Origin of the sequence: Streptomyces sp. JH14 (assembly GCF_029428675.1) — a bacterium.
Taxonomy (GTDB): Bacteria; Actinomycetota; Actinomycetes; order Streptomycetales; family Streptomycetaceae; genus Streptomyces.
The window spans coordinates 285369-343039 of the sequence record NZ_JAJNEL010000001.1 but is presented as its reverse complement, the minus strand read 5'-3'; the positions used below and the strand labels follow the sequence as shown (position 1 = coordinate 343039).

Here is a 57671-nt window from a genome sequence, read left to right as displayed (position 1 = left end):
GTGCTACTGCGGACCACGAGGTTGGTGGCGAGGTCGACGCTGGAGGTCGCGGGCTGCCGGCCCCGGCTCATGTCGAGGACCAGCCGGGCGGCGGTCTCGGCCATCTCGATGAGGGGCTGCCGCACGGTGGTGAGCGGCGGCCCGATCCACCGGGTGAGCGGCAGATCGTCGAAGCCGACGACGCTGAGGTCCTCCGGGATGCGCAGACCCAGCTCGCGCGCGGCCTCGTAGACGCCGAGCGCCTGCAGATCGTTGCCGGCGAACACGGCGGTGGGCGGCTCGGGGAGCCGGAGCAGTTCCAGACCCGCCCTGTATCCGTCCTCGTGGGAGAACTCGCCCTCCCGGACCAGGTCGGGATCGATGGGGAGCCCCGCGGTCTCCATCGCCGCCCGGTAGCCGTCGACCCGGGCCCGGCTGCACATCATGCGCGACGGGCCGCTGATGACGCCGATCCGCCGGTGCCCGAGGCCGGTCAGATGGCGGGTGGCCGCCAGCCCGCCCTGCCAGTTCGTCGTCCCGACCGACGCCACGTCGTCGCCCGGGTCGCCGGCCGGATCAACAACCGCGAACGGTATGTTGCGGCTGGTCAGCTGGGCTCGCTGGGCCGCGGTCAGATCCGACAGCACCAGGATCACACCGACCGGCCGACGGGCCAGCACGCCGTCCACCCAGGTCTGGCCGGGGGACAGCCGGCCGGCGCTCTCGGAGAGGACCAGGCTCAGTCCCTCTTCCCGTGCGACGTTCTCGACGCCCCGGACGACCTCCATGGCCCAGCCGCTGTCGAGCTCGTGGAAGACCAGATCGATCAGTTGCGACTGTGCCGTGGAACCCCGCCTGCGGCGGTAGCCGTGAAGGAGCAGCAGCTCCTCCACACGGGTACGCGTACTCGGTGCGACGTCGGCGCGACCGTTCAGCACTTTCGAAACTGTCGGAGCCGAAACTCCGGCTGCGCGCGCGATTTCGGCCAGCGTTGCGGTGCTCTCCGACGGCTCGTCGGCGGGCGCCTTCTCCTGAGGGGACTGGACCTTTGCAGGGCTCATGCGGGGATCCTAGCTTCCCGCGAGTCCGAACGGGGAAGGGGTAAGGGTTTGGAAATACCTCCGCTTCCCCTCTTGACGTGCCCGAAACGCGATCGTACGGTTCCGGCAACATTCGAAAGCTAACCCGAAACATTCGACAGAGGTGCGGTCATGCGGTCGGGCATTTTCACTCAGGGCACACGTACGGCGAGATGGACCGCAGCGGGTGCGGCCATGGTAATGGCCGGACTGCTGGCGGGTTGCGGTACGAGCGGGGACAGCGGTAGCGACGGTGGAACCATCACCGCATACGTCTACGGCGATGACGCGGTCAAGGTTCAGCAGGCCGCGGTCACGAAGTTCAACAAGACCTCGAAGGTCAAGGTCAAGCTGGTATCGGTGCCCGGCACCGACTACGTGAACAAGCTCCGCAGCGCGATGGGCTCGCCCAGCGCCCCGGACGTCTTCTTCAACTGGGGCGGCGGCTCGATCAAGCCGTACGTCGACGCCAAGCAGCTGGTCGACCTCACGCCGACGGTCAACAGCACCCCTGAGCTCAAGGACGGATTCCTTCCGTCGATCATGACGGCGGGCGGCCTCGACGGGAAGATCTACGGGGTGCCGATGCGCGGCATGCAGCCCGTGATGCTCTTCTACAACAAGTCGCTCTTCGCCGAGAACAAGCTCGAGGCTCCCAAGACCTGGGACGACCTGCAGAAGGCCATCACCACCTTCAAGGCCAAGGGCATAACCCCCTTCGCGCTCGGCGGCGCAGACAAGTGGCCCGAGCTGATGTGGATGGAGTACCTGCTCGACCGGATCGGCGGACCCGAGGTCTTCCAGAAGATCCAGAACGGCGACACCTCCGGCTGGGGCGACCCGGCGGTGCTGAAGGCGGCCCAGACCGTCAAGCAGCTCATCGACCAGGGTGCCTTCGGCAAGAACTTCAACGCGGTCGACTACGGCAACGGCGGCGCGCCCACGCTCCTCAACAAGGGCAAGGCCGCCATGCACCTCATGGGCTCGTGGGAGTACTCCACGCAGCTGGGCAAGGCGCCCGAGTTCGCCAAGAAGGACCTCGGCTGGACGGCGTTCCCGACCGTTGCCGGCGGCGTCGGCGACGCGGCGGACGTGGTGGGCAACCCGACCAACTACTGGTCGATCAACGCGCGCACCAAGCACAAGGACGCGGCGATCGCCTTCCTGAAGACGATGGCTTCGGAGGAGTACGCCAAGGCCCTGGTCGACAACGGGGACATCCCGACGACCTCCAACGCGGCCTCGATGCTCAGCACGTCGCCCAACCCGCAGTTCGCCAACGACCAGTACAGCCTGGTCCAGAAGGCGCCCAGCTTCACGCTCTCGTGGGACCAGGCACTGGAGTCCCAGTACGCCACCCCGCTGCTCACCGAGCTCAGCAAGCTGTTCGCCGGCAAGTCCACCCCTGAGCAGTTCGTCGCAGCGATGAAGGCCGTCAAGTAAGCATGTCCCACCACACTCCGCACGTGAAGACGCGTGGGGACAGGAAGACGGCCGTCGGAAACGTCGGCCGTCCTCCGGTCAGCTGGGCACTGCCCGGCATCCTCTTCTTCGCCGTCTTCGCGATCGTCCCGCTGGCGATCGCCGTCTACCTCTCCTTCTGCCAGTGGGACGGGCTGAACTCCCCGACCCCGACCGGCCTGGACAACTGGACCCGCCTGTTCAAGGACCCGGAATTCCGCCAGGCCGCCTGGCTGAGCCTTCTGCTGACCACCGTCAGCTGGGCCTTCCAGACCCCCGTGGCACTGCTCCTCGGTGTCTGGGCGGCGGGCCGGCAGCGCAGCAGGGCCGTGCTCTCCGCGGTCTTCTTCGTCCCGCTGCTGCTCTCCACCACCGCCATCGCCATGCTCTTCCACGCCCTGCTGGACCCCAACTTCGGCGTGATCAAGGAGATTGGGCCCTGGTTCGGGATCGACCCGAACATCATGGGATCCTCCACCGGCGCCCTGCTCACCGTGGCGTTCGTCGGCGGCTGGCAGTTCATGCCGTTCCACACCCTGATCTACCAGGGCGGTGCACGGCAGATCCCCGAGGTGCTCTACCAGGCGGCGGAGATGGACGGCGCCGGCATGTTCCGGCAGTTCTTCCACATCACGCTGCCGCAGCTGCGCCACACCATCACGACCTCGTCGGTTCTGATGATCGTCGGCTCGCTGACGTACTTCGACACCGTGCTGATCATGACCAAGGGCGGTCCCGGCACGGACACCACGGTCCTGCCGTATCTGATGTACCGGACCGGCTTCCAGACCTACGACCTCGGCTATGCCGCGGCGATCGCCACGGCCCTCGTCGTGGTGGCCACCGCCCTGTCGCTGATCCTGGTCCGCTTCAGCGGTTTCGGGAACATGCGGTCCACCCGGGAAGGTATGTGACGAGATGTCAATCGACACCCGCCTCGAGGCACCGGCCGTGTCGCCCGCCGTCCGACGCCGTGCGGCCGTCGCCGGCCGTCGCAAGCGCTGGGGCAACCCACTGGCCGGCCTGGGCTCGCTGGTCTGGCTCATCATCGTGGTCGTACCGCTCTACACCCTGATCTCCTCGTCGCTGATGCACCAGGACGAGGCGCTCAACGGGGACCCGCTGGCCTTCCCCACGAATCCGACGCTCGACAACTACAGCACCGTGCTGGACAGCGGCTTCTCCACGATGCTCGTCAACACGGCCATCGTCGCCGCGTCCACCGTGGCCATCGTGCTGCTGCTCTCGGTGCCCGTCGCCTATGTGGCGGTGCGTACCCGCAGCCGGCTCTCCTCGCTCGCCTTCCGGACCTTCCTGCTCGGCGTGGCGATCCCGGCTCAGGCGGTGATCGTGCCGCTGTACCTGCTGATCGGCAAGATGGGGCTGTACGACACCCTGCCCGCGATCATCCTGCCGACCGCCGCTTTCGCGATGCCGGTGGCGGTGCTGGTACTCAGCGGCACCATGCGCGACGTCTCCGAGGAGATGTACGAGGCGATGTCGCTCGACGGTGCCTCGCCCCTGCGGATGCTGTGGCAGCTGGCGGTCCCCATGTCCAAGGCCGGCATCAGCACGGTGGCGATCTACACCGCGCTCCAGGCGTGGAACGGCTTCCTCTTCCCGTTGATCCTGACGCAGTCGGAGGAGAACCGGGTCCTGACTCTCGGTCTCTTCAACTTCCAGACCCAGTTCGGAGTCAACATTCCGGCCGTCCTGGCCGCGATCGTCCTCTCCGTCGTGCCGATCTTCGCCGTGTACCTCGTGGCGCGGAAGGCGCTGGTCAACGGCCTGATGGGGGTGGGCGGCAAGTAGCACACCCACGCCGCCCCGCACCACTGCACTCATGAGAGGAACCCCTGCCGCCATGGCAATCCCCCCTGCCCCGCATGCCCGCCAGGCCGCCCGGCCCCCCGCCGCCGACGGCCCGTGGCGCGACCCTTCACTCACCCCCGAGACCCGGGTGGCCGACCTCGTCGCCCGGATGACGCTGGAGGAGAAGGCCGCGCAGCTGTACGGAGTCTGGGTGGGTGCCGACGCCGATGGCGACGGGGTGGCTCCGCACCAGAACGACATGATCGACCCGGTCGACTGGGACGAGCTCATCACCCGCGGCCTGGGCCAGCTGACCCGCCCGTTCGGTACCGCCCCGGTGGATCCCGGAGTCGGCGCTGTTTCCCTGGCCCGCGCCCAGGAGCGGATCGTGGAGGCCGGACGGTTCGGCATCCCGGCGGTCGCCCACGAGGAGTGCCTGGCCGGTTTCACCGCCTGGGGCGCCACCGCCTACCCCGTCCCGCTGTCCTGGGGTGCCGCGTGGAACCCGGACCTGGTGACCGAGATGGCCCATCGCATCGGCCGTGACATGCGGTCGGTGGGTATCCACCAAGGGCTGGCGCCCGTCCTCGACGTGGTGCGCGACCTTCGCTGGGGCCGTGTGGAGGAGACCATCGGCGAGGACCCGTACCTCGTCGGGACCATCGGCACCGCGTACGTCCGGGGTCTTGAGTCCGCCGGTATCGTCGCCACCCTCAAGCACTTCGCCGGATACGCCGCTTCGGCCGGCGCCCGCAACCTCGCACCGGTCCGTGCCGGAGCGCGGGAGATGGCCGACGTCGTCCTCCCGCCCTTCGAGATGGCGCTGCGCGAGGGCGGTGCCCGTTCGGTGATGCACTCGTACGCCGAGATCGACGGCGTCCCCGCGGCGGCCGACCCGGCGCTGCTCACCGAACTGCTCAGGGACACCTGGGGGTTCACCGGCACCGTGGTGGCCGACTACTTCGGCATCGGGTTCCTGGAGACGCTGCACAAGGTCGCCGCCGACCGTGCGGGCGCCGCCCGTCTCGCGCTGGCCGCCGGGGTCGATGTCGAGCTTCCCACCGTCCGCAGTTACGGCGATGCGCTCGTCGCCGCCGTGCAGGACGGCGTCGTGGCCGAGGAGCTGGTCGACCGGGCGCTGAACCGCGTCCTGCTCCAGAAGTGCGAACTCGGGCTGCTCGACCCGGAATGGTCGCCGCTGCCGGCCGTGCTGATCGGGACGGACCCCGAGCAGGCGCGTGACACCGTGGACCTGGACCCGCCGGAGAACCGGGCGCTGGCCCGGCAGCTGGCCGAGCAGGCCGTCGTGCTGCTCGCCAACTCCGGCGATGTGCTGCCGCTGCGCGGCGACGGCCGGATCGCCGTCGTCGGACCGCGCGCCGACGACGCGCTGGCCATGCTCGGCTGCTACTCCTTCCCCAGCCATGTCGGCGTCTCGCACCCCGAGGTGTCCATGGGGATCGAGATTCCGACCGTCCTCGAAGCACTGCGCACGGAGTTTCCCGGTGCGGACATCGATGCGGCGGCCGGCTGCGACGTGGACGGCACGGACACCTCCGGTATCGCCGCGGCGGCAGAGCTCGCCCGGGACGCCGATGTGTGCGTCGCCGTGCTCGGCGACCGAGCTGGGCTGTTCGGCCGCGGCACTTCGGGTGAGGGCTGCGACGCCGCCGACCTCTCGCTGCCCGGTGTGCAGGGTGAGCTGCTCGACGCGTTGCTGGCCACCGGAACCCCGGTCGTCCTGGTGCTGCTGACCGGCCGTCCGTACGCACTGGGCCGCTGGGCGGACCGTACGGCCGCCACTGTGCAGGCGTTCTTCCCGGGCGAGGAGGGCGGTCCGGCCCTGGCCGGCGTGCTCTCCGGCCGGGTGAACCCCTCCGGCCGTCTCCCGATCGGCGTTCCGCAGGGTCCGGGCGGCCAGCCGTGGACGTACCTGCAGCCGCCGCTGGGACTGGCCAACGGGGTCAGCAACCTCGACCCGACACCGCTCTACCCCTTCGGACACGGGCTGTCGTACACCTCGTTCGAGTGGGAGCCCGGGGCCTCCGTCCCGGCCGAGCTCCCGACCGACGGCTCCACCGACATCGAACTCACCGTCCGCAACAGCGGCGACAGGGAGGGCGCCGAAGTCGTGCAGCTCTATGTGCACGACCCGGTCGCCCAGACCACCCGCCCGGAGTCGCGGCTGATCGGGTACGCCCGAGTGCCGCTCGCCCCCGGGCAGGCCCGACGCGTCCGGTTCCGCTTCCATGCCGATCTGGTGTCCTTCACCGGTATCGGCGGCCGGCGAATCGTCGAACCCGGCGATCTCGAACTGCGGCTCGCGACATCCAGCGCGGCCGCCGACGTCCAGCAGATCGTGCAGCTGCGGCTCACCGGTCCCGAGCGCACGGTCGATCACCGGCGCCGGCTCGTCTGCGACACGTCGATCGAACTGATCTGAATCTGCCCCCTGTTCGGGGGCCCGGGCCTCCCCGCTCCATCTGCGGGGAGGATCCCGAAACTTTCGAAGTGGTACATCCATCGAAGGGACATGTCATGCGCAAGGCAACTCAGGCTGCCGCCGTCGGCACCGCCGCCGCAGCCCTGCTGGTCTCCACGTTCACCGTCGCCGCCAGCGCCGCCCCCGAGAACGCCGCCCACCACACCAAGCCGAAGAGCGACGCCGCCAACACCCTGGGCGCTCTGGGCAAGCGCGTCGACCTGCGGATCGGAACGGCCGTCGACATGTCGGCACTTGCCTCCGACGCCCCCTACCGGGCCAAGGCCGCGAGCGAGTTCTCCTCCGTCACCCCGGAGAACGTCATGAAGTGGGAGGCCGTCGAGCCGCAGCGCGGCACGTACAACTGGGCCCCTGCGGACGAGCTGGTGGACTTCGCGAAGGAGAACGGCCAGCTGGTCCGGGGCCACACCCTGGTCTGGCACAGCCAGCTGCCCGCCTGGCTGAACAACGGCGACTTCACGGCCGATGAGCTGCGGGAGATCCTGCACCAGCACATCATCGACCAGGTCACCCACTTCAAGGGCAAGATCTGGCAGTGGGACGTCGTCAACGAGGCCTTCAACGACGACGGCACCATGCGCGACAGCATCTGGCTGCAGAAGCTCGGCCCCGGTTACATCGCCGACGCCTTCCGCTGGGCGCACCAGGCCGACCCCAAGGCCAAGCTCTTCATCAACGACTACAACATCGAGGGCGTCAACGCGAAGAGCACCGCCCTCTACAACCTCGTCGCACAGCTCCGCAAGCAGCACGTGCCGATCGACGGCGTCGGCATCCAGGGGCACCTGGACGTCCAGTACAACGCCCCGCACGACATCGCCGCTAACATGAAGCGCTTCGACGACCTCGGTCTGGAGACCGCGATCACCGAGGCCGACGTCCGCATCCCGATGCCCGCCGACAACACCGAGTTCGAGGCGCAGGCTGAGGCCTACGACGTCCTGCTGCGCGGCTGCCTGCTCACCGAGCACTGCACGGACTTCACGGTGTGGGGCTTCACCGACAAGTACTCCTGGGTTCCCGGCGTCTTCACGGGCGAGGGCGCGGCGAACGTGCTCGACGAGAACTTCAAGGCCAAGGCCGCGTACAACGCGATGAGCGAGGACCTCAAGCTGGCCGCCGGCAGGGACTGAAAGCACACATGACCCGCAGCACGGAGGAGGCAGCCCAGTGACGGACGGCCTCCGGATCCATGCAGTGAAGATCACCCCGGTATACGTGAATCCGTGCCGTTCAGCGCGTATCTCTTCTACAAGTGGGCCGCGCACCCGGGACAGGAACCGGACGACTGGGGCGCGGCACTGGATCCGGAGGCCATCGTCGCCCAGGCGCGCCGGATGATCTCCGAGTACGGCTTCACCGCGATCAAGCTCAAGGACGGTGTCCGGCCGCCCATGGAGGAGGTCGAGGCTGTCCTCGCACTGCGCGAGGCCTGCCCCGACGTGCCGCTGCGGCTCGACCCCGACGCGGCCTGGAGCGTGGAGACGTCGGTCGAGGTGGCCCGCCGCCTGGAAGGTGTCCTCGAGTACCTGGAGGACCCGACGCCCGGCCTGGACGGCATGGCGCAGGTGGCCGGGCAAACCCCGATCCCGCTGGCCACCAACATGTGCGTCGTCGCGTTCGAGCATCTGGCGCCCGCGGTCGCGCAGAAGTCGGTCCAGGTGGTGCTCTCCGACCACCACTACTGGGGCGGCCTGCACCGTTCCAAGCTGCTCTCCGGCATCTGCGACACCTTCTCCATGGGCCTGTCCATGCACTCCAACTCGCATCTGGGGATCAGTCTGGCCGCGATGACCCACCTGGCGGCCGCCACGCCGAACCTCACCTACGCCTGTGACACCCACTGGCCGTGGAAGACCGAGGAAGTCGTGGAACCGGGCGCGTTGCGGTTCACCGACGGAGCCGTACGGGTCCCGAACGGGCCGGGCCTCGGCGTCGCACTCGACCGGGACGCGCTCGCCCGCCGGCACGAGCAGTACCTCGCCTGGGGTCTGCGCAACAGGGACGACACCGGCTATATGCAGCGGATCGACCCCCACTACGAGAAGAAGACCCCGCGCTGGTGAGCCGTGGCGGCCGTCGGCCGCCGCAACCGCCGCGCGTTCCGCAGCAGTTCAAGGAGCATTCATGGCTTTGCTCGACTGGGTCGCCCTCGGCGGCTATTTCCTGGTGATGCTGCTCATCGGCCTCTGGTCGCACCGACGTGTCGGTGATGTCAGTGACTACTTCACCGGCGGCGGCCGGATGCCCTGGTGGCTCTCCGGCATCTCCCACCACATGTCCGGGTACAGCGCCGCCGTGTTCGTCGCCTACGCGGCCATCGCGTACAGCTACGGCATCACGGTCTACGTGTGGGCGTTCCTGCCGCTCGCTCTCGGTACCGCCGTGGGCGCCTGGCTGTTCGCGCCGCGCTGGAACCGGCTGCGGCAGCGGTACGCGGTCGCCTCTCCGCTCGAATATCTCGCCAAGCGCTACAACGTGCCCACCCAGCAGGCGCTCGCCTGGAGCGGCGCCCTGCTCAAGGTGTTCGACGTGGCCGCCAAATGGGCGTCCGTCGCCGTCCTGCTCAATGTGTTCACCGGCATGTCGATGACGGCCGGCATTCTGATCACCGGCGTCGTCACCCTGCTCTACTGCACCGTGGGCGGACTCTGGGCCGATGCGCTCACCGACTTCGGCCAGTTCGTCATCCAGGGCATCGCGGCGCTCGCCATGGTCTGGGTGGTGCTGGACCGTCTCGGTGACGGCATTTCCGGCCTGGGCACTCTCTGGCACAAGCTGCCCGCGGGCCACGGCCACCCGCTGGTCGGCCCCTACACCGCCACCTTCCTCGGCGCGTACGTCGTCGTGAAGCTCTTCGAGTACAACGGCGGCATGTGGAACCTGGCCCAGCGTTACATGGCCACCGACACCCCGCAGGCCGCCCGCCGTTCGGCCGGACTGTCCGCGGTGCTGTACGTGATCTGGCCCGCGGTCCTGCTGTTCCCGCCGGTCGCCGCGGCCGTGCTGCTACCCGATGTGGCCGACCCGCAGAAGATCTACGCGCTGATGGCGGAGTCCTATCTGCCGGCCGGACTGGTGGGTCTGACGCTCGCCGGAATGTTCTCGCACACGATGGCCATGGCCTCGTCGGACGCCAACGCGGTCTCCGCGGTCGTCACCCGCGACATCATCCCGGCGGTCGTGCCCCGCGCCAAGGACCTCCCGGCGGCCACCGGCCTGCTCATCGCCCGTGTGTGCACGGTCGCGTTCATCACCGTCAGCATGCTCGTCGCCATCGAGGCCGATCACTTCGGCGGGGTGCTCGGCATCATCGTCGGCCTGGTCGCGGCCGTCATGGGCCCGATCTCCATTCCGATGCTGCTCGGTCTGCTGCCCGCCTTCCGCAAGTGCGGCCCGCGCGCCGCGCTGTCCTCGTGGGCGCTCGGGCTGCTGGGCTACGTCCTGGTGAAGTTCGTGCTGGAGAGCACGGACCAGACCGTCATCATCGTGACCCCTCTGGTGACGTCGCTGGTCGTGTACGTCCTGGTCGGCCTCCTCAGCCCGGAGCCCGACACCACGGCCGACGCCATCGTGGCCGCGGTCTCCCCCGGTCCCGACGGCGACCACGACGGCGACCGCGAACTCGTTGCTGCCGCGGTGACGGGCGCGGGCGACTGACAGGGCGCCCGAACCCCGACCGCCTCGCGGCAACTCTGCAAGGCATACACCCGTCCTATTTGTCATGAGTGTGAACAAATCAGGGAGAGCAGTATGGACAAGCATTCCCCGCAACACGCGAGCCGCAGATCGATTCTGGGGCTCGGACTGGGGCTCACCGCCCTGACGGCAACGCCTCTCGGTTCGCTGATCGGTCTCTCGTCGGAGGCCCTGGCCGCCGCACCGGGCGCGGCCGGACTGCCGACCGACCCCGGCGCGTACATCTCCTTCACGCCCCGCTCCGGAAGCTTCCCCCTCTTCAGGGCGGGCGCTGCGGCCCCGATCCTGGTCAGCGACCGGGACTACGCCGGCGTCGTCCGGGTGGCCGGTGACCTCCAGGCCGACATCGAGCGCGTCACCGGCGTCCGCCCGGTTCTCTCGCGCGGTGCGACCCCGAAGGGCCGCGAGATCGTCATCGTCGGAACCATCGGACGCAGCCCGCTGATCGACGGACTGATCGCCGCAGGAAAGCTCAACGTCTCCGGCATCAAGGGCAAGTGGGAGACCAGCCTCCAGACCATCGTCGAGAAGCCGCTGCCCGGCGTCGACCGAGCCTTCGTGATCGCGGGCAGCGACCAGCGCGGCACGATCTACGGCACGTACGACGTCTCCCGCGGGATCGGTGTCTCCCCCTGGTACTGGTGGGACGACGTCACCCCCGTACACCGGGACGGGCTCCACGTTCTGCCCGGCCGCCACACCCAGGGCACCCCGGCCGTCAAGTACCGCGGATTCTTCATCAACGACGAGAACCCGGCGCTCGGCACCTGGGCACCGGCGTTCTTCGGTCCCGGCAAGGCTCCTGGCTTCGAGGGCGGCTTCAACGCCGACTTCTACGCCAAGATCTTCGAAGTGATGCTGCGTCTGAAGGCCAACTACCTCTGGCCGGCCGTCTGGGGACGCGCGTTCGCCGAGGACGACCCGCAGAACCACGCCACCGCGAAGGCGTACGGCGTCGTCATGGGCACCTCGCACGAGGCGCCGATGATGCGCGGCATCGAGGAGTGGAACCGGCACGCCGTCGCCGCCGTCCGGGACAGCGCGGGCAACATCACCACCCCCGGTCACGACCCCTACGGGGGTACCGGCGAGTGGTCCTTCCGCCGCAACGCCGAGGCGATCAAGGCGTACTGGGCCGACGGCATCCGCCGGATGGAGGCCGAGGACTTCGAGGGTGTCGTCACCCTCGGCATGCGCGGCAACGGCGACGTCAGTCTGCCGGACGGCGACGGCATCGAGCTGATGACCGAGATCATCGCCACCCAGCGGCAGATCCTGGCCGACGTCTCCGGCAAGGACGTCACCACGATTCCGCAGGTGTGGACCCTCTACAAGGAGGTCCAGCGCTACTGGGACCGCGGGCTGCGGGTGCCCGACGACGTCACCGTCGTCCTCACCGACGACAACTGGGCCAACATCCGTAAGCTGCCCGACCTCAAGAACGACGCCCGCACCGGCGGTTACGGCCTCTACTACCACTTCGACTACGTCGGAGTGGGCCGCAACTACAAGTGGGTGGACACCACTTCGCTGCCGAACATGTGGGACCAGCTCCACCAGAGCGCCGCCTACGGGAACCACGGCCTGTGGGTCACCAACGTCGGCGACCTCAAGGGCAACGAACTGCCCACGCAGTTCTTCCTGGAGTACGCCTGGAACCCCGACCGCTGGACCCTCGACCGGCTGCCGGAGTGGGAGGAGCAGTACGCCCGGCAGAACTTCGGCGAGCAGCAGGCCGAGGACATCGCCGAGGTGCTCCGCACGTATGCGCAGCTGCAGTCGCGGCGCAAGCCCGAGCTGCTCAACCGCAGGATCACGCTCGACCCCGCCAAGGATCCCGCCAAGGACGCGTCGGCGATCGTCTACGACGACCAGGCGACCCCGTTCAGCCTCACCGACTACCGGGAGCTGGAGCGCGTCACCGAGGAGTGGCAGCGGCTCGGGGCCGACGCCGAACGGATCGGCCGCAGGCTCCCCGCCTCCGTCCAGGACGCCTGGTACGAGCTGGTCGGCTACGAGGTGCAGGCCACCGCCAACCTCTACGCCCTGCGTGAGGCCGAGTTCAAGAACCTGCACTACGCGGCACAGGGCCGGGCCCTCACCAACGACCTGGCGGCCGCCGCCGAGGCCCGTCTCGCCGACGACCTGGCGCTGGCGGACCGTTTCAACACGAAGGTCGCCGACGGGAAGTGGCAGGGCTTCCAGACCCAGCCGCACATCGACTACGGCGATGTGGCCCGCTACGGGCCGAACGCCCCCTGGCAGCAGCCCGAGCTCAACAACGTCGCCATCAAGGACGTGCTGTTCCCGGCGATCAAGCGCATCGACCTGCCGGCCCGTGCCGAGATGGGCGTGGCCGTCGACGGCTCGGACAAGTGGTGGCCCGAGGAGAGCTCCCCGGCCGTTCTGCCGTCGTTCAGCCCGTACCAGAGCCAGGCCGCGCAGTACATCGAGGTGTTCAACCGGGGCGCCGCCCCGTTCGACTACCGGGTCCGCACCGGGGCTTCCTGGCTCATCGCCGACCGGGTCAGGGGACGGGTCGACAAGCAGGACCGGATCACCTTCCGCGTCGACTGGTCGCGGGCGCCCAAGGGCGCCACGGAAGTGCCGATCACGGTCAGCGGTCCGGACGGCCGCGAAGTCGTCGTCCGCGCCGTGATCGACCACCCCGAGGAGCGGCGTTCGCAGCTCGAAGGGTTCGTCGAGGCCAACGGGTACGTCTCCATCGAGGCGGACCACTACTCCCGGTCGGTGGGCAGCAACGGGATCACCTGGACGCGTATCCCCGGCATCGGCCGTACCGGCTCCGGTATGGAACCCTTCCCGGTCACCTCCGCCCGCCAGACCCCCGGCGGCGGCAGCCCGCGGCTGGAGTACAAGGTCAGCCTGTTCACGACCGGGCCGGTCACCGTGCACGCGTACCTGTCGCCCCGCAACAACGCGCTGGCGTCCGACGGTCTCACGTACGCCGTCTCCTTCGACGACGACGCGCCGCAGAGCGTGAACGTCACGGCGGTGACGGGATCCGACGACGGCACCATGAACGTCCAGTGGGCGCGCAACACCTCCGACAACGTCAACCGCACCAGCACGGTGCACCACATCGGCCGGGCCGGTGTGCATGTGCTGAAATTCTGGATGGTCGACCCGACGGTGGTGCTGCAGAACCTGGTGGTCGACACCGGCGGCCTCAAGCCCAGCTACCTGGGCCCGCAGGAGAGCCTCCGGCTGAAGTGAGCCGTGGGACGGGCAAGGGGAGCAGAGCGATGAAGAGTGAGATCGAGGACGCCGGCGGACACGGTGCGATCCTGGGCGTGACCCCCGTTGGGGCGGGGGTCGAGGTCCGGGTGGCGGGTCCGGCGGGGGAGTTCTCACTGATCTGCACCCCTGCCCGGTCCCGGGAACTGGCTGCGGCTCTCGCCCGTGCGGCGGACGAGGTGGAGAGCGCGCAGTCGGCGGAGCCCGTCACCGTCACGGCGCAGGAGCTGCGCCGTGGTGATGTGCGGGCCGGCGACCGTGCCATGACGGTGGAAACCGTCAGGGTCGACGGGGCGATCGTCCACGTCACCTGGAGGTCGGACGCCGGCCGCAGCTGGACCCAGGGCTACGACGCCGATGCGGAGATCACTCTGCGGCGCCGCGCCTGAGTCATGAACGGTTCGCGGATGAGGCCCTTCCCGGAAACAGGGAGGGGCCTCATCCGCATGTCGCGTTGTACGAGAGTCTTCGTAATTTGACGTCCGTCGTACTACGGGATGTATCGTACTAGCGATCCTGTCGTCCCGGTGAAGCGGAGACCGTCGTGAGTGCCCTGTTCGAGCCGTACACCTTGAGGTCGCTCGTCATACCCAACCGGGTATGGATGGCGCCCATGTGTCAGTACAGCGCGGAGCCGGTGGGGCCGAACGCGGGCGTCGCGACCGACTGGCATTTCGCCCACCTCGCGGCACGCGCCATCGGCGGCACCGGCCTCATCCTCACCGAGGCGACGGCCGTCAGCCCCGAGGGCCGGATCAGCCCCGCCGACCTCGGCATCTGGAACGACACCCAGGTGACCGCCCTCCGTCGGATCACCGCTTTCATCAAGAGCCAGGCTTCCGTCGCCGGCATCCAGCTCGCCCACGCCGGCCGCAAGGCATCGACCGCGGCCCCCTGGACGGGCGGAGGGCCCGTGGGCCAGGACGAGCACGGCTGGCAGCCCGTCGCCCCCAGCCCGCTTCCGTTCGACGAGGGTCATCCCGTACCGCACGAGCTGACCGTGGAAGAGATCCACGCCGTCGTCGAGCAGTTCCGCGAGGCTGCTCGCCGCGCCCTCGACGCGGGCTTCGAGGTCGCCGAGGTGCACGGAGCCCACGGCTATCTCGTCGGACAGTTCCTCTCCCCGCACAGCAACCGGCGCACCGACGAGTACGGCGGCAGCTTCGAGAACCGCGTCAGGTTCGCCCTCCAGGTCGTCGACGCCGTGCGCGACGTGTGGCCCGAGGACCTGCCCGTCTTCTTCCGGATCTCGGCCACCGACTGGCTCACCGAGAACGACGAGGACGACCGCGAGGGCTGGACCGTGGACGAGACGGTGCGGCTGGCCGCGGAGCTCCGGGCCCACGGCGTCGACCTGCTGGACGTCTCCAGCGGCGGCAACGCGCCGCATGCCCGGATCACCACGGGCCCCGGCTACCAGGTCCCGTTCGCCGCCCGGGTGCGGGAGGAGACCTCGCTGCCCGTCGCGGCCGTGGGACTGATCACCGATCCGCAGCAGGCCGAGAAGATCGTCGCCGACGGGCAGGCGGACGCCGTACTCCTCGGGCGGGAACTGCTGCGCAGCCCGTCGTGGGCGCAGCACGCGGCACGCGAACTGGGCGGCGAGGTCCGCAAGCCCGCCCAGTACCTTCGTTCCGTCTGACACGACGGAACGAGCCCCCGCCGGAAATCAGGCGGGGGCTCGTTGCGTCGCGTCCGGGCGGCGCGCCGGGGTCTGCAGTCAGCGCTGCTGCGCGCGGTACGGGTTGCGGATCAGGGCGAACTCAGCACCGTGGCGCAGGAGTTACTGATCGACCGACTGTCCGGCTCCTCGTGACCGCCCTCGTACCGCGTCTCCCCGATCCCGGTGACCATGCACGTCAAGCCACCGAAGACCTGGGGCAAGTACACCAGTACGGTCCTCCGCTCCGATGACGCGGGCGGCACCGTGCCGCTCGCCGGGGCCACCGTCCAGATCGACAGCTGGGCATTCAGCTACACCCTGAAGACCGCCAGGGACGGCACCTTCCCGGCCGTCGCTACCAAGGTGAAGATCGTGAAGGGAGAGACGACCATCGGCAACTTCACCCTGAAGAAGGCGCCGTGATCACTGCTCACAGCAGCTGAGCACCACCCTTGTCCCACCGGGTTCTTGGTGGCTCCGTAATAGGGTGCCCGGTCTCCGGGCCCGGCATGGCTGTTTCCCTGTTGAACGTATGGCAATGCCGTTGCTTTGGCGGCCGCGTCTGCGGGCGGAGGGGGAAAGCCGCTCGGTGAGATCACCGTGCGGCGGACGACATGCAGGGCGCGGGTGAACAGGTCCGCTCGGCTGTGCTGCGGTGCAGTCGGGCGGACTCGTCCAGCAGATCCCGGGTGGCGTGGTGCACGATCAGACCCTCGCCGGCGTGCATCAACGAGACGACGTCCCTCACAGCCTGGCCCTGAGCGGACATCGTCACCGCAATCGCCCGCCGCAGCCGGACCGCGCGCTTCGCGGTCCGGCTGACCCGCTGAAGCCGCCGCCCCTCCCCATGTTCGTCGGCCGGACGAACATCCCGGACGACGGACGACGGCCGACTCTAGGAAAAACTAAGGGAGTTGGCCTGCCAGGCAACGCACGGCGGATCAATCACCCGGGCAGCCATGTGAGACGAGGAACTTGCCGGTCCGAGATTGCGGATCTCGTGGTGCTTGGTCAGGTTGGCTGTGGTGGTGCGTGCCTGTCGGGTTCGGTCCGCGTTGAGCGTGTGTGACTCCTGACGAGATTGCGGTGTTGCGCGGTCAGTTGGAGGCGTCCGTGGCGGAGGTGTTCGAGACGTTCGCGCGGAATAACCAGCGTCGGTGGGGCGAGTCTGCCTGCAGGGCTGCCGACTGACGGGTGGAGCCACAGCTTTCATGGCAGGAACCGAATCAATCGCGATGCCGTCGAAGGGCCAATTGAGCTACTGAAAGGCCTAACCATGACGAATTCCGGCATGCGCCTGCTCGCCGTATCCGTTGTGCTCGCCCTCGCCGTGGTCGGCTGCAGCACAGGGTCCACACCGGTCACCGCCGGAGGCGGTGACCAGGGAAAGGCAGCCCGATGGTCCGAACCGAATCGGTATTCTTTCCGGCTTCTCTCCGAGTCCGGAGAGCGGAGCGGCCTTGGGGAGTACCGGATCACCGTGGGAGACGGGAAGGTCGTCAAAGCGATCGGTCTCGACGAGCCGGCCAGGCTCACGGTCGAGGGGAATCCGCAGGATGTACCGACGCTTGGCGGTCTGCTCACTGATGTCCAGAAGGCCCGTGCAGGCCATGCTGAAGTCGCGGAGGTGGTATTTGCCGCAGATGGACACCCCACTGAGATTCACATCGACTGGCTGGCGGATGCCATCGATGACGAGGCCGACTACCTCATCACCGAATATCGCGTACTTCCCTGACCGGCGCGGAAACCGCCGTCTGTCGCGTACTCGCCCCTCTAAGGGCTGTCCCGTAATCCCTGGCGGGCGTACGACGACAGCTGCGGCACCTCGCTGCGGTTGTCGGAACGCCCGAATACATCCAGTATGAGGACGCTCCTCCGCCTTGCGATGCACCGCATCTGACGCCGCGCGCTGATCCACCAGGGATTACGGGACAGCCCTTAGCTTGTTCTTTTTCTTCTGGCCTCGAACGATGCCTCGAACTGGGTTGCTCACCTGAGGATTCGCCGGACGTGGGGGCGGCCTTCGTCTGATCCTGTGCTCCGACCAAGGTGCACGTGACCACGACGAAGGCCGTGAAGGTGAGTCTGCTGCCTGATGCTGTCCGGAGGGATGCGTTCGCGGAAGCGTCACGCTTCCGGGGCGAGTTCTACAAGTGTCTGACCGCCCGGCGCGATGAGTTGTTCGAGCTCGTGGACGCGGTGCTGTGTGCGGACGGTGCGGTGAAGTCCCCGGACGCGCCGTGCTCGGCGGAGCGCCTGTTCTGCCACGTCTACGGCCGGGCGAAGACGGCCTCGCAGTTCATCCCTGGCTGGCCATACTCCTTTGTCGCCGTGCTGGAGCCGGGCGCCACGTCCTGGACCGCGATCCTGGACGCGATCCGGCTCGGCCCGGCGGACGACGCGACCGCGATCACCGCCGCCCAGCTCCGGGGAGTCGTTGAACGGCTCGTCGCCGCCGGCCAGTGGCAGGCCGGGGACCCGGACATCGTGATCGTGAGCGATGCGGGCTACGACGTCACCCGCCTGGCCTGGGTCCTGCGCGACCTGCCCGTCGAGCTGGTCGGCCGCGTCCGCTCCGACCGCGTGATGCGCCTGCCGAAACCACCCAGGACTCACGGTGTCAGCGGCCGACCGCCCAAGCACGGCCCGGAATTCCGCTTCGCCAAGCCGGAAACCTGGCCCGAGCCTGCGATGACCACGGTCACCGACACCACCCACTACGGCAAGGCCGTAACCCAGGCGTGGGACCGGATCCACCCCCGACTCACCCACCGCTCCTCCTGGCTCGACCACGACGGTGAACTGCCCCTCATCGAGGGAACGTTGATGCGGCTGAAAGTCGAGCACCTGTCGAAGGAACGGGATGCTCCGCCGCTGTGGTTATGGTCCTCCAAGACCAGTGCCACTGCCGATGACGTGGACCGATTCTGGCAGGCATTTCTCCGCCGCTTTGACCTGGAGCACACCTTCCGCTTCGCGAAGCAGACCCTCGGATGGACCACCCCGAAACTCCGCACCCCGGAGGCGGCGGACCGCTGGACCTGGATTCTGATCGTCGCTCACACCCAGCTCCGGCTCGCCAGGCCCCTCGCCACCGACCTCCGCCGGCCCTGGGAGAAGCCGACCACCTCCGACCGGCTCACCCCGGCCCGGGTCCGCCGAGGGTTCAGGAACATCCGCGCTCACCTCGCCTGCCCGGCCCGTGTTCCCAAACCCCGGGGCACCGGCCCCGGACGTCCGCCCGGCGCCAAGAACAAACACCGGGCACCCCGCTACGACGTCGGCAAGACCGTCAAACGCCCCGAGACACTCAAGGCCATCGGCAAGCCCGGAAGACCTTGGTAGATAAAGAACAAGCTTAAAGCGTGTTGCATAAGGGTGTGGGCAGGCAGGTTGAGCTGCGGTTCGGGGCCTTGCTGGTCATGCCTCGAGGGCGAGGTTGTGCATGCGGGCGACGGCTTGGACAGCGTGGTCGCCGCGCTGTCGGCAGTCGCGGAGGATCTTGTAGTTCTTCATGCGGGCGAAGGCGTGCTCGACGCGGGCGCGGACCTTGCGGTGCTCGGCGTTGTCCGCTTCCTCGCCCGCGAGGAGGGGACGTCCTGGGCGTTTGCGGTGCGGGACGACGAGTCCGGTGTTGATGTAGGCGCCGTCGCCCAGCACGGTCACGTCCCGGCAGTGCTCCGCCAGGCCGGATTCTCTCCACACGCGGGCGTCTGCCCGGTTGCCGGGCGCGGGCCGAGCAGTGGCGATGACCAGTTTCGTGGCGGCGTTGATGATGACCTGCACATTCGCCGAGAACCGTCGGTTGCGGCTGGCGGCACCGACTTGCCGGTCACGGACCGGGATCAGTGTGCCGTCCACGATCCACAACCGGTCGGTGGCATCGGCCGGGCGTCGGACCGGCTCGATGGCCAGCACAGGACCGAGTTGCTGGATCACCCGGCACACGGTCGCCGGCGAGATGCCGAACAGTGGCGCGAGCTGCCGCATGGTGAGGTTCGTGCGGTAGTAGACAGCCACCAGCAGCACCCGCTCCGCCAACGGCAGGCACCACGGACGACCGATCCGCGGACCATCACCACCTCGTTCCCGGACAGCTTTCAGCAGCCCGTCGAACTGCCGCATCCGCAGCCCGGTGAACGTCTCGACCCACAACGGCTCAACCCTCAACACCGCACCCATGCAAGGGAAATGCCCGAATCAAAGCCTTATGCAACACGCTTTAGGGATGCACGCGGGTTCGCCCGGGAGGACGGCTTCAGCTGCTTTTGGCTGGTTGCCAGTGTGGTGTGAGAGCCTCCCGGGCATGAGTGACGACCTGGCCGTCTGGGAGGGCGAGAGACCAGCGGACGACAAAACCGCCGGTCAGGTCTTCAACGACCTCTCCGACCGCCTCATCGATGCGGCGGTTGACCGGCCTCCGGCTGAGGGCATCGCGGCCTATGTCGCTGCACTCCTTGAGCGCTGGCCTTCCGGCGGCCGTTCATCCCGGATGGCCTCGCGAGATATTGGCCGAACTCGCAGAATCTGCCAGTGACTCGGAGAAGTTGACACGCACGGGTGACACGTGTTGTAAGCGCTTCTTTGGGCTCCACGGCACGGACGAGAAGTGGCTCCACGGCGTACGAAGTTGATCTGGCCCCACCAGCGGACGGAGGTGCTGGGCGCTGGTCCGACAATGGCTTCGCTGCCTCCTCAGATCCCTCAGAGAGATCGGTAGAGCGGTGGGAAGCGCCGGTAGGGTGGGCCATTGTGAACGTGGGGGCAGGAAGTGAGATGGTTGCCGTCCCGTCGGGACGGGTGACGCTGTCGGACCGGCGGACGCAGAGCAATTGGCCGGTCGAGGTCGCGCCGTTTCAGATGTCGGCATTCCCGGTCACTCAGTCTTGGTACGCACTGATCACCGGCCGACGGCCGAGTAGCACCCAAGGCGAGCGGCAGCCGGTTGAGGGTGTTTCGTGGTGGGACGCGGTCCAGTTCTGTAACGCCTTGTCCCGCCGCGAGGGGCTGACGCCCACGTATGACCTCTGCGTCGACGACGAGACGGCCGAATGGGACACCTCCGCAGACGGGTACCGGCTGCCGACCGAGGCCGAATGGGAGCACGCCTGCCGTGCGGGGACCACTGGCGCGCGGTACGGCCGGCTCGACGAGGTCGCCTGGTACCAAGGCAACTCTGACGGGCGGATCCATGCTGTCGGCGGCAGGCAGCCCAATGCATGGGGTCTGTACGACATGCTGGGCAATGTGTGGGACTGGTGCTGGGACGTCTACGACGCCGAGGTGTATGGCACCTACCGGGTGCTCCGTGGTGGTGGATGGGCCGACGAGCACTGGAGCTGCCGGGCGTCGGTACGGCGGCGCAGCCACCCGACCTTCCGGATCGACGACGTCGGATTCCGCATCGCGCGCTCCACACCACTGCCTCGGCCATGACCGCCTCATTCTGAAACGGTCAGTTGGCGGTGGCCGCCCGTGGCTGGACCGGGCTCTGGCCACCCGAGGCGGTTCGCCGTCCGTCCAGCCGGCTGGACGGCCCAACACCAGCCGGTCCACGGCTCCTTCAGGGCTTCCAGCCCATCACCGGCTGGTCGGGCACCGGTCCCGGCGGGCAGTTCGTGCAGCTGGCCGGCCGGGGGTGGGGGCCAAATTTCTATCGTTGAAAATTCTGCGTGCACGACCGTTGTGATGCGTTTGGGTCTGTGGCTCAATGTTCGATTGTGTGCCGTACCCCGCAGGCGTGGGGTACTCCCGCTCTTCGACGAGGACGACGCCTTGAACCGACAACCGACCCGCCCCCGCGCCCTGTTCAGATCGCTGGCGTGTGCCGCCGCGCTGCTGATTCCGCTCGGAGCCACCCTGGTCCCGGCCTCGGCCGCGACCCCCGCCGCCAAGGCCCCGGCCGCCACCGCGTTCACGGCCGACGACCCGGCGACCGATGTGCACGGGCTCAAGGGCGAGTACTTCCGCATGTCCGCTCCGGGCGCCCGCGACTTCGCCGAGCTCGGCGGCGTGGCTCTCGACCCGGAGATCAACTTCCCCGGTCTCACCGGCACGTTCGAGGCCACGACCGGGCGGACCGAGCACACGACGGCCCGTTGGACCGGCCGGATCGAGGCCCCCGAGTCCGGCGACTACACGTTCGCCGCGATCGGAGACAACGGGTTCAGGCTCTCCATCGACGGCACTGTCGTCATCGACCACTGGCAGCCCGACTGGGACGTCGAGCAGACCAGCAAGCCCGTCGCGCTGACCGCGGGGGAGCCGCACGACTTCCGCCTGGAGATGTTCCAGGACACCGGCGGCGCCAACATGTTCCTGCGCTGGTCGAGCGCGAAGCTCAAGAAGCAGATTGTGCCCGAGTCGGCCTTCACGCCACCTGCCGACTTCCAGGTCTACCCCGTCGCGCTGAGTGTCGCCGACGACGGGCTGCGGCTCCAGGCGACCTTCAAGGACGACATCGACGACCTCGGCAGTGTCGCGGACCATCTCAAGATCGAGGCCGACACCTCACCGATGCCGGTGAAGTCAGTGGCGAAGGCATCCGACAACCCCAAGGCCCTGATCGTCACCCTGGCCGCACCCATCCAGAAGAACCAGCAGGTCAGGGTCGCGTACGACGGAGAGGGCGGGCTCTCGGCAGGGGGCGCCGCCGTCCCGCAGATCAGCCGCACGGCCAAGAACCTCTCCACGCACCGGCTGCTCACCGAGTGGGGCGAGAAGCTCGACCGCAACCACCCGCTGCCCGAGTACCCCCGGCCGCAGCAGGTGCGCGACCAGTGGAAGAACCTCAACGGGCCGTGGGAGTTCGCCGGCGCCGCGGCGGGTGAGCAGCCTGTCTTCGGCAAGCCGCTCGACGAGAGGATCACCGTCCCGTTCCCGGTGGAATCCCAGCTCTCCGGCCTCGAACGCCACGAAGACCACATGTTCTACCGCAAGTTGATTACCGTGCCGGACAGCTGGTCCATCGGTGGCCAGGGCGGTAACGGCCGGAGGCTGAAGCTCAACTTCGGTGCCGTCGACTACCAGGCCCGCGTCTGGGTCAACGGCAAGCAGGTCGTCGAACACAGCGGCGGCTACACGTCCTTCAGCGCCGACATCACCGACGCGATCAAGGGCGGGGGCCCGCAGGAGATCGTCGTCGCCGTCACCGACACCACTGGTCCGAACCAGCCGATGGGCAAGCAGTCGAGCAGCCCCGGCGGCATCGTCTACACCGCTTCCTCCGGGATCTGGCAGACCGTGTGGATGGAGCCCGTCGCCATCACCTCCGTCGACACGCTGACGACCACGCCCGACATCGACCACAACAGCCTCGCTCTGACCGTGAACTCTGCCGGCGCCTCGGCCGGCGCCCGGATCACGGCCGTTGCCCGCGACCGGAAGGGACACGTCGTCGGCACGGTGACCGGCCCGGCCAACCGCGCGCTGAGCCTGCCCGTTGCGAAGCAGCACCTCTGGACCCCGGACGACCCCTACCTTTACGACCTCGAAGTGACCCTGACGGACGGCCGGTCCAAGGACAGCGTCGACAGCTACTTCGGCATGCGGTCCATCGGGATCAAGAAGGTCGGCGGCTATCAGAAGCTCGTACTCAACGGGAAGCCGTTCTTCTCCCTCGCCATGCTGGACCAGGGATTCTGGCCCGACGGCCTGTACACCCAGCCCAGCGACGCCGCCCTCACCTTCGACCTGAAGGCGCAGAAGGAGCTCGGCTTCAACGCCGTACGCAAGCACATCAAGGTGGAGTCGGCCCGCTGGTACTACCACGCCGACAAGCTCGGCCTCCTGGTCTGGCAGGACTTCGTCTCCAGCAACATCACCGACGAGACGGGGCAGCAAGCCTTCCTCTCGCAGGGCAAGCAGATGATGCAGCAGCTGCACAACTCGCCGTCCATCGGCGGCTGGATCGTCTTCAACGAGGGATGGGGCGAGTGGGACCGTACCGAGACCGGGAAGATCGCCGAGTCCGTCAAGGCCGCCGACCCGTCCCGCGTCGTCAATGCCCACAGTGGTGTCAACTGCTGCTCGTCGAAGGGTGATTCGGGTGAGGGCGACATCATCGACCACCACGACTACCTCAACCGAGAGGCGCCCTTCCCCGATGACCGGGCGGCCATGGACGGCGAGCACGGCGGCTTCACGCTGCGCACCCCCGGGCACATGTGGCCGGGCGCACCCGCCGCGATCTACAGCGGTGTCGCGGACAAGAACGCCCTGACGGCGAAGTACGTCGACAACACCCGTACGTACTACCTCGCTGCTGCGGGCGCCGAGCTGTCCGGCTCCGTCTACACCCAGGTCACCGACCTGGAGAACGAGCTCAACGGGCTCTGGACCTACGACCGTCGCGAGATCAAGGTCGATCCGGAGAAGGTGCGGCAGATCAACGAGCAGGTCATCGCCGCCGGCGCGGCCGCCGGTCACCGCGACGAGGTGAAGGGCGGCGCCAACTGGCCGCTCGACGAGGGCGAGGGCACGACTTCTGCCGACATCGGCCCCAACCACAGCAGCCTCACGCTGAGCGAGGGCACCTCCTGGACACCTGGTGTGCGCGGCTCCGCGCTGAAGTTCAACGGGCAGGGGCAGTACGCGCAGACCAGCGGTCCCGCCGTCGACACGACCGGGAACTACACGGTCTCGGCCTGGGTCTCGCTCGACGCGCTCCCCGGCAACTACGCGACCGCGGTGAGCCAGGACGGCAGGCGGACGGAGAACCCGTTCTACCTCCAGTACGGGCAGGGCGCCTTCGCGTTCAGCACGCCGGGCGGCAACCGGGCGCGGCTGGAGATGAAGCCGGCACTCGGCACCTGGTACCACCTTGTGGGTGTGCGTGACGGTGACGAGGTGAAGCTCTACCTCGACGGGACGCTCGTCTCGACCGCCGCGGCCGGGCCCGCAGACGTCAGCACCGGGCCGCTCTCCGTGGGGCGTGCCCAGTACGCGGCGGAGAAGGGCGACTTCTGGAACGGTTCCATCGACCAGGTGAGCGTGTTCGACAGGGCTCTCACCGCCGACGAGGTGAGCGCACTCCACGACAGCGAGCAGCCGTAGGGCTCCGGCCGGACCGGCGGCTCCCGGCGGGGCGGCTCGGCGCCGGCACCGCCGGGAGCGGGCCTTCCCCGGCGGTCGCCGGAGGCGTTCATGACCGGGTGCGCCACCCGCGTACGTGAAGCGGCCCGGCAGCGGCGGTGGTGCTGTCGCTGCCGGGCCTGGCGTTCGTGGTCAGGGCGCCCAGGGAGCCTCCACGGCCCACGTGGTGTCCTCGGTGAACGTCGCCGGGTTGTCCCAGGTGTGGCCACCGCCCGGAGTGGCCAGCCATACCTCGGAGTCGATGTGGCGCAGATAACTGCCCGGGAGGTTGGCGCTGGTCAGCCTCACTCCGTCGGAGCCGGCCACCGGGCACCAGGTCGCATCCGCCTCGAACAGCGCCGACCCGTCATTCGCGTCGCGCCTGACCCGGAAGTCCCGGTGACGGAGGAACTCACCGGGATAGTTGCGGGACTCGAACGAGTAGCAGGTGCCGTTGGCGAGACCGGTGACGATCTTCCACGTGGCGTCGCTCCTGAGGAGCGCGTCGCTGCCGCCGTTCACCACCGCGGTGAACGCCAGCCCGTCGTAGTGGCGCAGGTACCTGTCGGTGTACCCGGGCGTGGTGACCCGTAGCGACGTGTACTGCCCCGTGGGCAGTGTGACCGGCGGTGACGTGGTGCGGGAGGCGCTGATGAGGGCCTGGTTGGCGGCCTTCACCCGGGCGGTGTCCACCTTGACCACCTGACGGTCGTAGGTGAGCAGCCCGTTCGCCTCGTTCTCCACGTCCGTGATCTCCGTATAGACGGAGGCGGAGAGCCCGGCGGGCATCTGCCCGACGCGGATGCCGTCGAGCAGTCCGACGAACCGGTTGTTGAGCGCGGCGACGCTCGTCTGGTCCTCGTAGCTGAATCCGCCGCCCGGATACCACTCGTGGCCCTGCACCCTGTACCCCAGCCCTCCGAACTCGCCGAGGACGGCGGCGCGGGTCGCGGTGGGCGCGGTGTTGCCGGGGCCGATGTAGACATGGTTGTCGACCACGTCGCCGTTGCCGCCGTCGACCGAGCCGCAGCAGTTGACGCCGCTCATGTTGTCGACCAGCCGGGACGGGTCGGACGCCTTCACCTCGTTGGCGATCCGGGCCTGGTCGTACTGGCCCCAGCCCTCGTTCTGGTTCACCCACATGACCAGTGACGGTGAGCTGCGGTGCTGGTCGATGACCGCGTGGTACTCGGCCTCCCACTGGGTGCGGGCGGCGCCGTCGGGCGACTTGCCGGTGTCCATCGCGGGCATGTCCTGCCAGACGAGGAGCCCCAGCCTGTCCGCCCAGTAGAACCAGCGCTGCGGTTCGACCTTGATGTGCTTGCGCACCATGTTGAATCCGAGGTCCTTGTGCGCCTGGAGGTCGGACTTGAGCGCGGCGTCGGTGGGAGCGGTGTATATGCCGTCGGGCCAGTAGCCCTGGTCAAGAGTGCCGCTCTGGAAGACGAACGCGCCGTTGAGGACCGGGCGCAGAATGCCGCCGACCTTGGCGACGGCGATGGAGCGCATACCGGTGTAGCTGCCGACCGAGTCGACGGTGGCGGAGCTGTCGAGCAGGTCGGCCCTCACGTCGTACAGGAAGGGATCGTCCGGGCTCCACAGACGCGGGTTCGGCACGGGTACCGTGATCTCGGAACCGGCCGTCCCGGTGGCCGCGCCGACGACCCTTCCTCCGGTGGAGACCGTGACCCGGGCGCCGAGGCCGCCCGCGGAGGCCCCCTGCACCTTCACCCGCAGCGTGCTGTCGGTCAGGTTCGGTGTCATGTCCAGCCGGGACATGTGCGCGGTGGCGACCGGTTCCAGCCAGACGGTCTGCCAGATCCCGGAGGCCGCGGTGTAGAAGATGCCACCGCCGGAGTGCGGCGTCACCTCGTTGATGCGCTGCTTGCCGACTGCCTGACCGCCGGTCTGGGTCGGGTCGTAGACGGAGACGACGACGGTGTTCGTACCGCCGTTCAGCTGCGGCGTGATGTCGTACGAGAACGAGTCGTACCCGCCCTTGTGGGTGCCGACCTGTGTGCCGTTGACCCAGACGGTGGTCTGCCAGTCGGAGGCGCCGAAGTTCAGCTGCACCCGGCGGCCGTTCCAGTCGGCCGGGACGGTGAACGACCTCCTGTACCAGAGCTTGTCGTTCTCGGTGACCTTCCGCTGGATCCCCGAGAGCGCCGATTCGGCCACGAACGGGACACGGATCTGATCGGGGAACGCCGCGGGCTGCCCTGCGTCGCGGCCGGTCACCGCGAAGTCCCAGAGGCCGTTGAGATTGGCCCAGTCGGGACGGGTGAGCTGCGGGCGCGGATACTCGGGCAGCGGGTTGTCCACGGGCACCTGAGCGGTCCACGGCGTGGTCATCGGGGCCGGTTTCGGTGACCAGGAGGCGGCGTCGGCCGGCGCCGAGCCGGCTGCGACCAGCGCGGTGGCCACCAGGGCCAGCAGCCCGGTGCCGAGCGTGAAGTGCGTGGATAACCGTCTCCACCACGGCCGTCGGCCGGGGGCGTGCGCACGGTTCATTGTTCCTGCTCCTTCGCGAGTGACGGGAACGCTCCCCGCGCCGGACCGGCGCGGGGAGCGAGAGCGCGCGCCGGAAAAGATCAGAGCAGCTGCCAGAGGTGGTCGTCGGTGCCGTTGTCGTCGAACTGGACGACGTGGGCGCTGTTGTCCATGGACATGTTGTCGACGCCGAGGACCTTGCCGGAGTGGCGGTTGCGGATGCGGTACCGGCCGTCTTCGTCGGGGACGAGCTGCCAGAGGTGGTCGTCGGTGCCGTTGTCGTCGAACTGGACGACGTGGGCGCTGTTGTCCATGGACATGTTGTCGACGCCGAGGACCTTGCCGGAGTGGCGGTTGCGGATGCGGTACCGGCCGTCTTCGTCGGGGACGAGCTGCCAGAGGTGGTCGTCGGTGCCGTTGTCGTCGAACTGGACGACGTGGGCGCTGTTGTTTATGGACATGTTGTCGACGCCCAGGAGCTTGCCGGAGTGCAGATTGCGGATGCGGTACCAGGCGTCCGAGAACCAGGGTGCGGCGTTCGGATCAGCCGTCGGGAAGGAGGTGATCCGCAGCCGGGCCGCGCCCATCGGGACGAGCGTGACCTCCTCCACCGGCTCCTCGCCGCGCGCCGGACTGTCCTGGAGCGGGGCCACCACGTGCTCGCTGTCGGCGGTCCACTCCGGAATCCGCCGGGCCCGGGCGGTCAGGCTGAGCGGGGTGCCGTCGAGAGTGAACGGGTTGTCGCCCGCCGCCCGGGCGTTACTGCGCGTGCAGACCGACGCGGCCGGGTTCTCCGCGTCGATCACGAGGCCGTAGTTCCAGGGACTCGTTGCGTGGACCGCGTACTCGGGGAACGCGTCCGTGCCACCGATCCGCTCGTAGCTTTCGCCGATGCGCAGGGAGTATGTCAGCGGTCCGCGGTCGATGCTCACCGCGCCGTGGTTGTCCGCCCAGGTGCGCACGGTGGTGCGCTGCGGGAAGCGCAGGGTGACGCGGTCCCCGTCGGACCAGTTCCGGTCCACACGCGTGAAGGCGGGGCCCGCCGGTGCATCGACACGACGCCCGTTGACCCTGATCTCGGGCGCGGAGCACCAGGCGGGAACCCTCAGCACCAGCGGGAAGCGCAGGTGCTTCGGTGTCCTCACGGTCACCGAGACCGTGTCCGTGAACGGATAGCCGGTCTCCTCGACGAGGGTGACCTCGGTGCCGTCGGCGACCTTCGCCGTCACCTCGCAGGCCGCGTACATGGCTGCGGCGAGACCGCCGTCGGGCGTGGCGAGCCACAGCTCCTCGAGGAAGTAGGGCCAGCCCATGCCGTAGTTGTGCGGGCAGCAGCGGTACTGGTCGACGCCCGGAAGGTACGCCTGCATCGCGAAGCCGTTCTGGAACTGCCGGCCGCTCTTGGGGACGTTGTCGAGATCGACGCTGTTCGCGCTCGTGATGTAGTGGATGGCCCGGCCCGACGGATCGAGCGACGCGGGCAGCGAGTTGAAGGCCAGTTCCTCGCAGCGGTCGGCCCAGAGCGGATCGCCGGTGATCCTGGTGAGCAGTTGGTGGCTCGCCATGAACTCCACGATGCCGCAGGTCTCGAAGCCCTGCCGGGGGTCGCCGTGTCCGGGCCGCGCATTCTCGTCCCCGGCGAAGCCGCCACCGGGGAACTGCCCGTACTGGTCCATCGCCTTGCCGTACGTCCCGTACGTGGCGCGGGTGTCGTCGGCCGAACCGCTGCGCAGCGCGTACTGGGCCGGCTCGCGAAAGCCCTGGGCGATGTTGACGTTGTGCAGGTTGACGAGGTTGTCGCCCCAGTCCGCCCCGTTGGCATGGATCTTGTCGGCCAGGTCGAGCAGGAAGGTGTCACCGGTGCGGTTGAAGAGCCAGAAGACACTGTCCAGTCCGTCACCCCAGCGCAGGGCGATCCAGCTCGTGTTGAACGCCCCCGGACCCTGCGCGTTCATGAACCGGAAGAACCGGCTGAGGAACGGGATGATGCGGCTGTCGCCGCTGTACTCCTGCCATGAACGCAGTGCCTGGACCAGGGGGAGGAACGGCCAGAAGTCCGGGCCGCCGTTCAGTGAGGTACGCAGCGCCTTCGGGCCGAAGAAGCCGTCGGATTGCTGTGTGCTGAGGATCGCGTCGAACCAGCGGCGCACAGCTGCAAGGGCCTTGGCGTCCCCGGTGACGATCGCGAGGTCGGTGTAGCCGCGCAGCCAGTACGGGACCTCCTCCCACCCGCCCAGCTCGGGGCGGACCCAGCCGGTGGCGGTGAAGTCGAGGAAGTGCGAGAGCTCCTCGTACCGGCCGCACAACCCGTCGAGCTGGAGCCGGAGTTGGCCGGCCAGCCAGCCGCGTGCGCTGACCCGGCCCGGCGGAAGCCTGAGGAAGGCCGTCGGATGCAGGGGCGCGGCGCTGGGGGAGTAGTGGCCGCCGTGGGCGGCTGCCACGCGGTTCTCGGCGGCGGTTGCGGTCGTGGCCCACCGGCCGGCCGCGGTCGTGGCGGCCGCGGTGGCCAGTGCGCTCGTCATGAGCTGTCTGCGGTTCAGGGGCATACGGGGAGCTCCTGCTCTGCCGTGCCGTGCGGGACGGGCGGCTCACATCGGGGTCTCGGCTCATGTGCGGTCCTGGGGGCACGTGTTGCGGCTGCAGCGAACCGGCCCACTGTTTCCGCGCATGACGAGGACTGCCGTCGCGCCGGGCCGGGCCCGGTCGTCAACTGCATTGCAACGTTGGAAACTTGGCGTCCGGCCGTATGACAGCACGTAGTTGGGCCGCTGTCCAGAGATGTGGCACCGCTGGTCCGTGTGGCGCGGGCCGGTCGGCGGGTGTCGTCGGCAGAGAACGGCGACACATTTTGGAAACGCGTCGACTACACCCTTGCCGCCCGTGCCGCGCCGCCTATATAACGTTGTAAACCGAGCCGCCGACAGGCCGCGGAGGCTCGTGCGACCGCAGCTTCACCAGCAGTTACGTGCATCTCGAAGCGGTGTCGTGAGGAATGCACCGGCATCCGCCGCCCGGCGGCCGATGCATCGTCCAGCCATGCCCCGACCGCGCACGCCCGCCGGCGTGCCGTCATCCCGCCAAGGAGCGTCCCGCGCATGATGATCCAGCGTCGAACCCGTACCCTCGCCGCGGCCTGCCTGCTCGCGGCCACCGCCACGCTGGCCGCCTCCGGCTGCTCCAAGTCGGAGACCTCGGACAACGCCGGCGGCGACAGCAGCCAGGAAGCCCAGGCGGCCAAGTCCCCCGAAGCCGGCACGGGTCCCGGCTGCTCGCTGCAGACCTACGGCGCGCCGAAGCTGGACCTGAAGAAGGCGGTCGTCGGCTTCTCCCAGTCGGAGAAGGAAGCCAATCCGTTCCGTATCGCGGAGACCCAGTCCATCAAGGACGAGGCCGCCAAGCTCGGTGTGAAGAAGCTGCTCACCACGAACGCGCAGTCGCAGCTCTCCAAGCAGATCAGCGACATCCAGGACATGCTGTCCCAGGGCGCTCAGTTCCTCATCGTCGCACCGCTGAACTCGGACGGTCTGGAGCCGGCCCTCAAGGCGGCCGCGGCGAAGAAGGTCCCCGTCCTCACCATCGACCGCAAGGTCAACTCCACCGCATGCCAGGACTATGTGGCCTTCCTCGGCTCCGACTTCGTGGAGCAGGGCAAGCGTGCCGCGGACGCGATGATCAAGGCGACCGGCGGCAAGGGCAAGATCGCCATCCTCCTCGGCGCGTCGGGCAACAACGTCACGACCGACCGCACCAAGGGCTTCGTCGACCAGATCAAGGGGAAGGCGCCCGACATGGAGATCGTCGCGCAGCAGACCGGCGAGTTCGCCCGTGACAAGGGGCAGCAGGTCATGGAACAGCTCATCCAGTCCAAGCCCGACATCACCGCCGTCTACGCGGAGAACGACGAGATGGGGCTCGGCGCCGTCACCGCGCTGAAGGCGGCCGGGAAGAAGCCCGGCAAGGACGTCAAGATCGTCTCCGTCGACGGCACCCGCAACGCCGTCCAGGCACTGGTCAACGGCGAGTACAACGCCGTCATCGAGTCGAACCCGCGCTTCGGCCCGCTGGCCTTCGCCACCGCGCAGAAGTTCTACGGCGGCGAGGAGATCCCGGAGAACGTGATCATCTCGGACCGCGCGTACGACGAGACCAACGCGAAGGCCTCGCTCGGCGGCGCGTACTGAGCCGAACAGCTCCGGCGACGGGGGGCGGGCCGGCCCGTGTGCTGCACCGGGCCGGCCCGCATGCGGCCGTGGCACCACGGCCGTGCCGGCCCGCACGTCCTCGTCCCGGCTCCCACGCGCATACCCGTACCGCCCACTCGCGCCCCCGGGCCCACATCCTCGGAACAGCGGAAGGCCACGATCCATGGCACCACCCGAAGCAGCACCCCGGACAACGGAGGCGACCGCCCCGCCCTCGGCCGACACCGTCCTCGAAGCCCGCTCGGTGACCAAGAGGTTCCCGGGTGTGGTCGCGCTCGACGACGTTTCCTTCTCCCTGCGCGCGGGGGAGACCCACGCGCTCGTGGGGGAGAACGGCGCCGGAAAGTCCACCCTGATCAAGGTGCTGACCGGCGTGTACAGGCCCGACGAGGGCGAACTGCGGATGTCCGGCCGGCAGGTCGTGTTCGCCCGGCCGTTCGAGGCTCAGCAGGCCGGGATCTCGACGATCTACCAGGAGGTGAACCTCGTCCCGCTGATGAGCGTGGCGCGCAACATCTTCCTCGGCCGTGAACCGAAGAACCGCCTCGGGCTGATCGACTTCGCCCGGATGCACCGCGATGCGGCCGCCCTGCTGGACGGCTTCGGTGTACGCGTCGAACCCCGACGGCCCCTGCACACCCTGGGTGTCGGCACCCAGCAGATGGTCGCGCTCGCGCGCGCCGTCTCCGTCAACGCCCGGGTCGTCGTCATGGACGAACCCACGTCCTCGCTCGAACCGCGCGAGGTCGAGACCCTCTTCAGGGTCATCGGGAACCTCCGGGACCAGGGCATCGCCGTCCTGTACGTCAGTCACCGCATGGACGAGCTGTACCGGATCTGCGACCGCGTCACCGTCCTGCGCGACGGCCGCCACATCCACACCGGCGACCTCGCCGCCCTCGACCGGATGCAGCTGGTCTCGATGATGCTCGGCCGCGACCTCGCCGAGGTCCGCCGCAACGGCACGACCGGTTTCGCCGCCGAGGGACACGACGCGGCACGCACCCCCGTGCTGACCGCGGAAGGGCTCTCCCGCGACCACCAACTCCACGACATATCACTGTCGTTGTACGCCGGCGAAGTGCTCGGACTCGGTGGTCTCCTCGGCTCGGGCCGCAGCGAGACGGCCAAGGCCCTGGCCGGCGCCCTGAGCCTGGACGCCGGTGAACTCACCGTCGGCGGCCGCAGGCTGCGCCGGCTCACCCCGGCGGGCGCCATCCGTGCGGGCATCAGTCTGCTGCCCGAGGACCGCAAGGCCGAGGGGATCGTCCCCGGTCTCTCCGTGCGCGAGAACATCGTGCTGGCCGCCATGCCCCGCCTCTCGCGCGCCGGTGTGGTCTCCCGCGCCAAGCAGGACCGCATCGTCGACATCTTCATGAAGCGCCTGCGTATCAAGGCGGCGAGCCCGGAACAGAAGGTCGGCGAACTCTCCGGCGGCAACCAGCAGAAGGTCCTCCTCGCACGCTGGCTCTGCCTGGAGCCCAAGGTCCTGCTGCTCGACGAGCCGACGCGCGGCATCGACGTCGGCGCCAAGGCCGAGGTCCAGAGCCTGATCGACGACCTCGCCGGCGAAGGCCTGGCCGTCCTGCTCATCTCCTCCGACATTGAGGAACTCATCGAGGGCGCCGACCGGATCGTCGTCCTGCGCGGCGGATCCGTCGCCGGCGAACTGACGGGCGACGAGGTCGGCGAGAGCCAACTGCTCGAAGTGCTCGCCGATCACGCACCGCCGCCCGGCCCCGAGGTACGGCGGGCGACTGCGCCCGGCCCCGAGGTGCAGCCGGCGAGCGCGCCCGCCCCCGACGACCGGACGGCACCGGCGCCCGCCCCCGACGTGCCGTCGGCACCGGCGCCCGACCGGAAGGCCCCGGCAGCACAGGAGGACCCGCGATGACCAACCAGGCCACTCTCGCCCCACCGGCCCGCCCGCTCGCGTGGCTGCGCAATCCCGCCTGGTACCAGGAGTACGGCGTGTACGCGGCCGTGGCCGTACTGCTGGTCTTCAACGCCCTGTTCACCGAACACTTCATGACGGCCGACAACCTCCGCACCCAGCTGGTCCAGGTCGCCCCGATCGTCATCGTCGCCCTGGGCATGGCCCTGGTCATCGGCACCGAGGGCGTCGACCTGTCCGTCGGTTCGACCATGGCGCTCGCCGCCGCCCTCCTCCCGCTCTACCTGGGTTACGGACTCGTGCCGGCGCTCGCCGTCGCGTTGCTCGCCGGTGCCGTCGTCGGAGCGGTCAACGGCACCCTGGTCTCGCTGATCGGGCTGCAGCCCATCGTCGCCACGCTCGCACTGTTCGTCGGCGGCCGTGGTCTGGCCCTGGTCATGGCCGACGGTCAGCTCAAGCAGATCATCAACCCCGACCTGCTCTCGCTCGGCACCGGGTCGTTCCTCGGCATCCCGCTGGTCGTGCTCATCGCCGCCGCCCTGGCCGCCGCCGTCGCGTTCCTGGTGCAGCGCACCACCTTCGGCCGCCAGATCGTCGCCGTCGGAGGCAGCCGGCCCGCCGCCGCCCTTGCCGGCCTGCCCGTCCGTCGCGTGCTGATCGGGGTGTACGTGCTCTGCGGAGTGTTCGCCGCACTGGCCGGCATCCTCGCCACCGCCAGGCTCACGGCCAGCGACCCCTCCTCGCTCGGCACCCTCATGGAACTCTCCGCCATCACGGCGGTCGTCGTCGGCGGGACCCCGCTGAACGGCGGATCCGTCCGCGTCCTCGGCACCGTCGCCGGCGCCCTGCTGATGCAGCTGCTGCGGGCCACCCTCGTCAAGCACGACCTGCCCGACTCCACCGCACAGATCGCCCAGGCGGCCATCATCATCGCCGCCGTCTACGTCGCCCGGGAGCGTCGGTCCCGATGAACAAAACCACACCCGCCCCGGCGGCCGCCCCGCACACGACGCCCTCCCCGGACGGCCGCAGCGCGCCCCGCCCGGTGACCTACGGCTCCGAGCCGAAGGCCACGCAGCGGATCGCCGAACTCGTGCAGCGCCAGGGCGTCCTCGCCGTCCTGCTCACGGTCGTGATCGTCGCCTCGTTCGTGTACCCGACGTTCGCCACCCTCGACAACGCCCGCGGCGTGACCGTGCAGGCGTCCTTCCTCGCCGTCGTCGCCCTCGGCATGACGATGGTCATCATCACGGGCGGCATCGACCTCTCCGTCGGATCCGTTTTTGCTCTGGGCGGCGTGCTCGCCGCCTGGGCCTCGCAGTGGGGGCTCCTGCCCGCGCTGCTCGTCCCGCTCGTGGTGTGCGCGGCGATCGGCCTGCTCAACGGGTTCCTGATCGCCCGTGCCGGGATGGCGCCCTTCATCGTCACGCTCGCCACCCTGCTCGGCGCCCGCGGCCTGCTCCTCGCCATTACCGACGAGGGTGCGACCACCTACCTGGTACCCAAGGGATCAGCCTTCGCCGAGCTCGGACAGGGCAGCATCTGGGGCTTCGGCCACCCGATCCTGATCGCCCTGGTGCTGTTCGCGGGCGGCGGGCTGCTCCTGCAGCGCACCTCGTTCGGACAGACGCTCTTCGCCGTGGGCGGCAGCAGCGACGCGGCCACCCTGATGGGCCTGCCCGTCGCCCGCACGAAGATCCTCGTCTACATGCTCAGCGGTCTGCTGGCCGGCCTGGCCGGCGCGCTCAACGCGGCCAGACTGTCCTCCGGCGTCACCATCATCGGCGTGGGCATGGAACTCGACGCGATCTCCGCCGTCGTGATCGGCGGCACCCTGCTCATCGGTGGGGCCGGATCGATCAGCGGCACTCTCTGGGGCGTCCTGCTGCTGGCCGTCATCCAGAATCTGATCAACCAGATCGGCACGCTCAACTCCTCGTACCAGTCGGTGGTCAGCGGCGGGTTCCTTATCGTTGTCGTCGTGGCGCAGCGTTATCTGGCGCGCAGCCGCAGAACCACTTGAACGGTGCCGGGCCCGGGTCCGCCGGTCCCGGGCCGGAGCAAGCCGATCCCCTGCGCGACACCGCGCGCCGAGACGAGTCAGGGAGTGCCGTGGGCGTCAGCCTCAAGGACGTTGCGCAACGGGCGGGCGTGTCCATCAAGACCGTGTCGAACGTGGTCAACAACTATCAGCACGTCACACCCAAGATGCGCGCCAAGGTGCAGCAGGCCATCGACGAGCTCGGTTACCGGCCGAACCTCACCGCACGCCATCTGCGCAAGGGCCGCACAGGCATCATCGCCCTCGCCGTGCCCGAGTTCGGCAACCCGTACTTCGCGGAGCTGGCCGGCGCGGTCGTCGACGCGGCCGCCCGGCACGACTACACCGTGCTGGTCGACCACACCGGCGGGCTGAGGGAGAAGGAACTCCTGGTCAGCCAGGGTTTCCGGTCCCATGTCATCGACGGTCTCATCCTCAGCCCCATCCATCTGGAGACCGAGGACCTGATGGCGCGCAGTGAGACCGCGCCCCTGGTCCTGCTCGGCGAGCGCGAGTACGAAGCCCCTTACGACCACATCGCCATCGACAATGTGGCGGCCTCCCGCGACGCCGTACGGCACCTCATCGACCTCGGACACCGGAGGATCGCCTTCCTGGGCTCCCGCACCGGACGGGAGCGCCAGCCCGCCCATCTGCGACTGCGGGGGTGGCGCGAGGAACTCGCCGCCGCCGGCATCGAACCCGACGAGGCCCTGATCGTGGTCACCGACGGATACGGACGCGAGGACGGGGCCGTCGCCATGGCGGCTCTCCTCGACCGCGGCGAACGGCCCGACGCCGTCTTCGCGTACAACGACCTCATCGCCATCGGCGCCATGCGCACCCTCTCGGAGCGCGGGCTGAGCGTCCCCGGCGACGTGGCCGTCGTCGGCTTCGACGACATCGAGGAGAGCCTGTACGGAGCCACCACGCTCACCACCATCGCCCCGGACAAGGAAGCGATCGCCCGGCTCGCCGTCGACAGCCTCGTCGAGCGGCTCTCCGGCAATCCGGTGCCCGAACCGCGACGGCCCCGCCCCGGCTACCGGCTCGTCGTTCGCGAATCGACCGTGCCGCGGCCGTCCGAGCGCCCTTCGCCCGACGACTGTCCGTAGAATCCTGCCTGGTCAGTCGCCCGTCACCAGGTTTCCCGAAGAAGGAACTCGATGCCTCGCCCCACCGTGCACCACCAACCGTTCGGCACCTCCCACGGGCGTTCCGACGTCGAAGTCTGGACACTCGATTCCGGTACGGGTGTCCAGGCCGAGATCCTCACCTACGGGGGCATCCTGCACAGCCTGACCGTGCCGGACTCCACGGGAGCCGCCGTGTCGGTCGTCCGGTCGCTGGCCACGCTCGACGACTACACGGGGAAGAACCCCTTCTTCGGGGCTCTCATCGGCCGCTTCGCCAACCGCATCGCCCACGGCCGCTTCACCCTCGACGGGACCACCCACGAGATCCCCGCCAACGACCGCGGCCACGCCCTGCACGGCGGCCCCGACGGCTTCCACACCAGAATGTGGCAGGCCACGGGGGACACCACCGACGACACCGCGGTCGTCCGGCTCACCCTGCACAGCCCCGACGGCGACATGGGGTTCCCCGGGGCTCTCGACGTCACCGCGACGTACACCCTCGACACCGCGGGCACACTCGCCATCGACTACACGGCGACCACCGACCGCGCCACGGTCGTCAACCTCACCAACCACGCGTACTTCAACCTCACCGCCGACGGCGACATCCTCGGCCACCGCCTCCAGGTGGACGCCGACACCTATCTCCCCGTCGACGCGGACGGCATTCCGCAGGGCCCTGCCGCCGACGTACGCGGCACGCCGTTCGACCTCACCGCCCCGCACACCATCGGGGAGCGGATCGCTCTGCCAGACGGACAACTGGCCCTGGCGGGCGGTTTCGACCACTGCTGGATCGTCCGTGCGGAGGGGACCCCGGATACCCTCAGGCGGGCCGCCCGGCTCAGCGCTCCGGAAACCGACCGGATCCTGGAGGTCTGGACCACCGAACCCGGTGTCCAGGTCTACACCGCCAACCAGCTCGACGGCACGCTCACCGACACCGCGGGCCGGCGCCATGACCGGCACAGCGCGCTCTGCCTGGAGACCCAGCACCTCCCCGACTCACCGAACCGCCCGGACTATCCCAGCACCGTCCTGCGGCCCGGCGAAACCGCGCGCAGCCGCACCGAGTTCCGGTTCCCGCACCTCGCCGCCTCCGCGCGCTGAGCCACCGCCGGAGGTGACGGGCGTGCGCGGGGCACGCCCGTCGCCCCTGCCTACTTCAGATAGGGGCCGTCCGCCCCTATCTTGCCCGGGGCCGCGTTCCGGCCGCCGAGGTCGAGCACGTACACCCGCAGATTGCCCTTGCCCGGCGCCGGGACGGCAAGCGTGCCGCCCGTCACCACCCGCGTGTCCCCGGTGACCGCGTCCTTGTAGGTGCCGTTGGGGATGCCGGTGTACGTGGCCGGTCCGGTGACCGTCACCAGCGCGAAGCTGTCGACGCCGCTCGCGGCGTCGGTGTAGCGCCGCTTGTACGCCATCGATCCGGTGATGCCCTCGGTGGAGTACTGGCCCATCTGCAGGGCCGGCACCGCCCGCCGGATCTCGTTGAGCCGCTGCAGATGTTTGACCAGCGGCTTGGCGAGCGTGGCGGCGACCTCTCCGGTGGCCGAGGAGACCTTGCTGAAGTCGGACGCCTGGACCGTCCCGGCGAGATGGTCTCCGTAGTACGCGCGGCCGGTGGTCGCCAGCGGGCAGGCCGGCCCGCAGTCGATCTTCTTGCCCGCCTGGAACTCGATCTCCGACCCGTAGTAGAGGGTGGGGATACCGCGGAACGTCCACATCAGGGACATGTTCTCGGCCCATACGTCGGTGCCGCCGGAGTAGCGCTCGCTGCTCTTGTTGGGCCCGTAGTCGTGGCTGTCGACGTACACGACGTTGTACGTGGCGTCGTTGTAACTGTCGTCGGAGTCCTTGCCGTTGTTGTACGCGTTGCCGGCGTCACCGAAGTTCATGTGCATCCGCATGTCGATGACGTTCATGCCGGAAAACCGGCTGTGGTCCGGTGTGTGGTACGCGTTTCCGTTCAGGAAGGCGTTGGTGGAGGTCGGCTGGGCACCGGTGCCGAGCTGCTGCTCGTAGTCGTACATCTCCAGGGCGGCCTTCGCGTCGTCGGCGTCGTACTCCTTGCGCTCCTTCCAGGTGTAGAACTGCGCCGAGTGGTTGACCGAGCCGCGGTTCCATTTGTCGTTGACGAAGGCGGCGACCTCGCCGAAGACGAAGAAGTTCTCCGCTGCCTGTGCACCGAACCGCGAGGTGACGCGCTCCTGGATCGCGGGCAGGAAACGGCGGTTCCAGGTGGTGCGGGGGATGTGGACGGCGGTGTCGACGCGGAAGCCGTCGACCCCCATGTCGATGTATTTGTCGTAGGCGCCGATCAGATAGTTCTGGACGGGCGCGCTCTCGGTGTTGAAGTCGGCGAGATCCTCGTGCAGCCAGCAGCTGCGGGAGTCCTCGCCCTCCCAGTTCCCGATCCAGCAGTTGTGGTAGTACGTCTTCGGGAACATGCCCGAAGTCGGGCTCGGCCACTGGCAGTTGTAGATCCGGTAGCCCTCGGCGGAGGTGCCTCCGGTGGGCTTGCCCCAGTTGAGGCAGGTGTTGCCGGACGGCTCCGCGGTGGACCAGAGATCGCCGTTGTAGTACGACTTCCCGGACTTGGACTCGACGCTCAGACCGTCGTACTCGAAGCCCTCGTTCTTCTCGTCGTAGTACCAGCTCCACTGGTCGTCCCGGACCCCGTAGACGGTCGGGGTGAAGAGGCCCTTGGCGCCCCAGCGCGAGGAGTGGTTGTAGACGACGTCCTGGTAGATTTTCATGCCCTTGGCGTGGGCGGCGTTGATCAGGTCCTGGTACGAGGCGCCTGCGGACTCCAGGCGGGCGTCGACCTTGTAGAAGTCGTAGCCGTGATAGCCGTGGTAGTCGTAGTCGGACCGGTTCAGCACCACCGGAGTGATCCAGACGGCGGAGAAGCCGAGTCCCTTGATGTAGTCGAGCTTGTTCACCAGGCCCTTGAAGTCACCGCGGAACATGGGGTCGTCGTTGGCCGCGTTGCCGGACTTCACATGCTGGCTGCCGCCGCGGTTGTTGGAGCTGTCGCCGTCGTTGAACCGGGCCGTGAGCACGAAGTAGATCGGGTCCTTGCGCGGATCCGTGCCGAGCGGCGTTCCGGCCGCCGGTGCGGCCGGCCTGTCCCCGGTCGTGGCGGTGACGGCGGCCGACGCCGGCGATACGTTGCCCGCGGCGTCCGCGGCCCTGACGGTGTAGCTGTACGCCGTCCTCTCCTCCAGGTTCGCGTCGGAGAAGACGGTGGAGCCGACGTCCGTCACCATCGTGCCCTTGGTCCCGCCGCTACGGGTGACCTGGTACTTCGTCACCCCCCGGTCGTCGGTGGACGGGTCCCACGACAGCACGACGGACACGCCGTCGGCATCGGCGGTCACTTTCGCCGGCACGGTGGGGGCCTCGGTGTCCGGCGGCTCGGCGGCGCACGGATCCTCGGCGCCGGCGGTGACCTTCTTGTTCTCGACCGTGGAAACGCCTGCCGGGATCGTGTAGTTGCTGCCGTTGTTGTTGTCCCAGACGCCGTTGCCGTTGTTGAACGCGGCCTGCATCGTGGTGGCGTCGCCCAGGTCGACGGACCGCCTCATCCACCCCGTACACGCTTGTTCCATACCGACGCCAGGTACGGCGGTCCATGCCCCTCCCGCGGGCTGGTAGTGCAGGTTGGTGGTGGTCCAGCCGACCGTCGCCGTGGAGTAGTAGACCGAGGCGGTGCGGGTGTCGCCGGGGGTGGGGGAGGGGTCCGGGTCGGTGCCGGCATCGGCGCACGGGTCGCTGTGGGCCACGACCCCGTCCTTGACCGTGATCATTCCGGTGCCCAGCGCGTAGTTGTTTCCGGCGTTGTTGTCCCAGACGCCCGAACCGTTGTTGAACGTGGCGGCGAGCCCGCTCGCACCGCCCAGGCTGACGGTCTTCTTCACCCAGTCCGTGCATGCGGGCTCCATCTGCACGCCGGGCACCGTGGTCCAGGACCCGCCGTCCGGGGCGTAATGAAGGTTGTACGCAGACCAGTTACGGGTTTTCGTGTAATAGAAGACCGTTGCCGTGTTCTCCGTGGCCGCGGCCGGTGCGGCGGTGGCGGTACTGGCGGAGTGCGGCACCGCGGTGAGGAGCCCCAGAAGCCCTGCGGCCGCGACGGCTGCCGCCAGGGGGCGTCTCAGCAGTCGGCGGGGGGTGCGTTTCATGCGAATCTCCAGGGGGAGGGCTGCGGCCGGCCGGCCACAGCAGCCAAGAGCGCGGCTGCTCAGCGAGCAGCCGCGGTCCCGCCGGAGAACCCTGACGCGCCTCGGGGTTCGGCGAGCAGTGCATCCCGTCAGCAAGTGCTGTCAGAATTTTTCTGCAATCTTTTGCGATGCGGAAGTTACCCGGGCATGACAGGTACGTAAAGGGCTGCGGCAGGCGCAGTTGTGACCGGCCGGCCATCCGTGCGCACGCCCCGGGTCAGTGTCCGGAGAGCGCCTGCCCCGCGAGGACCTCCGCGGCCGCCTGTCCGCAGACACGGGCCGCGCCGTGGGTGTCGATGCGCACGGCGCCGCCGGGACCCGCGTGCGGGACGCCGAGTTCCACCGTGATCGCGTCGGGCCGGTGGGCGAGCAGAGCTCGCAGCCACTCCTGCACGGCGGGCCGGCGATGCGCGTCGCGGACGGCGAGGACGAGCGGCCGGCCGGCGGCCTCGGCGAGGATCCTGTCGGCGTGCGCCGGGTCGAACGGGGCGAGGGCGGGCAGCGTGGTGCGGACGGTTCCCGGCATGAGCGCGGTGAGGGCGGGCCCGAGGCCCCATGGCGTGCCGTCGCTCTGGACCAGGGTGCCGGGCACGCCGAACTCGACCAGGAGCGCGGGGGAGCGCAGGGGCAGAGCAGCCGGGTCGTCTGCGGTGGTGCGCAGCGCGCGGCGGGCGGCGGACAGGCCGAGCGACCGGTCCGGTACGGGGGCGGGAACGGTCTCGGCCAGGGCCCGCTGCCAGGCGGCGAACTCCGCGGTACGGGCCGCGGCCTCGGCGAGGCGCTCCTCGGTGAGTTCGCCGCGGGTCACGGCTTCGGCGACGGCGGAGCGCAGGCCGGCGAACTCGGTGTCACCGGACCCGTCACCGAGGCAGACGAGGTCCACCCCGGCGGCGAGCGCCCGGACGGTCGCGCCGGCCAGGCCGTAACGGGCGCGGACGGCCTGCATCTCGACGGCGTCGCTGACGACGAGCCCGTCGAAACCCAGCTCCTCGCGCAGCAGTTCGGTGATCACGCGGGGGCTGACGGTGGCAGGGCGGTGCGCATCGTAGGCGGGGATGAGCAGGTGGGCGGTCATCACCGCGCGGGCTCCGGCGGCGAGGGCGGCGCGGAACGGTGGCAGGGCCAGTTCCGCGATGCGGTCCGCGTCCATCGCGACGGTGGGCAGGTCGAGGTGGGAGTCCGTGTCGGTGTCACCGTGGCCGGGGAAGTGCTTGGCGCAGGCGGCGATCCCCGCGTCGTGCATCCCTCGCACCCAGGCGGCGGTGTGCCGGGCGACCAGGCCCGGGTCGGCGCCGAAGGAGCGGACGCCGATGACCGGGTTGTCGGGGTTGGAGTTGACGTCGGCGTCGGGGGCGTAGTCGAGGCCGATGCCGACGGCGCGCAGTTCGCCGCCGATGGAGTGCGCGACGGCGGCGGTGAGCTCGGGATCGTCGACGGTGCCGAGGGCGAGGTTGCCCGGGTAGGAGGAGCCGGTCGCGGTCTCCAGCCGGGTGATGTCGCCGCCCTCCTCGTCGACCGCGATCAGTATGTCGGAATTCTCGGCGCGCAGCGCGGAGGTGAGCGCGGCGGTCTGCTCGGCGTCCTGGATGTTGCGGCCGAAGAGGAGGACCGAGCCCAGCCCGCCGGCCAGCCGGCGGCGGATCCAGTCGGGGGCGGTGGTGCCCTGGAATCCCGGCTGCAGCACCTGGTCGGCGAGGGCGAGGAGTTCGCCGTCGGCGCGGGTGGGGCGGGTTGCTGGGGTGGCAGGCATGGCGGGTCCTCTCGGGCCGGGCGGCCGGCCGGGGTGGGTGGGTGGCTTGGCCGGCCGGGTGCGACCCGGGCCGGCGGGAGGTCGCCGGTCAGACGTCCTTGCTGTACGTCCAGAAGACCCGGCCGAGCCTCGCGTCCACGCCGCGCGCGTAGAAGTGGATGGGGGCGGTCCAGCCGATCTCCGCCTCGTCGAGTCCCGATGCGCGCTGGTCGGCGAGGCAGCGGCGCAGCAGGACGGTACCGACGCCGAGGCCGCGCTCGGAGGAGTCCGTGCCCATCGGGCCGAACCAGGTGCGGCGGTTGACGCCGTGGCAGGCGAAGCCCACAAAGACAGGGCCGTCGGTGCCTTCGCGAACGGCGACATGTCCGCGCGGCGGGTCGTAGGTGAGCGCGCGTGCGGCCTCACCGTCCCAGCTGCCGCCCCACTGGCGCATCCAGGCGAGGAACGGCTTCTCGTCCGCGGGCTCGAGGCGGCGGACACGCACCCCGGCGGCGGCCAGGCGCGCCTCGTCGTCGGCGGTGTCGAGCGGCGCGGTGCGCAGGTCGACGCTCATGTTGAGGCCTTCGGGGCCCCGGGTGTAGCCGCTGGACTCGGCCAGGCACACCGCGCGGGTGTAGCGGATGTCGATGCCGGGCCATGCGTAGTACGGGGGCCTGCCGCGGATCATCAGCCGCTCGGCCCCGGCGGCGGTGAGGAGTTCCTCTGCGCGGGTCATCAGGGCGCGGCCGATGCCGCGGCTCTGCGCCTCGGGACGTACGGCGAGGAGGTCGATGTGGCCGATGCCGGGGGTACTCGCGGTGGCGGGGCGGAGTGCGGCGAGGGCGACGCCGACCGGTTCCCCGTCGGCCTCGGCGAGGATGCGCAACTGGGGGCGGTCCGCTGTCTGCGCCCACAGGAGATCGAGCACGTCGTCGGCGTCGCCGTCGTGGACGAGTGCCGCTCGGGCGAGGGTTCGCAGCGCGGGAAGGTCGTGCTCGGTTGCAGTGCGTGCCACCGGAAGGTTCGTCATGCCTGCTCACCTCGGGGGTAGCTCCGGGAGACACCGGATCGTAAGTGAATGACATTGAGGATCTATCTTGCGGTGGAAATTTACCAGCGGGATGATCGAGCTGTCAGCCCCCCGCACGTCTCTTCACCGCACCGCACCGCATTTCACCTCACCCGAAGGCAGGCAGTGATGACCGAACGCGAAGATCCCCCTGGTCCCGCCGATCCCGAAGACCTCGTCCGCAGTGCGGTGCAGGACGGTGTCGTGCCCGGCGCCGTCCTGATCACCGGGCGCGGAGCGCACGGACCCGTGCGTACGGCCGCCTTCGGCGCCACTGCCGACGGGCCGTCGGGACGTCCCGTCACCGCGGACACCGTCTTCGACCTGGCCTCACTCACCAAGGTGGTGGCCACCACGCCCGCCGTGCTGCGGCTCGCCGACACCGGGGCGCTGCGGCTCGACGATCCGGTCCGCCGCCATCTGCCGGACTTCGCGGGGGCCGGCAAGAGCCAGGTGACGATCCGTCACCTGCTCTCGCACACCTCCGGACTGCCCCCGCACCGCGACTTCTGGAAGCTTCCCGGCGGCCCCGCCGACCGGCTGGCCGCCGTGCTCGCAGAGCCTCTCGACGGCCTGCCGGACACCACCGTCCGCTACTCCGACCTGGGGTTCATTCTGCTCGGTGAGATCATCGCCGCCGTTGCCGGACAGCCGCTCGACGCCGCCGTGCAGGAGCTGGTGCTCGACCCGCTCGGCCTGGCCACCACCCGCTACCTGCCGCCCGACGCATGGCGGGAAGACACCGCCGCCACCGAGGCGCCGCCCGGCGGGGAGCCCAAATGCGGTGTGGTGCACGACGAGAACGCCGAGAGCCTCGGCGGTGTCGCCGGGCACGCCGGGCTGTTCTCGACCGCCCCGGACCTCGCGCACTACCTGCAGGCGTGCTGGCTCGCCGAGGAGTCACTGCTGTCGCACCGGGCCCGTGGCGAGGCACTCAGCCTGCAGACCGCAGGACTTGACGGTGCGCGCGGGCTGGGCTGGACGCTCCCCGGAGACGTCTGGGACCACATGTCCCCGCAGTGGCCCGCGACCGGAGCCGGGCACACCGGCTTCACCGGTACCAGCCTGGCTCTCGACCCTGTCAGCGGGATCTGGGTGGTGCTGCTGACCAACGCGGTGCACTACGGACGTGGTGCACGCGCAAAGGAGTTGCGACGCGTGGTGCACGCCGCCGTCGCGGCCCGCGCCGAGCACGCGCGGGCGTGAACGCCCGGTGACGGCTCAAGATCCCGCATCGCACAAAGCCCGGATACTCAGCTACGCGTACCCCAACGAACCCGTAGGATTCCCACATGGCTGCCGCACGTGACCGACAGCGCGGAGGCGACGACGCCCCCCGGCGCTCCGCAGCGCCCACTCAGGAGCGCGCCACGCCGCCACAGACGGTGCTGGTGCAGATAAGGGCTCTGCTGCCCTCTCTCCCACCGTCCGAGCGGCGGGTCGCCGAGGCGGCGATCGCCGATCCGGTCGGGGTGGCGGGGAAGACCATCAGTGAACTCGCAGCGGAATGCAGCACCTCCGAGACCACCGTCGTCCGGTTCTGCCGGGCCGTCGGTCTCAAGGGCTACCCCGACCTGCGGATCAAGCTCGCCTCGGCGGCCGGCAGCGAGGACAGTGGCCCGTCCTGGTCCAGTGCCGGCAGCGACATCGGGCCCGGCGACTCGCTGGCCGACGTGGTCGGCAAGCTGGGTTTCGCGGACGCCCACGCGGTCGAGGACACCATCGCCCAGATCGATCTCAACGTCCTGCAGCGGGTGATCGACGAAGTGGTCGGGGCGGGCGCGGTGGATCTGTACGGCGTGGGCGCCAGCGCACTGATCGCCCTCGACCTCCAGCAGAAGCTGCACCGCATCGGGCTCCGGGCGTCGGCCTGGCCGGACCCCGACGGCGCGCTCACCTCCGCGGCCCTGCTCGGCCGGGGGGACCTGGCCATCGGCATCTCGCACACCGGGGCCACCACCGACACCGTGGCCGCGCTGGGCGAGGCATGGGACAACGGCGCCACGACCATCGCCATCACCAACTTCCCGCGCTCGCCGATCGCCGAGGTGGCCGACCACGTGCTGACCACGGCGGTACGCGAGACCACCTTCCGGTCCGGTGCAATGTCCAGCCGGATCGCCGCCCTGACGTTGGTGGACTGTCTGTTCGTCGGTGTGGCGCAGCGCAACTACAGCCGTACGACACGGGCCCTGGAGCGCACGTACACGGCAGTGCACCGGCGCCGCGGTCCGCAGTGACGGCTCCCTGACGACGAGGACGCCCCGCGACCCATCCGGATCGCGGGGCGTCCTCCTGCGTACTCAGCCGAAGGTGCGCAGCGCCGTGCGCACGCTCCCGTCGCCGATCTCCAGGGCCTTGCGCGCCTGCTCCGGCGAGCACTCCGCGAGCAGGCCGACCAGGGCCGTCTTGAGCTCCCCTCCCGACGCGGCGAGGGCGGCTCCGCAACGGTCCTCGTCCAGCCCGGTGGCCTCGACCAGGATGTTGAGGACCCGGCCGCGCAACTTGTCGTTGGTGGCGGCCACATCGACCATCAGATTCGAGTACGTACGGCCCTGCGCGATCATCACCGCCGTGGACAGGTTGTTGAGCACCAGCTTGTGGGCGGTGGCCGCCTTCAGCCGGGTGGAGCCCGCGATCGCCTCGGGGCCGGTGTCCACGCCCAGGTGGACGTCCGCCCGGCCGGCCAGCCCGGCCTCGGGGTTGGCGCTGACCAGCGCGGTGAAGGCGCCCGCCGCCCGGGCTGCGCGCAGGGCTCCGCCGACGTACGGAGTACGGCCGCTGGCGGCGATCCCGACCGCGACGTCCCCCGGACCCACCTCGGCCGCGTCGGCCTCGCCGGCGGACTCCTGGTCCTCGAGGCCCTCCACCGGTTCGACCAGCGCGTGCATACCGCCCGCGTGGTGGGCGACCACGATCCCGGGCGCGAGGCCGAAGGTGGGGATCAGCTCGGCGGCGTCCATCACCGCGAGCCGGCCCGAGGTGCCCGCCCCGAAGTAGTGCAGCCGGCCGCCCGCCCGGATCCGGCGTGCCGTCTCGTCCACCAGCCGGGCCAGGTCGGGCAGCACCGCGGCCACGGCCTCGGCCGGGATCCGGTCCTCGGCGTTGAGCAGGCGCAGCACGTCGAGGGTGGGGACGTCGTCGATCTCGAGGGTGCGGGGGTTGCGGCGTTCGGTGGGGGCGTCGATTCGTACCGGAAGCTGCGGGTGCATCGCGGTTTCCTCTCAGGGGGGAGGTCGGGGGCGGGCCAGCGCGCGTAACTTTGCCACACCCATTGACGGTTGAGCGTAACTTTCTGCCCGAGGCTCGGTTCAGCCGCTGCGCGCCCTGCTCCGCATGAAGAGCAGGTGTCTGCGGGGTGTGGGTGGCGAAAAATTACGAACTGGATTCAGCCAACGCAATTCATTGACATACCCCCGCCGCCGCTCCTACGGTCTGCTCACCCCCCCAGACCTGCTCCCACACTCCACTCCTGCCTGTCCGATCGGAGACCACGCACTATGGCCCGGTTCAAGCACTTTGTCGCAGCGTCCGCCGCCCTCGCGACCCTCGGTACCCTCGCCGCGTGCGCACCGGATTCCGGTGCGAAGAACGGCGCCGAGGGCGGTGGCGTCTTCACCACGGTCGACGCGAACAACCCGATCACCCCGGGCGCGCCGATGAACCCGTACAGCCCGAACGGGAACACGTTCCTCAGCTACAACTCGATGCGCCTCGGGTTCGAGAAGAAGAACCCGATGGATGCGAACGACGCGTTCCCGGGCCTCGCCAAGAGCTGGGAGACCAAGGGCGACACGCTGGTCGCGCACATGCAGCCGGACGCCAAGTGGTCCGACGGCAAGCCGGTCACCGTCGAGGACATCAAGATGTCCATGGCGATCGCGCTCACCCAGGGCACTGCCTCGGTCGGCTCGGGCCAGCTGAGCGAGGGTCTCAACGTCGCCTCCGTGACCTCCGTCGGCAAGAACGACGTCGAGTTCAAGCAGGCCGCCGGGACCAACAACGCGAACTTCGCGAAGCAGATCCTGGGCCAGTCCATCGTCCCCAAGTCGGTCTACGGCCACCTCGTGCCGGCCGACATCTGGGACACCATCGCCGCCAGCCAGCAGGTGGACGCGGCCAAGGCGAAGGACGCCCAGGCCGCAGTCGACAAGCTGAACGAGGTCGGCAAGGCCATCGCGGCCTTCGCGCCGAAGAAGGACGTCTCGGCCGGCCCGTTCGTGGTCAAGCGCGTCAACCCCGGCTCGGCCATCCTCGTCCGCAACAAGTACTTCTTCGCCCTCGACAAGATCGCTCCGAGCCAGGTGGTCATCCGCCACTACTCCGGCAACGAGCAGATCTGGGGCTTCATGAAGAACGGTGACCTGGACGCCGCGCCCTTCACCGCCATCCCCACGAACGTCCTGAACCAGATCCTGGGCAAGGGCTACAAGCGCGCCGACGGTACCTCCTACGTCAACGCCTCCATCGCCTTCAACCAGAGCAAGGCACCGTACGACAAGAAGGAGGTGCGCCAGGCCCTGGCGTACATCCTCGACCGCGAGGCCATCACCAAGGTGGGCCAGCCGGTCGGCGGCATGGCCTCCACCGCCCCCGCCGGCATGATCCGCCAGTCGACGGAGCAGTGGCTGGGCGCCGACGCGGTCGGCAAGCTCAACCCGTACGCCCACGACGAGGCGAAGGCCGCCGAGCTGCTGAAGGGCGCCGGCCTGAAGCAGAAGGGCGGCAAGTGGTACCTGGCGAACGGCAAGCAGTGGAAGATCACGCTGCAGACCGTCAACGGCTTCAGTGACTGGATCGCCGCCTCCACCGTCGTCGCCAACGAGCTCACCGCCTTCGGTATCGAGACCAAGCCGGCCCTCTCCGCCGACTTCGGCGCCTACCAGACGGACATGGCCGCCGAGAAGTTCGACGTCGGCTGGTGGCTGACCGCCGTCGGCGCCGACCCGCGCCAGAACTTCCAGCGCCTGTACGGCGAGAGCGACGGCTTCGTCGCCAACGGCAACAAGGTCACCCACACCGAGAAGAAGGGTGACGGCAACTGGATGCACGGCGACGAGACCTTCACGCTCGACGGGAAGACCATCAACCCGGGTCAGCTCACGGCCAGCCTCGCCGGCCTCGGCACCGAGGCCAAGAAGCCGGTCATCACGCAGCTGGTCCAGGCCACCAACCAGGAACTTCCCGTCATCCCGATCTGGGACTACACCAACGTGAAGTTCACCTACGACAAGAACTTCACCAACTGGCCGAAGTCCGGGCAGGACGAGATCCTCGCCAACCAGCCCGGCGTGTGGATGATGCAGGGCTACATCCAGGCCAAGGGCAAGTGATCCAGGCCGGGTGACCCCACCTGGCGACTTCCGTATGGCGCAACACCGCGGGGCGGCAGCCGCACCAGGCCGCCGCCCCGCTCGCGCGCTGATCCACAACAACCCCCTACGACAAGGAAGGAGGTGCAGGAACGTGAAGGGACTGGCGCGCACCATCGCGGTCCGACTGGCCGGCGGCGCGGTCATGATCTGGATCGTAGCCACGTTTACGTTCTTCCTCGTCCACGCCCTGCCCGGCAAGCCGGGCGACGTGGCGTACGAGAAGTACGTCGCCATGGGAATGAACTCCCAGGAGGCCAAGGCCAAGGCCTCGATCATCTACGGGTACACCTCGCAGGACCCGCTGTTCACGCAGTACACGCACTACATCAGCGACCTGCTCCACGGTCACCTCGGAGTCTCGATCTCCTACAGCGGAGTGCCGGTCGCGGATGTCATCGGCGACGCCCTGCCGTGGACCGTCATCCCCATCATGAGCGGCCTGCTGATCAGTTTCTGCATCGGTGTCAGCAGTGGTGTCGTCGCGGCGGTGAAGCGGTCGTCCCGCCTGGGCAGCGGGCTGAGCCTGGCCGCCTCGATGATCGCCGGTATCCCGTCGTTCGTGATCGCGATCCTGCTCATCACCGTCTTCTACACCAACCTGGGGACCCTGCCGTACGGCGGCACCGTCTCCGAGACGCTCCTGGTGGACCCCGGATGGAACGTCGAGTACATGTCGTCCGTCGCGTACCACGCGATCCTCCCGGTCGCCACGTACGTCCTCATCTCCTACGGCGGCTGGATGCTCAGCATGCGCTCCAGCGTGGTCTCCGTCCTCGGTGACGACTTCATCCTCGCCTCCGAGCTGCGCGGCATCACCCCCAGCACGCGGATGCGTTACATCGGCCGCAACGCGATCCTGCCGCTGTTCACCACCCTCGCCCTCTCGTTCGGCACGTTGTTCGGCGGAGCGATCCTGATCGAGGCCACCTTCAACTACCCCGGCGTCGGGCAGCTGCTGCTGAACAGCATCGGCAAGCGCGACTACCCCCTGATGACCGGTGCCTTCCTGCTGATCACCACGGCGGTGGTGCTGGCGAACATCGTCGCGGACCTCCTCTACTCCGTGATCGACCCCCGAGTGAGGCGCTGACCATGACGACCGCGACGCTCACCAAGCCGCCCCGTCCGGCTGATGCCACCTCGGCCCGGCGTTCCCACTGGGCCGGCATCTGGCGCGTGCTCACGCGCAAGCCCGGACGGATCATCGGCCTGTCCATCCTGGTGTTCTTCGTCCTGATGGGCACCTTCGGCCCGATGCTCTACGGCGACCAGCTCGCCATCGACCCGGACGCGATCTATCAGGCGCCGAGCGCAGGGCACTGGCTCGGAACCGACTTCGCCGGTTCCGACGTGCTCCAGGCCACCGTCGTCGGCAGTCGCTATGTACTGCTCACCTGCTCCCTCGCCGCCCTGTTCGCCTCGACGATCGGCACAGCCGTCGGGCTCCTGGCAGGCTTCCACCGCGGCTTGGCCGACTCCGCTCTGATGCGCTTCACCGACTTCGTGCTCACGGTCCCCGGCCTGCCGCTGCTCGTCGTGCTCACCACCGTGTGGAAGTTCGACAGCCCGCTGGAGATGGGCCTCGTGCTCGGCGTCGTCGGCTGGGGCGGCATCGCCCGCGCCGTCCGCTCCCAGGTGCTGAGCCTGCGCGAGCGCGGCTTCCTGGAGGCCGCACGCGGCCTCGGGCTGCCCAGCCGGCACATCATCATGCGCGAGCTCCTGCCGAACATCGCCCCGTACGTGGCGATGCACCTGCTCCTGTCGGTCATCGGCTTCGTCGAGGCCCAGGTCGGGCTGTTCTTCCTCGGCATCGTGCCGTTCACCAGCACCAACTGGGGTGTGATGATCAACCAGGCGGTGTTTTCCGGAGGAGCGCTGCAGAGCCCCGAGGCAATCTTCTACCTACTGGCCCCGCTCACCTGCATCCTGCTCCTGATCATGGGAGTGGTGCTGTTCCTCGACGCGATCGACGAGCTCTTCAACCCGCGACTGAGGGAACGCTGATGACCACGACAACGAAGAAGGCCGCGCCCGAGGCCGGGGAGGCCGAGGTCCGCGTACGCGACCTCCGTGTCCACTACCGCATCAACGGTACGGAGTACCCGGCCGTCGCGAACGCCTCCCTCGACCTGCGCCGCGGTGAGATCACCGGCCTGGTGGGGGAGTCCGGATCGGGCAAGTCGACCCTGGCCCTGTCCGTGATGAACGCCGTGCCCGAGCCGGGCCGGATCGCGGGCGGCGCCATCCACGTCGACGGCATCGGTGACGTGACGACGCTCAACGCCAAGGCGATGAGGACGGTGCGGGGCGCGGCGCTCGGCTACGTCTTCCAGGCGTCGCAGAACTCCATGAACCCGCTGAAGACCATCGGCAAGCAGATCCTGGACCTGGGCCGTTCGCACGACGTCAAGGACCTCCCGGGCCTGCTCTCCCGCGCCAAGCAGCTCGCCGAGCGGATGGGCCTGGACGGCAACCGCGTCCTGGACTCCTATCAGCACGAGCTGTCCGGCGGCATGCGCCAGCGCCTGGGCATCGTCTTCGCGCTCGTTCTGAACGCCAAGGTCCTCATCCTGGACGAGCCGACCACGGCACTGGACGTACTGTCCCAGTCCGCGGTGCTGAAGATCATCCGCCAGGTGCACGACGAGAACAACCTCAGTACCCTCATCGTCACCCACGACATGGGCGTGGTCTCGGAGCTCGCCGACAACCTGGCCGTGATGTACGGCGGGCGGATCGTCGAACACGGCCCGACGCTGGATCTCCTCCGCAACCCCACCCACCCCTACACCAAGGCCCTGATCGGCGCCACGGCACGCATCGTCGGCGACCCGGCCGCGGCCCGCGCCCTGCCGGGCCGTCCGCCGGACCTCACCACCATCCCGCAGACCGGCTGTGTGTTCCGCGAACGCTGCGTCTTCGCCATGGACGTCTGCGCCGAAAAGGAGCCGCTGCTCACCGACTTCGCGGCCGGCCACCGGCGTGCCTGCCACGCCGCCCCCGACGCCGTGAACCCGGCCCCCGCGACCCCCGTCCCCGCGGTCGCCGCGGCGGCGGGCGCGGATGCGGCAACCGAGAAGGGAGACGCGTCGTGATCGAGGCGCGCGGTATCACCCGCATCTACCGCACCCGCGGAGCCTTCACCGGCGAACGCACCGTGCACGCCCTGCGTGGGGTGGACTTCACCCTGCCCAAGGGGGGTGCGATCTCCTTCATCGGCGAGTCGGGCTGCGGCAAGACCACGCTCGGCAAGATCCTCACGGGGATCGAGACGTTCGACGGCGGAGAACTCGTCATCGACGGCGTGGAGTTGTCGAAGCTCAGCCCGCGCAAACGCGCCCGGTACTTCCGGCGCATCCAGATGATCCACCAGGACCCGTACTCCGCGCTCAACCCGACCCGGACGATCGAGCAGATCCTCGGGGACCCGCTGCGGATGCGCGCCAAGGAGACCGGCGGCGCGACGTCCCGGGTACGGGAGCGGTCCGCCGAACTCCTCGAACTGGTCGGCCTGGAGCCCGAGGGCGTGCTGCCGAAGTACCCGCACCAGCTCTCCGGCGGCCAGCGGCAGCGCGTGGTCATCGCCCGCGCGCTGACCGTGGACCCGGAGGTGCTGATCGCCGACGAGGCCGTGTCGATGATCGACGTGTCCATGCGGCTGGGCATCCTCGCCCTACTCCACGACCTGCGCGCCCGGCTCGGCATCTCGCTGGTGTTCATCACCCATGACGTGGCCACCGCGCGGTACGTGGGCGAAGGCGGCGAACTGCACGTCATCTACCGCGGCCAGGTGATCGAGCAGGGCCCCACCGACGAGATCATCCAGGCGCCCGTGCACCCGTACACCCAGTGCCTGCTGTCGGCGATCCCGATCATGCGCGGTCTGGAGGAGCCGGGTCCGGACCGACTGGAGCCGCTGGCGCCGCTGGACGAGAAGGTGGCCACCGACGGCTGCCTGTTCGCGCCCCGCTGCCCCTTCGCCACCGAGCGGTGCGCCACCGACCGGCCCGGTCTCGAAGCGGTGGGGGAGTCCGGGCAGCACCACGCCTGCTTCCACCCCACGGCGAGGCGGGTGGTCGGCGTGGAGATCGAGCCGGCCGCCGTCTGACCCGTACCCCGGCATCGGGCGGGTCCGCTCCCTCGACGGGGCGGACCCGCCCGCACCCATTTTCAGGAAGGAACCCCCGTGAGAGTCCTGGGACTCAGCTCCGGCACCTCGCACGACGCGATCGACGCTGCCGTCGTCGAATTCCGCCTCGACGGCGACACCGTGCACGGCACCCTCGTCCACGCCGCTGCACACCCCTACCCGGCCGAACTGCGTGCCGAGATCCTGGACGCCCTGCCCCCGCGGCCCGTTTCGCTGGCCGCGGTGTGCCGCCTGGACACCCTGATCGGGCAGTCCTTCGCCGACGCCGCGACGGCGACGGTGGCCGAGGCCGGGCCGGTCGACCTGGTGTGCTCGCACGGGCAGACCCTCTACCACTGGGTGGAGGACGGGACCGTGCGCGGCACCCTGCAACTCGGCCAGCCCGCCTGGATCGCCGAGCGCCTGGGCGTACCGGTGGTGTCCGACGTGCGCACCGCGGACGTGGCGGCGGGCGGCCAGGGAGCGCCTCTGGTGTCACTTCTGGACACGCTGCTGCTCGGCGGACTGCCGGGTCCCGCGGGGGCGTTGAACCTCGGCGGGATCGCCAATCTGACGGCAGTCGGGCAGGGCGCACCGGTCGCGTTCGACACCGGTCCCGCCAATGCGCTGATGGATGCGGCCGCGCTGGCCAGGACCGGCCGTCCCTACGACGAGAACGGCCGGCTCGCCGCCGCCGGACGGGTGGACCCGGCGCTGCTCGCCGCTCTGCTCGCCGAGCCGTACTACCGGCGCGAGCCGCCGAAGAGCACCGGCAAGGAGCTCTTCCACGCCGACTACCTGGCCGGGCACCTGGCCGGACGCGCACCGCTCCAGGCCGAGGACCTCCTGGCCACCCTGGCCGAACTGACCGCGCGCACGGTCGCGGACGCGGTACGGGAGCAGGGCCTGAAGACCCTGGTGGTGTCCGGCGGCGGCGCCGACAACCCGGTGCTGACCGAGCGGATCGGGGCGCTGCTGCCCGGGGTCGAGCTGCTGCGCTCGGACGCGCTGGGCCTGCCCTCGGCCGCGAAGGAGGCGGCGGCCTTCGCGTTGCTGGGCTGGTTCACCGCGCACGGCCTGCCGGGGACGCTGCCCAGCTGCACCGGGGCGACGGGGGCACGGCTGCTGGGCCGGATCACCCCGGGCCACGGGCCGCTGCGGCTGCCGGAACCCCTCACCGAGGCCCCGGCCGCCGCCCGGTTCAGCTCCTGATAGCGGACTTCCGGCCGCCGCCCGGTCCACCTGCCGGCCTCAGCCCGTGCGGCCTTGCGGGTCCGGAGGGTGATCAGCGCGGCGCAGCCGGCACCCGCGCCCCTGCGCGCGCCGAGGCCGGTGCGGCGGGCCGGACCGCGACGGCCTCGGGGCGCGGGAAGCGGATCAGTCCTGCGTCCTGGGCGCTGCGCCGAGTGTGTCCGAAAGATCGACACGGATGCCCATCGCATGCGTGTACAGCTCCGCCTCGGCGTGCAGCGAGGCGCTCACGCTCGACGCCTGGCGAAAGCCGTGCCCCTCGCCCTCGAACAGCAGATAGCGGTGCCACAGCCCGCGCGTGGCAACGGCGTCGACAATGCGCTCCGCCTGGTCGGGGCGGCAGATGAAGTCGTCCGCTCCCTGCAGCATCACCAGCGGGCGATCGATCCGGTCGACCTTGCGCATCGGAGACACCTGCTCGAACCGCTTCCGGTCCTCGGGCAGTCGGCCGACCAGGTACTCCATGTAGCGGGACTCGAAGTCATGGGTCTGCCCATGGCTCCAGGATTCCGCGTCGCTGATCGGGTAGTACACCGCTCCGCAGCAGAATGCGTCGGTCGAGGTCAGGGCCGCGAGGCTGGTCCAGCCGCCCGCCGAGCCGCCGCGGATCGCGGTACGTGCCGGGTCGGCGAGTCCGGCGGCGGCCAGATCCCCGGCGACCGCGACCGAGTCCTCGACGTCGGTGACGCCCCAGGTGTGCCGCAGCCGGTCGCGGTAGGCGCGGCCGTAGCCGGTGGAGCCGCCGTAGTCGACGGCGGCGACGGCGAAGCCCCGGCTGCAGAAGAGGGAGAACTCCGAATCGGGCGCTGCGCCGTTGGAACTGGTGGGCCCGCCGTGGACATGGATCAGCAGGGGCGGCGTCGCGTCCGCCGGGCCGGTGCAGTCCGGGCTGGTGGGCGGGTAGTAGACGTACTGCACCTCGCGGCCGTCCGCGCCCTTGGCGACCCGCCGTTCCGGTACTGCCCGCCAGTCGTCGTACGTGGTGTCGCGTTCACCGTTGCAGCGCACCGGAGCGCTGCCGTCGAGCGGCACCCGCAGTACCGCGCGGCCGAGCGTGGGGGAGGCCGCCAGCACCACCGCGGCGTGGTCGTCGGCCCACAGATCGGCGCCGAATTCCGTCCACTCCGGTGCCAGATCGCGCAGCGTGCCGTCCGCCGGGTCCCACAGTGCGAGCCGCTGATCGCCGACGCCGTACCGCAGCACCACTCCTGCCGCGGTGGCCGCGAACCAGCTCGCGCCGACCCGCCACAGGGCGCCCGCGCACTCCCGCTCCATGGGCAGTACGCATGTGGCGTCCCAGTTCCCGTCCGGCGCCGGGGCGATGCGGAAGAGGTTCGCCCAGCCCTCCGGGTCGGCCATCGCGTACAGGGTGCCGTCGGGTGCCCAGGCGGCCTGCGACACGGACACCGCACCGCCGCCCAGCACCCGCACCGGCTCGCCGGCGACTCCGTCGGTCAGTGCCGCGACCATGAGATCGGTGGTCTCCCACGGCATCTGCGGGTGGTCCCAGCCGAGCCAGGCCAGGTGCCGTCCGTCCGGGCTGATCCTCGGGGTGGACAGGAAGTGATGGGAGCGGCCGACCACGCGCAGCCGGTCCGGCGCGGCGGCGGCCGAGCCGTCGAGCGGCACGGCGACGATGTCGCGGCGGGTCCGCGGGGCCGGATCCTCGTCCGGTTGCCGGGCCGCCTGCGTGACCTCGCGGACCAGCCAGACCTCGGTGCCGCCGGGCGCGAACACCGGGTCCGCCCAGCAGGTTTCGTACTCCGGCGGGTCGGCGGGCGTCAGCGGCACCGGGGCGCCGGCACCGCCTGCTCCCAGCGGAGCCGTGGTGACCGAGTACAGCCGCTGGTCGCGATGGTCGGAGTGGACCAGCAGGTGCGGGGCCCCGTCCGAGCCGGTCCGGACCGCGTACGGGCGGCCGCCGTAGCCCAGCGAACGGTTGCGCACGCTGACACCCTCCGGCAGCACCGGCTCGGGAGCGTGCCCGGGACCGGTGCGCATCAGCCGTACGGTGGCGCTCGCCGGGTCGTTGGAGCACCACCAGGTCTCCTCGCCGACGCCGGACGGCCAGCTCGTGGACCCGGAGCCGGCCGCGACCGAATCGGCGGTCAGCGGTGAGGGCCACTCACCGTAGGGGAGTATGCGCGGGTCGCTCATCGGGAATCTCCTCACAGGTCTATGCCGGCGCCGGCGCCGTCGCGCAGCAACAGGTCGGCAGCGGTCTCACGGCGCACCATGAGGCGCGCCCGTCCGTCGCGGACGGCGACCACGGCAGGGCGCGGCTGGAAGTTGTAGTTGCTGGCCATGACGTGGTGGTACGCGCCGGTTGCGGGCACGGCCAGCAGGTCGCCGACGGCCAGGTCGGCGGGGAGCGCGATGTCGGGTACGACGATGTCGCCGCTCTCGCAGTGCCTGCCGACGACGAGGGAATGCACCGGCCGGCCGGTCAGCCTGCGGTTGGCGGTCCAGGCGGTGTACGTGGCCTGGTAGAGGGCGGGGCGCAGAGCGTCGCTCATGCCGCCGTCGACGGAGACGAAGCGGCGCTTGAGGCCCTGCTTGACCACACCGACTTCATAGAGCGTGACGCCGGCGGAGCCGATCAGTGAGCGGCCCGGCTCCACCGCCAGCCGAACGGATCCGGGGTCGATCTCCTCGGCGACGCCGGCCCGCAGCGCCGCCACGAAGTCGGCGGGCGCCAGCCGTTGCACGCCGGGCACATAGGCGATTCCGGCCCCGCCGCCGAGGTCCAGCTCGTCGATGCGGATGCCGTGCCGCTCGGAGAGCATGCGGACGAACGCGGCCACCCGTGAGGCCGCCTGCCGGATGCCGGACGGGTCGAGGATCTGCGAGCCCAGGTGGGAGTGGATGCCCGCCAGTCGCAGTGAGGGGATGCCGCTGACGGTGAGTACCGCCTGTTCGGCGAAACCACCGTTGACCGGGAAGCCGAACTTCACGTCGTCGCTGCCGGTGGCCATGTAGTCGTGGGTGTCGGCGGCGACGCCCGGCGCGATGCGCAGATACACGTCCTGGACGTGGCCGGCGGCGGCCGCGAATCCGGCGAGCCGGTCGATCTCCTCGGCGCAGTCGACGACGATGACCCCGACGCGGTGGTCCACGGCCGCGCGGAGTTCGGCGGGAAGCTTGTTGTTGCCGTGCAGCACGATGTGCGCGGGGTCGAAGCCTGCGGCGACGGCGAGTTCGAGCTCGCCGAGGCTGCACACATCCAGGTGCAGCTGCTCCTCACCGACCCAGCGCACCATCTCCGGGCAGAGGAATGCCTTGGACGCGTAGTGCACGCGGTCCGCGCCGGACTCCCGCCACTGGCGGGCCCGCTCGCGGAAGTCGGCCTCGTCCACGACGTAGAGCGGGGTGCCGCAAGCCTGGGCGAGACCGGCCATCGGCACGGAGCCTATGTGCAGTTCACCGCCCACGTCCTTGGCGGTGAGCGGCCAGACCTCCGGGGCTTCGTCCGGGCCCGCGGCGCGGGTGGGGGCGGCGTCGGGTGCGTTGTCGGCGGGTGGAACCACCTGCGTCACTCCTTAGTGAGGACGACGAGCAGGAGCAAGTCGTCGCTGGGCTGCGTGATTTGGTGTTCTT

At 69.5% G+C, this 57671-nt stretch carries 41 protein-coding genes and 1 pseudogene (2 of these 42 cut by a window edge); 30 read left to right on the top strand and 12 right to left on the bottom strand.

Annotated features, from left to right (window positions below):
- On the bottom strand, positions 1 to 1040 hold the 5' portion of the coding sequence (locus tag LRD69_RS01525; protein ID WP_277324727.1) for a LacI family DNA-binding transcriptional regulator. 19 nt of this gene lie to the left of the window's left edge; 1040 of the gene's 1059 nt are visible here — the first part of the coding sequence; it begins with the start codon at positions 1038 to 1040; its stop codon lies beyond the left edge, outside the window.
- A gap of 213 nt (positions 1041 to 1253) precedes the next feature.
- Here LRD69_RS01525 and LRD69_RS01520 point away from each other — a divergent pair, with 213 nt between their 5' ends.
- From LRD69_RS01520 to LRD69_RS01470, 11 genes and pseudogenes are all read left to right on the top strand, one after another.
- Complete coding sequence (locus LRD69_RS01520; RefSeq protein WP_277324726.1) at positions 1254 to 2501, top strand: extracellular solute-binding protein; 1248 nt, start codon at positions 1254 to 1256, stop codon at positions 2499 to 2501.
- Between the two features lie 2 nt (positions 2502 to 2503).
- Positions 2504 to 3433: a sugar ABC transporter permease gene (locus tag LRD69_RS01515; RefSeq protein ID WP_277324725.1), complete on the top strand. Its 930-nt coding sequence runs from the start codon at positions 2504 to 2506 to the stop codon at positions 3431 to 3433.
- A gap of 4 nt (positions 3434 to 3437) precedes the next feature.
- Positions 3438 to 4331, top strand: a complete 894-nt coding sequence (locus tag LRD69_RS01510; RefSeq protein ID WP_277324724.1) for a carbohydrate ABC transporter permease — start codon at positions 3438 to 3440, stop codon at positions 4329 to 4331.
- Between the two features lie 52 nt (positions 4332 to 4383).
- Positions 4384 to 6774 carry a glycoside hydrolase family 3 N-terminal domain-containing protein gene (locus LRD69_RS01505; protein ID WP_277324723.1) on the top strand — a complete coding sequence of 797 codons (2391 nt, stop codon included), beginning with the start codon at positions 4384 to 4386 and terminating at the stop codon, positions 6772 to 6774.
- 95 nt (positions 6775 to 6869) lie between these two features.
- A complete protein-coding gene (locus LRD69_RS01500) occupies positions 6870 to 7967 on the top strand; it encodes an endo-1,4-beta-xylanase (RefSeq protein ID WP_277324722.1) in 1098 nt (365 codons plus the stop codon).
- 81 nt (positions 7968 to 8048) lie between these two features.
- Positions 8049 to 8900, top strand: a pseudogene (locus LRD69_RS01495) (enolase C-terminal domain-like protein); the annotation flags it as partial.
- Between the two features lie 61 nt (positions 8901 to 8961).
- On the top strand, positions 8962 to 10494 hold the full coding sequence (locus LRD69_RS01490) for a sodium:solute symporter family protein (protein ID WP_277324721.1): 1533 nt from the start codon (positions 8962 to 8964) through the stop codon (positions 10492 to 10494).
- A 93-nt stretch (positions 10495 to 10587) separates the two neighbouring features.
- The gene (locus LRD69_RS01485) at positions 10588 to 13770 is read left to right on the top strand and encodes a glycosyl hydrolase 115 family protein (protein WP_277324720.1); all 3183 of its coding nucleotides are present in this window, start codon (positions 10588 to 10590) and stop codon (positions 13768 to 13770) included.
- A 29-nt stretch (positions 13771 to 13799) separates the two neighbouring features.
- Positions 13800 to 14180, top strand: coding sequence for a hypothetical protein (locus LRD69_RS01480; protein WP_277324719.1), 381 nt, complete (start codon positions 13800 to 13802; stop codon positions 14178 to 14180).
- A 155-nt stretch (positions 14181 to 14335) separates the two neighbouring features.
- Positions 14336 to 15433, top strand: coding sequence for an NADH:flavin oxidoreductase/NADH oxidase (locus LRD69_RS01475; RefSeq protein WP_277324718.1), 1098 nt, complete (start codon positions 14336 to 14338; stop codon positions 15431 to 15433).
- 210 nt (positions 15434 to 15643) lie between these two features.
- Positions 15644 to 15877 carry a hypothetical protein gene (locus LRD69_RS01470; RefSeq protein WP_277324717.1) on the top strand — a complete coding sequence of 78 codons (234 nt, stop codon included), beginning with the start codon at positions 15644 to 15646 and terminating at the stop codon, positions 15875 to 15877.
- Positions 15878 to 16049: 172 nt separating this feature from the next.
- Here LRD69_RS01470 and LRD69_RS01465 read toward each other — a convergent pair whose 3' ends face one another.
- Entirely contained in the window at positions 16050 to 16229 is a 180-nt protein-coding gene (locus LRD69_RS01465) for a hypothetical protein (RefSeq protein WP_277324716.1), read from the bottom strand.
- Between the two features lie 501 nt (positions 16230 to 16730).
- On the opposite strand from LRD69_RS01465, the gene LRD69_RS01460 reads away from it, so the two are divergent.
- Together LRD69_RS01460 and LRD69_RS01455 are read left to right on the top strand one after the other, a co-directional pair.
- Positions 16731 to 17192 carry a DUF6174 domain-containing protein gene (locus LRD69_RS01460; protein WP_277324715.1) on the top strand — a complete coding sequence of 154 codons (462 nt, stop codon included), beginning with the start codon at positions 16731 to 16733 and terminating at the stop codon, positions 17190 to 17192.
- Between the two features lie 344 nt (positions 17193 to 17536).
- Positions 17537 to 18802 (top strand): NF041680 family putative transposase, encoded by a 1266-nt coding sequence (locus LRD69_RS01455; RefSeq protein ID WP_346771927.1) that lies wholly within the window; start codon positions 17537 to 17539, stop codon positions 18800 to 18802.
- 75 nt (positions 18803 to 18877) lie between these two features.
- Here the strand turns inward: LRD69_RS01455 and LRD69_RS01450 are convergent, their stop codons facing one another.
- The gene (locus LRD69_RS01450; RefSeq protein WP_277324713.1) at positions 18878 to 19639 is read right to left on the bottom strand and encodes a transposase family protein; all 762 of its coding nucleotides are present in this window, start codon (positions 19637 to 19639) and stop codon (positions 18878 to 18880) included.
- Between the two features lie 124 nt (positions 19640 to 19763).
- On the opposite strand from LRD69_RS01450, the gene LRD69_RS01445 reads away from it, so the two are divergent.
- The 3 genes from LRD69_RS01445 (at position 19764) to LRD69_RS01435 (ending at position 24511) form a co-directional block, all read left to right on the top strand.
- On the top strand, positions 19764 to 19994 hold the full coding sequence (locus LRD69_RS01445) for a hypothetical protein (RefSeq protein ID WP_277324712.1): 231 nt from the start codon (positions 19764 to 19766) through the stop codon (positions 19992 to 19994).
- 239 nt (positions 19995 to 20233) lie between these two features.
- Positions 20234 to 20893, top strand: a complete 660-nt coding sequence (locus LRD69_RS01440) for a formylglycine-generating enzyme family protein (RefSeq protein WP_277324711.1) — start codon at positions 20234 to 20236, stop codon at positions 20891 to 20893.
- A 339-nt stretch (positions 20894 to 21232) separates the two neighbouring features.
- The gene (locus tag LRD69_RS01435; protein ID WP_277324710.1) at positions 21233 to 24511 is read left to right on the top strand and encodes a LamG-like jellyroll fold domain-containing protein; all 3279 of its coding nucleotides are present in this window, start codon (positions 21233 to 21235) and stop codon (positions 24509 to 24511) included.
- 171 nt (positions 24512 to 24682) lie between these two features.
- Here LRD69_RS01435 and LRD69_RS01430 read toward each other — a convergent pair whose 3' ends face one another.
- Together LRD69_RS01430 and LRD69_RS01425 are read right to left on the bottom strand one after the other, a co-directional pair.
- The gene (locus LRD69_RS01430; RefSeq protein WP_277324709.1) at positions 24683 to 27040 is read right to left on the bottom strand and encodes an AbfB domain-containing protein; all 2358 of its coding nucleotides are present in this window, start codon (positions 27038 to 27040) and stop codon (positions 24683 to 24685) included.
- Positions 27041 to 27120: 80 nt separating this feature from the next.
- Positions 27121 to 29565 (bottom strand): RICIN domain-containing protein, encoded by a 2445-nt coding sequence (locus tag LRD69_RS01425; RefSeq protein ID WP_277324708.1) that lies wholly within the window; start codon positions 29563 to 29565, stop codon positions 27121 to 27123.
- A 549-nt stretch (positions 29566 to 30114) separates the two neighbouring features.
- Between LRD69_RS01425 and LRD69_RS01420 the strand changes: the two genes are divergently transcribed.
- The 6 genes from LRD69_RS01420 to LRD69_RS01395 all read left to right on the top strand — a co-directional run bounded on the left by LRD69_RS01420 (position 30115) and on the right by LRD69_RS01395 (position 37405).
- Entirely contained in the window at positions 30115 to 31200 is a 1086-nt protein-coding gene (locus tag LRD69_RS01420) for an ABC transporter substrate-binding protein (protein WP_277324707.1), read from the top strand.
- A 184-nt stretch (positions 31201 to 31384) separates the two neighbouring features.
- The gene (locus LRD69_RS01415) at positions 31385 to 33115 is read left to right on the top strand and encodes an ATP-binding cassette domain-containing protein (RefSeq protein ID WP_277324706.1); all 1731 of its coding nucleotides are present in this window, start codon (positions 31385 to 31387) and stop codon (positions 33113 to 33115) included.
- On the top strand, positions 33112 to 34086 hold the full coding sequence (locus LRD69_RS01410) for an ABC transporter permease (protein WP_277324705.1): 975 nt from the start codon (positions 33112 to 33114) through the stop codon (positions 34084 to 34086). Before LRD69_RS01415 ends, LRD69_RS01410 begins: the two co-directional genes overlap by 4 nt.
- Positions 34083 to 35138: an ABC transporter permease gene (locus LRD69_RS01405; protein ID WP_277324704.1), complete on the top strand. Its 1056-nt coding sequence runs from the start codon at positions 34083 to 34085 to the stop codon at positions 35136 to 35138. The genes LRD69_RS01410 and LRD69_RS01405 overlap by 4 nt, the downstream gene beginning before the upstream one ends.
- Positions 35139 to 35227: 89 nt before the next feature.
- On the top strand, positions 35228 to 36271 hold the full coding sequence (locus tag LRD69_RS01400; protein WP_277324703.1) for a LacI family DNA-binding transcriptional regulator: 1044 nt from the start codon (positions 35228 to 35230) through the stop codon (positions 36269 to 36271).
- A gap of 51 nt (positions 36272 to 36322) precedes the next feature.
- Entirely contained in the window at positions 36323 to 37405 is a 1083-nt protein-coding gene (locus LRD69_RS01395; RefSeq protein WP_277324702.1) for an aldose epimerase family protein, read from the top strand.
- A gap of 50 nt (positions 37406 to 37455) precedes the next feature.
- On the opposite strand, the gene LRD69_RS01390 is transcribed toward LRD69_RS01395, so the two are convergent.
- The 3 genes from LRD69_RS01390 to LRD69_RS01380 all read right to left on the bottom strand — a co-directional run bounded on the left by LRD69_RS01390 (position 37456) and on the right by LRD69_RS01380 (position 43280).
- Positions 37456 to 40482 carry a carbohydrate binding domain-containing protein gene (locus LRD69_RS01390; protein WP_277324701.1) on the bottom strand — a complete coding sequence of 1009 codons (3027 nt, stop codon included), beginning with the start codon at positions 40480 to 40482 and terminating at the stop codon, positions 37456 to 37458.
- A gap of 256 nt (positions 40483 to 40738) precedes the next feature.
- Positions 40739 to 42271, bottom strand: coding sequence for a glycoside hydrolase family 3 N-terminal domain-containing protein (locus LRD69_RS01385; protein WP_277324700.1), 1533 nt, complete (start codon positions 42269 to 42271; stop codon positions 40739 to 40741).
- 88 nt (positions 42272 to 42359) lie between these two features.
- Positions 42360 to 43280 (bottom strand): GNAT family N-acetyltransferase, encoded by a 921-nt coding sequence (locus LRD69_RS01380; RefSeq protein ID WP_277324699.1) that lies wholly within the window; start codon positions 43278 to 43280, stop codon positions 42360 to 42362.
- 168 nt (positions 43281 to 43448) lie between these two features.
- On the opposite strand from LRD69_RS01380, the gene LRD69_RS01375 reads away from it, so the two are divergent.
- Both LRD69_RS01375 and LRD69_RS01370 read left to right on the top strand, forming a co-directional pair.
- Complete coding sequence (locus LRD69_RS01375) at positions 43449 to 44525, top strand: serine hydrolase domain-containing protein (RefSeq protein ID WP_277324698.1); 1077 nt, start codon at positions 43449 to 43451, stop codon at positions 44523 to 44525.
- Positions 44526 to 44611: 86 nt separating this feature from the next.
- Positions 44612 to 45559 (top strand): MurR/RpiR family transcriptional regulator, encoded by a 948-nt coding sequence (locus LRD69_RS01370; protein WP_277324697.1) that lies wholly within the window; start codon positions 44612 to 44614, stop codon positions 45557 to 45559.
- 63 nt (positions 45560 to 45622) lie between these two features.
- Here LRD69_RS01370 and murQ read toward each other — a convergent pair whose 3' ends face one another.
- On the bottom strand, positions 45623 to 46531 hold the full coding sequence (gene murQ, locus LRD69_RS01365; protein ID WP_277324696.1) for an N-acetylmuramic acid 6-phosphate etherase: 909 nt from the start codon (positions 46529 to 46531) through the stop codon (positions 45623 to 45625).
- Positions 46532 to 46819: 288 nt separating this feature from the next.
- Here murQ and LRD69_RS01360 point away from each other — a divergent pair, with 288 nt between their 5' ends.
- The 6 genes from LRD69_RS01360 to LRD69_RS01335 all read left to right on the top strand — a co-directional run bounded on the left by LRD69_RS01360 (position 46820) and on the right by LRD69_RS01335 (position 54035).
- Complete coding sequence (locus tag LRD69_RS01360) at positions 46820 to 48652, top strand: ABC transporter substrate-binding protein (protein ID WP_277324695.1); 1833 nt, start codon at positions 46820 to 46822, stop codon at positions 48650 to 48652.
- A 133-nt stretch (positions 48653 to 48785) separates the two neighbouring features.
- Positions 48786 to 49784 carry an ABC transporter permease gene (locus LRD69_RS01355; protein ID WP_277324694.1) on the top strand — a complete coding sequence of 333 codons (999 nt, stop codon included), beginning with the start codon at positions 48786 to 48788 and terminating at the stop codon, positions 49782 to 49784.
- Between the two features lie 2 nt (positions 49785 to 49786).
- Complete coding sequence (locus LRD69_RS01350; RefSeq protein ID WP_277324693.1) at positions 49787 to 50698, top strand: ABC transporter permease; 912 nt, start codon at positions 49787 to 49789, stop codon at positions 50696 to 50698.
- Positions 50698 to 51789 carry an ABC transporter ATP-binding protein gene (locus LRD69_RS01345; protein WP_277324692.1) on the top strand — a complete coding sequence of 364 codons (1092 nt, stop codon included), beginning with the start codon at positions 50698 to 50700 and terminating at the stop codon, positions 51787 to 51789. The genes LRD69_RS01350 and LRD69_RS01345 overlap by 1 nt, the downstream gene beginning before the upstream one ends.
- Positions 51786 to 52802, top strand: coding sequence for an oligopeptide/dipeptide ABC transporter ATP-binding protein (locus tag LRD69_RS01340; protein ID WP_277324691.1), 1017 nt, complete (start codon positions 51786 to 51788; stop codon positions 52800 to 52802). Before LRD69_RS01345 ends, LRD69_RS01340 begins: the two co-directional genes overlap by 4 nt.
- A 78-nt stretch (positions 52803 to 52880) precedes the next feature.
- On the top strand, positions 52881 to 54035 hold the full coding sequence (locus tag LRD69_RS01335; protein ID WP_277324690.1) for an anhydro-N-acetylmuramic acid kinase: 1155 nt from the start codon (positions 52881 to 52883) through the stop codon (positions 54033 to 54035).
- 165 nt (positions 54036 to 54200) lie between these two features.
- On the opposite strand, the gene LRD69_RS01330 is transcribed toward LRD69_RS01335, so the two are convergent.
- The 3 genes in view from LRD69_RS01330 to LRD69_RS01320 are tightly spaced (at most 11 nt apart) and all read right to left on the bottom strand, a layout consistent with a single transcriptional unit that may run on beyond the window.
- Positions 54201 to 56231: a prolyl oligopeptidase family serine peptidase gene (locus LRD69_RS01330; RefSeq protein ID WP_277324689.1), complete on the bottom strand. Its 2031-nt coding sequence runs from the start codon at positions 56229 to 56231 to the stop codon at positions 54201 to 54203.
- Between the two features lie 11 nt (positions 56232 to 56242).
- Positions 56243 to 57601, bottom strand: coding sequence for a diaminopimelate decarboxylase (gene lysA, locus LRD69_RS01325; protein ID WP_277324688.1), 1359 nt, complete (start codon positions 57599 to 57601; stop codon positions 56243 to 56245).
- 5 nt (positions 57602 to 57606) lie between these two features.
- Positions 57607 to 57671: the end of a cupin domain-containing protein gene (locus tag LRD69_RS01320; RefSeq protein ID WP_277324687.1), read on the bottom strand. It continues 559 nt past the right edge of the window; only the last 65 of its 624 coding nucleotides appear in the window; the start codon falls outside the window, past its right edge — the gene reads right to left on this strand; its stop codon occupies positions 57607 to 57609.

Excerpts from the sequence above, each read along its gene's own strand:
- LRD69_RS01515 (WP_277324725.1), top strand. The coding sequence starts at position 2,504 with ATGTCCCACCACACTCCGCACGTGAAGACGCGTGGGGACAGGAAGACG.
- LRD69_RS01390 (WP_277324701.1), bottom strand. The coding sequence starts at position 40,482 with ATGAAACGCACCCCCCGCCGACTGCTGAGACGCCCCCTGGCGGCAGCC.
- LRD69_RS01500 (WP_277324722.1), top strand. The coding sequence starts at position 6,870 with ATGCGCAAGGCAACTCAGGCTGCCGCCGTCGGCACCGCCGCCGCAGCC.
- LRD69_RS01490 (WP_277324721.1), top strand. The coding sequence starts at position 8,962 with ATGGCTTTGCTCGACTGGGTCGCCCTCGGCGGCTATTTCCTGGTGATG.
- LRD69_RS01485 (WP_277324720.1), top strand. The coding sequence starts at position 10,588 with ATGGACAAGCATTCCCCGCAACACGCGAGCCGCAGATCGATTCTGGGG.
- LRD69_RS01445 (WP_277324712.1), top strand. The coding sequence starts at position 19,764 with ATGAGTGACGACCTGGCCGTCTGGGAGGGCGAGAGACCAGCGGACGAC.
- LRD69_RS01350 (WP_277324693.1), top strand. The coding sequence starts at position 49,787 with ATGACGACCGCGACGCTCACCAAGCCGCCCCGTCCGGCTGATGCCACC.
- murQ (WP_277324696.1), bottom strand. The coding sequence starts at position 46,531 with ATGCACCCGCAGCTTCCGGTACGAATCGACGCCCCCACCGAACGCCGC.
- LRD69_RS01330 (WP_277324689.1), bottom strand. The coding sequence starts at position 56,231 with ATGAGCGACCCGCGCATACTCCCCTACGGTGAGTGGCCCTCACCGCTG.
- LRD69_RS01370 (WP_277324697.1), top strand. The coding sequence starts at position 44,612 with ATGGCTGCCGCACGTGACCGACAGCGCGGAGGCGACGACGCCCCCCGG.
- LRD69_RS01460 (WP_277324715.1), top strand. The coding sequence starts at position 16,731 with ATGACGAATTCCGGCATGCGCCTGCTCGCCGTATCCGTTGTGCTCGCC.
- LRD69_RS01440 (WP_277324711.1), top strand. The coding sequence starts at position 20,234 with ATGGTTGCCGTCCCGTCGGGACGGGTGACGCTGTCGGACCGGCGGACG.
- LRD69_RS01395 (WP_277324702.1), top strand. The coding sequence starts at position 36,323 with ATGCCTCGCCCCACCGTGCACCACCAACCGTTCGGCACCTCCCACGGG.
- LRD69_RS01470 (WP_277324717.1), top strand. The coding sequence starts at position 15,644 with ATGCACGTCAAGCCACCGAAGACCTGGGGCAAGTACACCAGTACGGTC.
- LRD69_RS01430 (WP_277324709.1), bottom strand. The coding sequence starts at position 27,040 with ATGAACCGTGCGCACGCCCCCGGCCGACGGCCGTGGTGGAGACGGTTA.
- LRD69_RS01345 (WP_277324692.1), top strand. The coding sequence starts at position 50,698 with ATGACCACGACAACGAAGAAGGCCGCGCCCGAGGCCGGGGAGGCCGAG.
- LRD69_RS01405 (WP_277324704.1), top strand. The coding sequence starts at position 34,083 with ATGAACAAAACCACACCCGCCCCGGCGGCCGCCCCGCACACGACGCCC.
- LRD69_RS01410 (WP_277324705.1), top strand. The coding sequence starts at position 33,112 with ATGACCAACCAGGCCACTCTCGCCCCACCGGCCCGCCCGCTCGCGTGG.
- LRD69_RS01385 (WP_277324700.1), bottom strand. The coding sequence starts at position 42,271 with ATGCCTGCCACCCCAGCAACCCGCCCCACCCGCGCCGACGGCGAACTC.
- LRD69_RS01510 (WP_277324724.1), top strand. The coding sequence starts at position 3,438 with ATGTCAATCGACACCCGCCTCGAGGCACCGGCCGTGTCGCCCGCCGTC.
- LRD69_RS01360 (WP_277324695.1), top strand. The coding sequence starts at position 46,820 with ATGGCCCGGTTCAAGCACTTTGTCGCAGCGTCCGCCGCCCTCGCGACC.
- LRD69_RS01415 (WP_277324706.1), top strand. The coding sequence starts at position 31,385 with ATGGCACCACCCGAAGCAGCACCCCGGACAACGGAGGCGACCGCCCCG.
- LRD69_RS01480 (WP_277324719.1), top strand. The coding sequence starts at position 13,800 with ATGAAGAGTGAGATCGAGGACGCCGGCGGACACGGTGCGATCCTGGGC.
- LRD69_RS01425 (WP_277324708.1), bottom strand. The coding sequence starts at position 29,565 with ATGCCCCTGAACCGCAGACAGCTCATGACGAGCGCACTGGCCACCGCG.
- LRD69_RS01450 (WP_277324713.1), bottom strand. The coding sequence starts at position 19,639 with ATGGGTGCGGTGTTGAGGGTTGAGCCGTTGTGGGTCGAGACGTTCACC.
- LRD69_RS01505 (WP_277324723.1), top strand. The coding sequence starts at position 4,384 with ATGGCAATCCCCCCTGCCCCGCATGCCCGCCAGGCCGCCCGGCCCCCC.
- LRD69_RS01420 (WP_277324707.1), top strand. The coding sequence starts at position 30,115 with ATGATGATCCAGCGTCGAACCCGTACCCTCGCCGCGGCCTGCCTGCTC.
- LRD69_RS01520 (WP_277324726.1), top strand. The coding sequence starts at position 1,254 with ATGGTAATGGCCGGACTGCTGGCGGGTTGCGGTACGAGCGGGGACAGC.
- LRD69_RS01375 (WP_277324698.1), top strand. The coding sequence starts at position 43,449 with ATGACCGAACGCGAAGATCCCCCTGGTCCCGCCGATCCCGAAGACCTC.
- LRD69_RS01380 (WP_277324699.1), bottom strand. The coding sequence starts at position 43,280 with ATGACGAACCTTCCGGTGGCACGCACTGCAACCGAGCACGACCTTCCC.